Raw genomic sequence first — 57671 nt, 5'->3', positions numbered from 1 at the left:
AGAGGACCAGCGTGCCGCGCGTGCGCAGCGAGTCGAGGCTCGCGTCGAAGGTGGCCGCGCCCACGCCGTCGTAGACCGCGTGGACGCCTTCCCCGCCGGTGAGCGCCCGGACCTCGGCGGCCAGGTCGCCGGTCGCGGTGTAGCGGACGACCTCGTCGCAGCCGTTGGCGCGGGCGGTGCGCTCCTTCTCCTCGGTGGAGACCGTGCCGATGACACGGGCGCCGCGCCGCTTGAGCATCTGGGTGAGCAGGAGGCCCACACCACCGGCGGCGGCGTGCACGAGCACGGTCTCGCCCGCGCGGGCCGGGTAGGAGTCGTGGGCGAGGAAGTGAGCGGTCATGCCGTGGACGAGCACCCCGCCGGCCGTCCGCAGGTCGATGCCGTCGGGCACGGCGATGGCCTTGTCCTCGGGCACGAGCACCCGCTCGGCGTAGCTGCCGAGCACGGTCGTCCAGGCGACCCGGTCACCGGGCGCGAACCGGGTGACGCCGGGGCCGGTCGCGAGGACCACGCCGGAGCCCTCCTCGCCGGGGACGCAGGGCACGGGCAGCGGATAGCGCCCCTCGCGCCGGTAGAGGTCAATGAAGTTCACTCCGGCCGCGGCGAGTTCCACGAGGATCTGCCCCTCGCCGGGCTGCCCGGGGGCGGGCTTCTCGACGTAGAGCTGGACCTCGGGCCCGCCGGTCTCCCGGATCTCGATCGCGTGCATCAGTGAGCTCCCTTCACATCGGTCAGTGCGGCGTGGGCCGGTGCGGCATGGGTCAGTACGGCACGGGTCGGTGCCAGGTCGATGTCGTACGTGCGCAGCCAGTCGTCCAGGCGGACCGTGGACTCCACGAGGATCCGCTCGAACTCGGAGAGGCTGCCGCCGGCCGTCCTGGTGGTCATCCGCCGCACCGCGTCGCCGTCGAGGAACGGGCTGAGCGGGGCGCCGCCGCCGGTCGCCGCCGTGGCGAGGCCGGTGATGAGGGCCCGGTCGTAGGCGGGGTCCTGGAGGGACGGGTAGGCGGCCTTCTTGCGGCGCAGCACCGGCTCCGGCAGGAGGCCGGAGGCGGCCTCGCGCAGCAGCGCCTTCTCCTGGCCGCCGAAGCTCTTCATCTCCCAGGGGACGTTGAAGACGTATTCGACGAGGCGGTGGTCGCAGAACGGCACCCGGCCCTCCAGGCCGTTCGCCATGCCCATGCGGTCCTTCTTGTCGAGGAGGATGGGCAGCCAGCGGGTGAGGGTGAGGTGGCTGAGCTCGCGGGTCCGCCGGTCCTCGGCGCTCTCCCCGTCGAGGACCGGGACCTCCGCGAGCGCCGTCCGGTAGAGGTCGGCCTCGTACTCCGCCAGGTCGATGCCGTCCACGAACCACGGGTGGAACAGCGACCGCGGGTCGAGGCCGCGGTGGGCGCCCAGCTTGAGCCAGGGGAAGGTCTCGGCGCGGCGGGCCCCGGGGTCGGAGAACCACAGGTAGCCGCCGAAGACCTCGTCGGCGCCCTCGCCGGACAGCACGACCGTGGCGTGCTGCCGTACGGCGGCGAAGAGCAGGTAGAGGGAGACGTCGAGGTCGGCGAAGTTGTACGGCAGGTCCCAGGCGCCGAGGACGGTCCGGCGCACGGCCGGGTCGAGGAGCCGGCCGCGGTCGAGGACGATCGCGTGGTGCTCGGTGCCGGCGTGCCGGGCGGCTTCGAGGGCGTACGGGCCGTCCGGGGTGGGCCGGATGGCGTCGGGGCGGAAGTTCTCGGTGTGGCCGGTGAAGTCGACGGAGAAGGTGGCGAGGCGGTCGCCGGCCGCGGCGCGGGTGCGCGCCGCGAGGGCGGTGACCGTGCTGGAGTCGAGGCCGCCGGACAGCAGCGAGACGAGCGGGACGTCCGCGGTCATCTGCCGGGGGACGATGTCGTCGAGGAGTTCGCGGACGCGGGCCGCGGTGGTGGGCAGGTCGTCGGTGTGCGGGCGGGCTTCGAGCGCCCAGTAGCGCTCCTCCTTGATCCCGTCGCGCCCGGCCCGTACGAGGTGTCCGGGCTTGACCTCGCGCATGCCGCGGAAGGGCACGCGGCCGGGGGTGCGCAGGAAGAGCAGGGCGTCGCACAGCTCCTCCGCGCCGGCTTCGGCGCGGGCCAGGGGGTTCGCGAGGACGGCCTTGGGTTCGGAGCCGAAGAGCAGGCCGCCGGGCGTGGGGTGGTAGTAGAGCGGCTTGACGCCGAGCCGGTCGCGGACGAGCAGCAGCTCTTCGCGGGCGGTGTCCCAGATGGCGATGGAGTACATGCCGTTGAGGCGGTGGACGAAGTCCGTGCCCCATTGCAGGTAGGCGCGGAGCGCGACCTCGGTGTCGCTGCGGGTCGCGAACCGGTGGCCGAGCAGGACGAGTTCCTCGCGCAGCTCGCGGAAGTTGTAGATCTCGCCGCCGTACGAGACGACGGCGCGCGGCCGGCCGCCGGGGCCCTGTTCGGGGGTGCGCATCGGCTGGGTGCCGTGCTCCAGGTCGATGACGGCCAGCCGCCGGTGCCCCAGGGCGGCGTGGGTGTCGAGCCATAGGCCGGCGGCGTCGGGCCCGCGGGCGGCGAGCGTGCCGGTCATGGCCCGGACCACGTGCTGTTCGGTGGTCAGGTCGCGGGTGAAGTCGACCCATCCGGTGATGCCGCACATGTCACTCGTCCTCGCTTCCGGTCCAGGGCCCCCGGCGCCAGCCGTCGAGGTCGTAGTCGTCGAGGCACTGCTGCACGAGCGCCTCGTAGCGGCCGAGGCTGCCGCGGTTGGCGGCCCAGCGGAGCGCGTCGAGCCGGACCTGTTCGCCGTTGCCGGAGTAGTTGCGCTCGTAGAGCTCGTGCCGGCCGCCGAACTCGGTGCCGATCGTGTCCCAGACCAGCTTCAGCAGCTTGATCCGGTCGTGGGCGGAGCCGTCCGCGCCGCGGTAGAAACGGTCGATCAGCGGCCGCAGCTCGGGGTCGGCGAGGTCGCGGGCGCTGGAGGGCACGGCGAGCGGCGCCCCGCCGAGGGTGGTCTCGAACAGCTCGTGGACGCGGTCCCAGACCTGGGCGTTGTACATGCGCATGGCGGAGGCGTGCTCCAGGCGCGGGACGACCGTCCCGCCGCTGCCGGGCTCCGGGTCGTAGGCCATGGCCGAGGTCAGCGCCCACACCATGTCGCGCATGGTGACGACCTCGCCGACGGCGGCCTGGACGCCGCGGAAGGCGTCGGTGCCGTTGGCCTTGGTGGCGCGGGAGAGGAGCCCGGCCATGAGCTCCAGCTTGACGCTCAGCCGGACGCCGGACTGGAAGTTGTAGAGGTTGGGGAAGCCGGAGGCGGCGTAGAAGCCGGTGGCGCGCTCGATGTCGCGGTGGACGAGGACGTCCTCCCAGGGGATCAGCGCCTCGTCGAGCAGGAGCACGCTGTCGTTCTCGTCGAAGCGGCTGCTGAGCGGGGCGTCGAAGGGGCTGCCGGCGTGCTGCGCGTACGGGGTGCGGCAGATGAGCTTCACGCCCGGGTTGTCCATGCGGACGAAGAAGACGAGGGCGAAGGCCTCGGCCTTGCCGGGGGCGAGGGCCGCCGAGCCGACGGGGGCGACGAAGCCCGCGTTGGTGATCGCCGATCCGGTCGCCAGCATCTTCGCCCCGCTGACCACGACCCCGGCGTCGGTCTCGCGCACGGCGTGCACGAAGACGTCCTCCATGTCGTGGATCGCGCGCTTGCGGTCCACGGGCGGGTTGATGATGACGTGGTTGAGGTAGAGCGCCCTGCTCGCGAACTCGCTGTACCAGGCGGTGGCGTTGGCGGCGTACGGGCCGTAGTAGTCCGCGTTGACGCCGAGGCCCGCCATGAAGGACGCCTTGTACTCGGGGGTGCGGCCGAGGAATCCGTAGCTCATCCGCGCCCAGGTCGCGATGGCCTCGCGGGCCTCGACGAGGTCGGCCGCCGACCGGCTCGGCTTGAAGAACTTGTGCGTACGGATGCCCGTCGGCTCGTCGGTGCCGGTCAGCACATCTGCGGTCGCCGGGTCGTGCAAGGCGTCGTAGAGGCGGGCCACGGAGAGCGCGGAGTTGCGGAAGGCGGGGTGGCGGGTGACGTCCTTGACGCGCTCGCCGCCGAGGTAGACCTGCCGGCCGTCGCGCAGGCTCTCCAGGTAGTCGTCGCCGGTCATGAGGCGGTTGTCGTGAGTCATGCCGTCACGTGTCATCGGACCAGCCCCGGGTTGTCGAGCGGCGGCGTGCCGAGCACCTGGACGCGGCGCAGGTGGCGCGGGGCGCCGCTGGTGAAGGCGTTGCGGCCGTGCAGCAGCGTGTAGTTGTCGGTGACGACCAGGTCGCCGGTCTGCCAGGCGTGGGCGTAGAGGTGCGCGGGGTCGTACAGCGCGGCGCGCAGGCTGCGGTGCACCTCGGCGATCTCGTCGTCGGGCAGGCCGGTGAAGCGCAGGTCGGGGTGGTTGACGAAGCCGGCGTCGCCGGCGGCGGTGGGCTCGTTGTAGCGGATGACGGGCGCGCCGTGGACGGGGTGGGCGGTCACGACCGGCGAGACGGTGACGCTGTCGTAGAACTCCATCGCGCGCTGGTACGTGCCGGTGACCTGCGACCACCGGGCGACGGTCGCGGGGTCGGTGCGTTCCAGGACGGCGGTCGTATGGGAGAACGTGGTCTCGCCGCCGTTGCCCTCGCCGGGGGCGTGCACGCACTGGAAGACCTGGAACTCGGGGATCTGCTCGCGGTACATGCCGTCCCAGTGCATGGGCATGTAGCTGGAGTCGAAGATGTGGTCCTCGGGCTGTTCCTTCTCGACGAGTTCGAGCACGGTCCCGAAGGGCCAGACGCTCGGCTCGCCCCAGCGCTCGCAGTAGGCGGAGAGCGCGTCCGGGCCGTCGAAGACGCCGAAGCCGCGGAGCAGCACGACGTGGTGCGCGCGGACGAGGGAGCGCAGCGGTGCGACGGGGATGTGTTCGACGCGCAGGCCGGGCTCCGTGGCCCGTATCGCCAGTCCGAAGGGGGTGATCGGGGCGACGTCGTAGCGGAGGTCGGTGAGGATGCCGGTGGCTGCGTCTGCCGGGGTGCGGTCTGCTGGTGCGGGATCCGCTTGTACGGGGTTTGCGGTCATGGGTGCCTCTCTCGGGGTGGGGGGACGGCGGTTCGCCGGGCGTTCAGGCGCAGGCCCGGTCCCAGGGGCCGCCGCCGTGGGACGCGGCGGCCTGGTGCAGGACGTAGTGGCTGGGGCGCCCGCCTGCGAAGACGAGTTCGGCGCCGGCCTCTTCGGCTTCGGCGCGCTTCATGAGCGTGAAGCGGCCTCCGGCCTCGACCGCGACGCTGTGCCAGGGCGTCAGCCAGGTGTCCGGGGTGTCGGCGAGGAGGATGCCGATCTTGTCCGTGCCGCAGGGCTGCGGGTGGATCGACAGGCGGATCGCCGTGGGGAAGAGCCGGTCCAGGAGGTTGCCCCAGGCCCGGCTGCGCTGGATGACGCGGTAGGCGAGGTCGCGGCACCTGCGCTGGAGGGCGGAGCGGGTGCCGGTCCAGGCGGGGCCGGACAGGTCCTCCAGCATGAAGCGGGTGATGCCGCGGTACATGGCGAGCGGTGCGCCTCCGGCGCGCACTTCCTCGCGCAGCTCCTCCAGCGCGGGGGCGTGGCCGGCGGAGAGCATGGTGCGCATGTCCTCGTGGCCGGCGCCGGTGTAGACGTCGTCCAGGCTGAACTGTTCGAGCCGGTCGGCGCCGATCCTGGTGATCATGGCGTCGAGGGCCTGTGCGTAGGCCGTGACGTTGTCGTCGCTCACGCCCAGCAGGTCGTTGAAGACCCGGCCGTCGGAGCAGATGAGGATGGCCGCTCCGGGCGCGTAGACCTCGCTGATGCGCTCGCACAGCTCGTTGAGGAACCGCAGGGCGAGCTCCTCGGCCAGGTCGGGCAGGGGGCCGAGGACCTTGGCCGGGTTCGGGGACTTCGTGGGGAAGGCCGGCAGGACGAATTCGATCCGCCGGCCGTCCCTCATGGCGCTGTGCACCGCGTCGAGGTGGTGCCGGACGCAGCGCAGGCAGACGCGTCCGGCGCATCCGCCGTCGCGCATTCTGCGCTGGTGGGACAGGACCTCTCGGATGACTTCTACTGCGGCCAGGTCGATATCGGGTGCGGCCTGTTCGGTCACCGCGCCTCCCTTCGTGGACTGGGCACCACGGTGCGTGGGGGACGCATGAGAAGCGCATGAGAAGCGCACAAGGGAGGACGCGCGCGCCGTGCTGAGCCCTCTTGTACGGGGCTCAGCCTTATACGGGGCTCAGCTCCCGGGCAGTTGCCGGCGGGGCTCCGCTCAAGGGGTCGCGCAGGTCACCGGTCAGTGAGACCGGCGGACCGCGCCGCGGCGTCGAGCTCCTGCCGGGCCCGCTCCGCCCACGACGGCATCCGCAGGCTGCGGAAGCCGTTCAGTGCCGTCGTGAGGTGGCTCACGGCGGTGTCGCGGTCGCCCAGCGCGGCGTGCGCGCTGCCGAGCCAGAGGGCGGTGAGCGCCTCGCCCCGCCGTTCGCCGAGCTCGGTGAAGATCGCCGCGGCCTGGCCGAGCGGGGCGAGGGCCCACGCGGCCCGGCCGGGCCCGCCGGGTTCGGCGTGCATGCGGCCGAGGGCCAGCAGGGCGTACGCCTCGCCGGGCCGGTGCCGCAGGGACCGGTACTCGGCCAGGGCCCGGTGCAGGTGGCGGGCGGCGCGTTCGGTGCGGCCGCGGCCGATCTCGGCCCAGGCCAGGAGCTGGAGAACGTCGGCGAGAGCGAGCGGGTGGCCGAGGCGCTCGGCCGTGGCCACGGCCGGTTCGAGCGCGGCGACGGCCTCGGCCTCGCGCCCCTGGGACGAGAGGGTGAAGCCGAGGCTGCGCAGGGCCATGACGTGGCCGTGCTTGTCGCCCAGCCGGTTCATGGCGGCGGCCGCGGACACGGCGTCCTCGTGGGCGAGCTGGGCCATGCCCCGGTCGGCGATCGCGAAGCTGCGGTGGATGCGCAGGCGCGCGGCGTGGTGTTCCTCGCCGAGCGCGTCGAGTTGCGCGATGGCGCCGGCGTAGCGGGTCAGGGCGTCGTCCACCCGCCCGCGGACGGCGCAGGCCCGGGCGAGGGAGCCCTGGGCGACCGCGACGGCGACGGGGTCGCCGTCGGCCGTGGCGCGGTCGAGTGCGGCGCGGGCGACGTGCTCCCACTCGTCCCACCAGTTGCGCAGGTGGCAGACGTCTTCAAGGGCGGCGGCGAGTCCGGCCGTCTGCGGGCCGTAGCCTGCGCTCGCGGCGAAGCCGACCGCGGTGACCAGGCCGGTGCGCTCGCTCTCCAGCCATCCGACGAGGTCGCCCGCCGCGCCGGGCGCGTGCCCGCCGGTGCCTCTTCGGATGAGCTGGTCGCCCGCCGCGCGGGCGCGGGTGAGCCAGCCGTCCAGGACGCGGGCGACCGCGGCCCGGCGCCATGACTCCGGCTCGTCGGCGAGGGCGCGCTCGGCGGCGTAGGCGTGCAGCAGGTCGTGCATGCGGTAGCGCGGCTGCCGCTGCCCGTTCAGTGACTCGATCTGCTCGATCTGTACGAGGTTGGCGTCGATGAGCGCGTCGGTGGCGCGGTCCGCGGCGCGTTCGTGGCCCGCCGCACCGTCGTCGCCCGTGCCGGCGTCCGCCGGGTCGAGCAGGGCGGCGGAGAGGGCCCAGCAGGGGAACTCCGGCGCGGGGAGCAGCCCGATGGCCCGGAAGGCGCGGGCGGCGTCGGGGGCCAGGCCGTGGTAGCTGGCGGCGACGCACGTGCGGACGGCGAGGTCGCCGACGGTGAGCTCCGCGAGCACCCCGCGCTCGTCGGCCAGCCGGTCGGCCAGGCGGCGGACCTGCCAGTCGGGGCGTCCGGCGAGCCGTGCCGCGGCGACCCGCAGCGCCAGGGGCAGCCCGGCGCAGGCGGCCAGGATCCGCCCGGTCGCCTCGGGCTCCGCCGCGAGCCGCTGCGGGCCGACGATGCGCCGCAGCAGGTCCTGCGACTCCTCGTCGTCGAAGGGGGCGACGTCGATGAGGTGCGCGTCCGTGAGGCCGGCGAGCCGCGTCCTGCTGGTGACGAGGGCGGCGCTGCCCGGGGTGCCGGGGAGCAGCATCCGGATCTGGGCCTCGTCGCGCGCGTCGTCGAGGAGGACGAGCACTTTGCGGTCGGCGATCAGCGAGCGGTAGAGCGCGGCCCGCTCCTCGGTCGCCTCGGGGATGGAGGAGCCGGGGACGCCGAGGCTGAGCAGCAGGTTGGCGAGGATCGCGCCGGGCGTGCGCTGGGGGCCGCGCGTGCCGTCCAGGTGGACGAACAGCCGGCCGTCGGGGAAGTCGTTGCGGAGGTGGTGGGCGAGCCGGGTGGCCAGGGCGGTCTTGCCGACGCCGGGGAGCCCGGTGAGGATCGCGACGGGCACGGCGCAGGGCGTGGTGCTGCCGGGCCGGCCGGCGGCGGGCCCGATCAGGGCGGCGACGCGCTCCAGCAGGGGGCCGCGGCCGACGAAGTCGGAGTCGTCGGAGGGCACTTGGACCGTGGGCTGCCAGGCGTCGGCGGGCCGTGCGGGCTGTGCGGCGGCGGGCGGCGCGCCCAGCTCCGGGTCCCTGGTGAGGATCGCGTGGTGCAGGCGGCGCAGTGCGTCGCCGGGGTCGATGCCGAGTTCGTCGCGGAGGGCCGTGCGGGCGAGGGCGTAGGACTGGAGGGCGTCGCCGGGCTGGTGGCTGCGGTACTGCGCGGTCATCAGCTTGGCCCACAGCGATTCGCGCAGCGGGTAGCGGGCGGTCTCCGCGCGGAGCGGGCCGACCAGTTCGCGGGGCTCGCCGAGGGCGAGGCGGGCCTCGGCGTGGTCCTCGAAGGCCGTCAGCCGCGCCTCTTCCAGGCGGGCGACCTCGCCGAGCAGGGCGTCGTGGTGCGCCACGCCTTCGAACGGGCTGCCGCGCCACAGCGCGAGCGCCTCCTCCAGGGCGTCGGCCGCGGCCCGGTGCTCGCCGGCGGCCAGGGCGGTGCGGCCGCGCGCGGCGAGGAGCTCGAAGCGGTGCAGGTCGGCCTCGCCGGGAAACACCCGCAAGCGGTAACCACCGTTTCCTTGGCTGAGCCGGTCGTCACCGGATCCCGGTCCGGCGGCGGGGCTGAGGACCTTGCGCAGGACGGCGGCGTAGCTGCGGATGTTGGCCTGCGCGGAGGCCGGCGGCGCCTCGCCCCAGACGGCGTCGCACAGCCGCTCGCCGGAGACGGCGGTGTTGGCGTTGACGAGCAGCATGGCGAGCAGGGTCCGCTGCTTGGGCCCTCCGAGCGGGAGGACCCGGCCGTCCGCGACGGCCGCGAGCGGCCCCAGCACCTTGAACTCGACACGCGTGTGCACCACCCGCATGACCGCCCTTCCGCTGTACAAGATTCGAACATCGGCGAATCCGACAACCATAGGCGTCATGCGGGGTTGGCTCTTCCGCTTACCGTTCCGGTCCGGCACGGAGCTCGCGCGCCCGGCGCCGGGCGGGGTTCATCGCCCTTGCAGTGCCTTCGCGTTGTCGCCGAAGCTCCACCCCTTCGAGCCGTCCCAGTTGACCGACCAGGTCATGAGGCCCTTCAGCGCGCCGCGGTACGCGTTCCACGCCTGCGCGACCAGAGCCGGCGTCATGTGGCCGCCCCCGGCGCCGGGCTGGGCCGGCAGTCCCGGAACCTGCTTGTCGTAGGGGACCTTGATGGTCGTGCCCTGGACGACGAGGCCCTTGTCGAGGCAGTCCGTCTGGGCGGTGAAGCCCTGCACCGTCCCCGCGGAGTACGAGTCGCCGGAGCAGCCGTACATGTTCCCGTTGTAGTACTGCATGTTCAGCCACCAGAGCCGGCCGTTGTCGGCGTACTTCTTCACGACCGGCAGGTACGCGCCCCAGATCGAGCCGTACGTCACGCTGCCGCCGGTGACGTACGCCGTCTCCGGTGCCATCGTCAGGCCGAAGCCCGCGGGCATCCGCGCGAGCACGCCGTCGATGATGCGGATGAGGTTGGCCTGCGAGGCCGAGAGCGTGGTGATGCTGCCGCTGCCGGTGAGGCCGGTCTCGATGTCGATGTCGATGCCGTCGAAGTTGTACGCCTTGAGGATCGGCACGACGGTCTCCACGAACCGGTCGGCGACCGCGCCGGAGCCGAGGTCGATGCCGGCCGCCGCGCCGCCGATCGACATCAGGATCGTGGCCCCCGCGGCCTTGGCGCGGCACATCTCGGCCGGGGTCGCGACCTTCACCGTCGCGTCCATGCCGTCCTCCCACAGCACCGTGCCGTCCGGGTGGATGACCGGGAACGCCATATTGATCACGTTGTAGCCGTGCTGGCCTATCCGGGAGTCGGTGACCGGCACCCAGCCGAAGGGCGGGTGCACGCCGTTCGCCGCGCCGTCCCAGTTCTCCCAGTAGCCCTGGAGCACCTTGCCCGCGGGTCTCGGCCGGACGGGACAGGTGTCGTCGGCGGGCGCGCCCGCCGCTTGCGCCCGGACGCCCTGCGGCGCCTGCCCGAGGAAGGCGAGCGCCACGAGCAGGCCGGCTCCCAGCCATCGCGCCATCCGACCGGTCATGCCCGACCACCCCCTCGACGAGGACGACGTGACGACGTCCGGAAGACGACGCTCGCCACACGACGCTCGAAAGGTGTCGAACGCTAGAACCGCTCCCCCCGGACGTCAATAGGTCTGGACCAAGCCGGGGGCAACCGGAGTCACCGTCCGCCGGGTGTGCTTCCGTGCACCCCCGGAGGCGCTGATCCGTCCGCCGGGCGGAGCGGACAGCATGGTGGGGTGACGACGCCGACACCGCCGTACCCCCGGGGCTGGTTCTGCATCGGATTCTCGCGGGAGTGGAAGGCCGGCAGCGTCGGCACCCGCCGGTTCATGGGCGGCGACGCCGTCGTCTACCGCACCCGGCGCGGGGTGCTCCGGGTCATCCGGCCCTACTGCCCCCACCTGGGGGCCCACCTCGGCGCCGGCGGCACCGTCGACGGCGAGTACCTGGTGTGCCCCTTCCACAGGTTCGCCTTCGCCCCGGACGGCACGTGCGCGAGGACCCCGTACGGGACGCCCCCCAAGGCGTCGCTCACCCTGCTGCCTTCCCGGGAGGCGTACGGCATCGTCTGGGCGTGGCACTCCCCCGACGGCGCCCCGCCGTCCCGGGAGCTGCCCGCCCTGCCCGGCCCCCTCGTCAGCCCCCGCGCGTTCCGCGTCACCGAAGAGGCGGGCCGCCCCCAGGACGTGACGGAGCGCGCCGTCGCCCGGATCCTGGCCCGCTCCGCCTCCCGGCATGTCGGCCTCCGGGTCCTCGGCCCCGGCGCCGCGCTCGTGGTGATCGAGCCGGTGCGGCGTCACCTGTGCGCGGCGCCGTGGGGCCTCGTCCTGTGGGTCCTCGCCACCCCCGTCTCCCCGGGCCGGGTCCGGCGGTGGACGGCCGGCAGCGCGGCGGTCGGGCCGGTGGCCCGGCTCCCCGCGGCGGCGCCCCCTCACCCCGCCGGGCAGAAGGACCCGGCCCGCAGCGGCCGCAGCGGCACCGGCTCGCCCACCCCCTCGGACCCGGGATCGTAGGCGATGACGGAGGTGATGTCGGGATCCAGCCGCACCCAGGCTCCCCGCAGCAGGTTCCCGCGGAAGCCGGCCCCGTTGTAGCGCGTCCCGCAGGCGTGCACGGCGAGGTTCCCCTGGAACAGCATCCTGAGCGCTTCCGCGTAGGCCGCCAGCCCCGGCTCCCTGGAGACCAGTTCACGTTCCATCGCCAGGTATTCCGCCTCGATGGCGCGGACCAGTGCGCACGCCTTGTAAACGGCCCCCTGGAGCGAAATGCCGTCCCGCCGCATCCAGAGGTTCAGAATTCCGGCGTCGGCGCAGCCCTTGGCCAGCTCCCTCCGGTACGAGTACACATCGTTGATGATCAGCACGTGTTCGACGGCCTTCACCTTGAGGGGCCGGAGCGTTTCCTCGTGGCCGGACACGTCGCAGCCGACCGCGTATTCGGCGATGGCGATGTTGGCCTCGTACCCCACGTCGCTCACCCGCCAGTCCAGGAATTCCCGGTCGGTCATGCGGTGCGTCTGGTGCGGGGTGCCGCCGCGGACCGCGCCGGAGTCGATCCAGTCCGCGAGCGCCGCGTTGATCCTGCTGCGGAACGTCCTCCCCAGGCCGTCCAGGAAGGGGTTGATGATGGCGGCCAGGGTCCTCTCGACGTCGGTCTGCGGCTTCTTCTGCTGGGCGATGACCCGTTTCAGGCCGGCCACCATCTCCCTCGCCCCGATTCCCGTCCAGCCCTCGTCGAGCATATCGTCGATCAGATACGTGATCATCACGTATTTCGCCGCCGCCAGGATCCGCTCCATGTCGGCCGATTGCGGGGCCCACAGGCAGACGAGGCGGGCGGACTGATCCTGCCGGATCTTCGCCGCATAGGGTTTCAGGACGGGGTGCCCGGCGACGTACCCGGCCAGTTGCGTCTCCGCTTCCGCCGCCCCCGGATGGACGTGGATGGGCAGGCGGGTCCTGATCTGCGGGAAGTGGATGATCTCACGCAGTTCCATCTTCCCTCCGGTCAATCGGGCACCACCGCGTAGAACTGGCGGGCCCAGTGCCGGTAGGCACCGATCGGGCCGTCCTCACCGTTCAGCCGCGGATGGGGCAGATATGCCTTGTGGTGGAAAACCGGCCAGTCGGCGCGGGAGTCCTGAAAGGACCACCGGTTCATTCCGAAGGCCACCGCGCGTTCGAGAGCACGGCGGGATCCGGGGGGAATGCGGAGCAGCGGATCGAGCACCGCGCTGGCCGCGAGACAGTACCGGATGCGGCCCGGCCCCACGGGTGTGGCCAGCACCCACTGCGCGGCCCGCAGCCGGCAGCGCGGCACGTCGATCGTCATGAGCGCCGCGCCCAGCCCGAAGTAGCGGATGCCGATGTCCTGGACGGTGGAGAAGAACGGAAGGCTGCGCCCGACGCGGACCGTCAGGGAGTAGAACGGCCCGTCCCCCGCGGGCGCCGTCACGATGTCGAGGAAATCGACGCCGTGGAGTTCGACGACGTGCCTGTGGTCGATGAAGTTCTCCATCACGTCCTGCGGGTGGCCCGCCAGTTCGACCGCACAGAAGGTGCGGGGGCCCGCGAAGTCGCCGGAGAGCAGCGGGAGTTCCCACGAGGGCGGCGTACGGTCGTGGGAATGCCCTACCCAGACGATGCCGTGCGCTTCTCGCGTGGGCAGAGCTGACCGCAGCGCCCCGCCGTGGGTGCGCCGGATGAGCAGGTCGGTCCCCATGAAGCGGCACGTGCGGACGGTTCCCGGTTTCCACTGCCACGAGAATCCCGCACAAAACCATCCGCTCGGGTAAGGCAATGACTCCGGGAAGGCCTCGTCCGCCGCTTGCGCCCGGTAGGGAGAGGTATAGGTACGCGCCCGCATGTCACCCTCGCATGGTAGGAGTTGGTGCAGCAGAGGCCTTTGGCGAACGATAAGTGACAATCCACGCTGTCCTCCCGGTACGCGCACAGTGCCTGTACGCATGCTGGCGAACAGCGCGAAGTCCGCCAAGGCGCACAAGGCCGGCGCTAGAAGCACGCGCACCCCGTGGTGGTGCGCAGTAGCACGGGAGAATGGCCGATGCACCGGCTTTTGAGGCCACGGGTGGCCATTGGGAAAGCCGGCTGCGGAACGCAACCCTCACCCCGTTACCCGAAGGGTTTGACGCGACCACAGAATCGGTTTTGCGCCAGATTACCGGGGATGAGTACGACGTGTCCCCGGAACGATTGACGGTACGTCCTGTTTATCTGTGCGCCTCACGGTTCACCGGCCCGCGCAGGGGTGGTTCAGGGGGTGACTCAGGGGCCGGTTCAGGGGCTGACCGCCAGCACCACGTAGGCCGCCAGGAGCGAGAGGTGCAGCCCGCCCTGGAGCGGGGTGGCGCGCCCCGGGATCACCGTCAGGGTGCCGACGGCGACCGTGAGGGCGAGGAGCACCATGTGCGTGGCGCCGAGGCCGAGGACGAGCGGGCCCTCCAGCCAGACGGAGGCGACCGCGACCGCGGGAATGGTCAGGCCGATGCTGGCCATGGCCGAGCCGAGGCCGAGGTTGAGGCTGGTCTGGACGCGGTCGCGGCGGGCGGCGCGCAGCGCGGCGATGGTCTCGGGGAGGAGGACCAGCAGCGCGATGACGACGCCGACGACCGAGGCCGGCAGGCCGGCGGCGGCCACCGCGGACTCGATGGCCGGGGACACCCCCTTGGCGAGGCCGACCACCGAGATCAGGGCGACGCCGAGCAGGCCGAGGCTGGTCAGGGCGGTCCGGGCCGACGGCGGAGCGGCGTGGTCGCTGTCGATGACCTCGCCCTCGGCGGTCACCGGCAGGAAGTAGTCGCGGTGCCGCACGGTCTGCGTCGCGACGAAGAGGCCGTAGAGGATGAGCGAGGCGGCCGCGGCGAAGACGAGCTGGGCCGGGGTGAACCGCGGGCCGGGCGTGCTGGTGGTGAAGGTCGGCAGGGCCAGGCTCAGCCCGGCCAGGGTCGCGACGGTCCCGAAGGCGGCGCCGGTGCCCTCCGCGTTGAACACCGCGACCCGGCGCCTGAGCGCGCACACCAGCAGGGACAGGCCGACGATCCCGTTGCAGGTGATCATGACGGCGGCGAAGACCGTGTCGCGCGCCAGGGAGCTGCTCTTGTCGCCGCCGTCGGCCATGAGCGTCACGATGAGGGCCACCTCGATGATCGTCACCGCGACGGCGAGGACGAGGGAGCCGAACGGTTCGCCGACCCGGTGGGCGATCACCTCCGCGTGGTGCACGGCGGAGAGCACGGCCCCTGCCAGGCAGCAGCTCACCACGGCCACCGCCGCCGGGGACAGCGACCGCCCCCAGGTGAGGGCCAGCACGAGAGCGGCGAGCACCGGGACCAGGGCGGGCCAGCGCGCGGCAAGCAAGCGGAACCGACGGTTCATGGGGACAAGCTTCGCAGATCACCCGTCAGATGCCCGCTCACCGGGGGCGCGGCCTGTCCTCGCCGCCCCCGCCCAGACCGCGGCTGGTAGGGCTGGACGGGGGCGGCGTTCGGGTCTCACCCGAGATCTGCACCATCGGATGATCGGAGAAACACGCGTCACCCGGATGAGGCACGACAGAACAGGAACAAAGGGGCAGGTACGACGAAGGAGGGGCCGTCCGTAGCGGACGACCCCTCCCTCTCACGTGTGGAGCTAAGGAGAATTGAACTCCTGACCTCCTGCATGCCATGCAGGCGCTCTACCAACTGAGCTATAGCCCCGTGTTCAGATGTTTTGCTTGCCGCCCGGCTTCCCTGGCGACGCAGACAATATTACACGACGGCAGCAGCGCCATTGACGCCGTTTTCGCACCGTGCCGGTCCCCGCTCTCCCTTCTCGTGTACCCGGTGGTGCCGGCCGGCAGGCTCATCGTCAACTGCCTCGACGCGTACGGCGGCTTCATGTCCGTCCTGACCACGGTGACCGCCTTCGACGGCCGCTCGCGGACCACCCCGGCGGCCCGCGCGGAAGAACGGCTGCTCCGTAAGCGTGACAGCAGCGGGCAGCGGGGCCCGGGTCACCGATGTGGCAGGTGTGCGGGGAGGGCAGGGAGAAGGTAAGCAGGACCCATGCCCCTTCAGCGCAGGCGGTCCGGCTCCGGACGACGCCGGCGGCGCGCCGGCCGCCCGCTCGTCGCCGTGCCCCTGGGGCTGATCGCCCTGGTCGTGGTGGTCGACCTGCTGACACCCCCCGACATCCACCTGGGCCCGCTCCTGGTCGCCGCCCCGGCCATCACCGCGGCCATCGGCGGGCCCGCGCTCACCGGCGTCATCGGAGCCCTCGCGGTGATCGCCCAGATCGTGATCGGGATCTTCCACGGGGGCCTGACGACGCCGAACCACCAGGCCCAGATCGTCGCGCTGCTCCTCATCTCCGTCTTCCTCGTGGTCTTCCGCCACGCCCGGGCCCGGCACGAGCAGCAGCTGAGCCAGGCGCGCTGGGTGGCCGAGGTGGCCCAGCGGGTGCTGCTGCGGCCGATCCCGCCGCGGCTGGGCCCGCTGCGGATCGCCGCGCTCTACATCGCCGCCGAGGCCGAGGCCCGCATGGGCGGCGACCTGTACGCCGCGGCGCGGACCGAGCACGGCACCCGGGTCATGATCGGCGACGTGCGCGGCAAGGGCCTCCCGACGATCGGGGACGCCGCCTCCCTCCTCGGCGCCTTCCGCGCGGCGGCCCACCGCAATCCCCCCTTGGCCCGGCTGGTGGCCCACTTGCAGAACGCCACGTACTGGGACATGGCCGAGCTCCCGGAGGGCCCGGCGACGGGAGAGGGCTTCATCACCGCCGCGGTCCTCGACATCCCCGACCACCAGCCGGTGCTCCGGCTGATCAACTGCGGGCACCCGCCCCCGCTCGTCCTGAGCCGCGGCGAAGTCACCACCCTGACGGTCGCCGACCCCGCCCTGCCGCTCGGCCTCACCGGAGGCCTGACGGAGGAGGACTACGCGTCGGAGTCCTTCCCCTACCGCCCGGGCGACATCCTCCTCCTCTACACGGACGGCGTCATCGAGACCCGGGACTCCGGCGGGCGCTTCTACCCGCTGGCCGACCGGGTCGCCGACTGGCAGGAGACCGACCCGGACGGGCTCGTCCAGCACCTCCACCGCGACCTGCTCGCGTACGCGGGGGGATCGCTGGACGACGACGTGGCCGTCATGGCGATCGAGCGGCTGCCGCTGGAGCCGGCGTGAGAGCCGATGCGAGCCGGGCCCCGGCACTCACTGTTCCGGCTGCGGGCCGCGCGCCGCGCAGGGATCAAGCGGGCGTACGGTCCGCCTCCGCCCCGCGGTCGAGCGCGGCGAGCGCGCCGCAGGTCAGTGCCGCCAGTACCGCTCCCGCGGCGAGCAGTACGGGCATGCTCCACCAGCGGGACAGCAGGGCGAGGGCGTACGGCGTGAGCATGCCGAGGTAGGCCGCCGTCCAGAACAGGGACGTCACCATGGCCAGCCGCTCCGGCGGCGCGGCCGCGGCGGCCTCGGTCAGGCCGAAGGACAGGGCGAGGCCGTAGCCGGCGCCCAGGAGGGCCGCCGCGACCAGCGCGAGCCCCGGCCGGGCCGCCGCCGCGGCGGGCACGGCCAGCGCCAGCCCGGCCGCGATCACGCCGAGGCCGGCCACCCCGGTGGCCGTACGGTGCCGAGCGGCCAGCCGCCGGGCCAGGGGCTGCACGAGCAGACCGCTGCCGGGGACGACGGCGGTCGCGATGCCCGCATAGACGGTGCGCCAGCCGGCCAGACCGCCGTCCACGAGGCCGGGTAGGGTCGCGAAGCCGACGGCCGGGGCGGCGAAGACCCACGGCGCCAGGGGCAGCACGGCACGGCGGAAGCGGCGCCAGTCGGGGACGGCGGCACGGTCGGGGGCGTTGGAACCGGCCTCGGAGCGCGTCCGGTCCGCCCGGCGGCCCGTCTCCGGCGCGCCGTGCGCGACCGCCCAGGCGACCGCGGCCAGGACCACGTGCGGAACGTACGCCGTCGCCATCGGGTGCGGCAGCCACTGGGCGATCAGCGCGGCCACCAGCCCGCCCGAGGCGAATCCCGCCGAGACGAACAGCCCGGATCGCCGGGCCGCCGTCCCCGCTGCCGCGTCCGGTGCGTACGGCGGGCAGGACAGCTCCTTGACCCAGGCGCTGCCCGCCGCGAGGAGCGCGCCCGCGCTGAGGCCGGTCAGGAACCGGCCCGGCAGGAGCCATCCCGTGGCGGCCGAGCCCGCCATCAGCATGCAGGACGAGAGCAGGTTGACCGCCAGGGCGGCCAGCGCCACCGGGCGGCGCCCGCGCCGGTCGGCCAGCGGCCCGCCGAGCAGCAGGCCCGGGACCAGGCCCACGACGTACACCGCGAACAGGCCGGTGACCGTGGACTCGGACAGGCCGAGCTCGGACCGGTAGGCACTGAGCAGCGCGGAGAACTGGTTCGCGCTCCAGCCCGAGGCGGTCATCATCCAGCCGGTGCGCAGCCAGGGGCGGCCCGCGGCCGCAGCGACGTCGCGCGGCTCGACTGCCGGCGTGTTTATCAGCGTGTCTGTCGTCGTGTCTGTCGTCTTGCTTGTTGCAGAGGTACTCACGCCGTCCAGTCCTACGGGCCCCGGCCCGTGCCCCGCCGCCCGCATTCACGACTTGTGAACGGGCGTACGAACGGGGCGGCGGTCATGTCTATCGTGGCCGTCATGGATCTCCGCCTGCTGTCGTCCTTCCTGGCGGTGGTCGAGGAAGGACACTTCGGACGGGCCGCCGCCCGGCTCTTCCTCTCCCCGCCCGCCGTCACCCAGCACGTCCGGCGGCTGGAGACCGACCTCGGCACCCGTCTGCTCCACCGCACCCCCGTGTCGCCCACACCGGCCGGCGAACGGCTCGCCCGCCACGCCCGCACCCTCCTCGCCGCCGCCGACGCCGCGCTGGACGACGTGGCGGAAGCGGACCCGGCCCCGGCCTCCGCCGCGGGCAGGCCGCTGCGCGTCGGCATCATGGGCCACGGCTCGGCGGAGCTGACCCCGGCCTCGGTCAACGCCTTCCGCCGCGCCCGCCCGCACGTCGCCGTCGAGCTGCGGCAGCTCGACTTCACCGAACACGTCTCGGCACTCGTCGAGGACCGCGTCGACGTCGCGTTCGTCCGCCCCTCCCCGGATGACGACCGCATCACCTCCGACGTCCTCACCACCGAGCAGCGCATCGTGGTGGTCCCGGAGTCGTCCGCCCTCGCGGACGCCCGCGGCACCGGCGCCCGGCTCGCCGACATCGCCGACCTGCCGTTCTTCCGCGTCCCCGGCCGTACGCCGCGCTCCTTCACCGAGTACCTGTACTTCGGCTCCACGGCCCGGCGCCGCAGCACGGACTTCGCGCTGACGCCGCAGGAAGTGCTCACCGGGGTGGTCACCGGCCGTGCGGCCGGCTCCGGCCTGAAGTCCTTCGCCCGCTACTACGCGTGGCCCGGCGCGGTCTTCGTCCCCGTCCTGGACGCTCCCCGCGACAGCAGCTACTTGGCGGTCCGCACCGCGGACCGCAACCCCGAGGTCCAGATCTTCCGCGCCCTGACCCTGGCCCTGGCAAAGGAACTGGGCCCGAGAATCAGCGAGTAAGCGACCGCTGCCGGGGTCCCGGCTCGACTCGATAGCGGTTTGAGCGATCCGTACCCGTAGAGATAGCTTTTGCCTCGTTAGTTCGAATAGCGAGGAAAGACTTCATGCACGAGCTCACGTCGGGCGCGGTGGCCGCCGTCGTCTCGGTCGGCCTGCTCGCCGGCTGCTCCTCCGGCGCCAAGAAGGGCGGCGACGCCGCCGGGGAGAGCCCGGCCCCCGCCTCGGCCAAGGCTGCGAACGAGAGCGAGAAGTCTAAGGACAAGGCCGGCCCGTCGGAGAAGAAGGCCGAGTGGAAGGACGGCGGCCGGATCGGGGACGCCGGGGCGGTCTGCGAGTTCCCGGTGTCGTTCGAGGTGGCGAAGGCGTGGAAGCCCAAGGGGCTCGACGCCGAGGGCGCGAAGTTCCTCAGCAAGTGGCTGGGCCACCCGTCGTTCAAGGGCGCCTGCGAAATCGACGCGAAGCCGGCAGGCATGATCGGCTATATCCGCGTGTGGACGTCGGAGCGGACGGACATGTCGCCGCGTCAGGCGCTGGAGTCGTTCGTGGCCGAGGAGAAGAACGTCACCGGCAAGGAATTCAGCGACACCAAGGCCGGTGACCTTCCCGCCGCGGAGGTCGTCTACGAGCAGAAGAGCCCTCTCCTGGACGAGCCGAAGCAGGAACAGGCCTTCGCCGTGACGACGCCGAAGGGCGTGACCGTCGTCCACCTCGGCGGGCTCGACAGCAGCGAGCACAAGGAGATGCTGCCGGCCTACGAACTCGCCAAGAAGACCACAAAGCTCCCCTGACCGTGCTCCCCTGACCGGCCGGTCCTCGCGGCCGGTCCTCCCGGCCGGTCCTCAGCGCGGGCCGCCGCCCATCGCCCCCAGCATCGCCTTCCCTCCCGTGCGGAGGAAGCGCACGAGCAGCGCGGCGGCCAGGCCGAGGAAGGCGATGTTGAGCCAGGTCGTGTAGTTCCAGCTCACCCCCGCCTCGGGAATCGCCGCGTGCCCGCGCCCGGGCACCAGTCCCAGGCCGCCGAAGACGAATTCGACGGCGTACCCGGCGACGACCATGGCCACGTAGAAGGTCACCAGCAGAAAGAGCGCCGTCCTCGCGCCGTAGTACTTCCGGTAGATGTTCAGGATCGGCAGGATCAGCAGGTCGGCGAAGATGAACGCGACCACGCCGCCGAAGCTGATGCCGCCCTTCCACAGGACGACGGCCAGCGGCACGTTCCCGATGGAGCACACGAACGAGGCGATCGCCACCAGCGGGCCGACGAGCGGGCCCCACCATTTCACGAGCCCGGGGTCGTCGGTGAGGAAGAACGCCGACCAGAACGAGTCCGGGACCCAGGCGGCAATGGCACCGGCGATCAGCAGACCGGCCACGAGGTCGCGAAGGATCGCCGCCCACTCCATGACGAAGATGTGCGCCGTGGCCGTGAACCCCTCGCCGGAGAACAGCCGCCGCGCGAACGTCCCCTCACGCCGCACGGACATGTCCATGGCCGCGTGCCCCTCCATGGAACCGGCCACCCCGCGCCCGGCCTGCGCCCGGGCCTCACCCAGCAGGCGGGGCCGGAGAAAGAGCCTGAAAAGCACCGCCAAGGCGATGATCATGACGGGCCCGCCCACAAACTCCGCGAGCGTGAACTGCCACCCCATGAGCAGCGCCAGGATCACCCCCAGCTCCACCACCAGATTGGTGGAGGCAATCTCGAAGGCCATGGCCGCAGTGAAGTCCGCCCCCTTCCGGAACAGAGCCCGGGCCAACGCGACGGCCGCATAAGAACACGACGAAGAGGCCGCCCCCAGCCCCGCGGCACGCACCAGCGTACGGGGCCGGGCATCGCCGAGCAGGGCGACGACGGTCGCCTTGCGCACCACCGCCTGCACCACCGCGGACAGAACAAACCCCAGAACCAGAGCCCAGGCAATCTCCCAAGCCATAGCCCCGGCAATGGACAGCGCCCGCATCACCGCTTGCATCCGCCCGCCCCTTCCTCCAGCACACGACGCAGGGGCGATCTCACCTCCGCACGTCCCGTATACCTCCCGTAAACCGCATACGGGACGAGGAACGCCCGGATTCAGCACGCGCCTAGCTCCGGCAGCCGCCGAAGCCCTTGATCAGGACAGGTCCGTGCGGCCCAGCCACTTCGGCTTTACCGGCTCGCCCCGCCCACGGTCGATTCGACGATCAGTCCCCACGTGGCCATGCGTCCCCCTCTGACGTCATTGTTCTGATCTTACAGATTCCCGCTTCCGATTCGGTGGGCCGGATCAAGCGAAGCCACCGGCAATGTCCTGGCAGTGTCGTCTTTGTGCCGTACGGATCAGCTGCGCGGAACACCGCAGCGTCTTGTTGATTTCCTACTTGTGCATGGAGGGGCGAGGATGAGCAGCAACATTGAGGTGCTCGTGACGGGCGTCGGCGGGATCACCCCGCTCGGCGCCGACATCACGCAGTCGTGGAAGGGCATGGTCGCCGGTGAGTCCGGCGTGACGCGGCTCGGGGAGGAGTGGGCGGCGGCGGACCTGCCGGTGCGCGTGGCCGGTGCGCTTCCCGTGGATCCGCTGTCGCTGCTGGAGCGCGTGGAGGCCCGTAAGTGGGACCGGTGCGAGCAGCTCGCGATGATCGGCTCGCGTGAGGCGTGGCGGGACGCCGGGCGGCCGCAGGTGGAGCCCGAGCGGCTCGCCGTCGTCATCGGCACGGGTACCGGCGGCATCCTCACCACCCTCGGCCAGGACGACGTCTACGAGCGGTCGGGGCCGCGCCGGCTCTCCCCGTACGCCGTGCCCATGCTGATGCCGAACGGCCCGGCCGCCTGGGTGAGCATGGAGCTGGGCGCGCGGGGCGGCGCGAGGACGCCGGTGAGCGCGTGCGCCTCCGGGGCGGAGGCGATCGCGATGGGCCTCGACCTGATCCGGGCCGGGCGCGCCGACGTCGTGGTCGCGGGCGGCGCCGAGGCGTCGCTGCACCCGTTCTGCGTCGCCGCGTTCGCGCAGATGAAGGCCCTTTCCACGGACGACGGCGATCCGCGCGCGGTCTCCCGTCCCTTCGACGCGGCCCGCAGCGGCTTCGTCATGGCCGAGGGCGCGGGCGTGGTGGTCCTGGAGCGCGCGGAGTTCGCCCGGGCCCGGTCGGCCCGTACGTACGGGAAGCTGGCCGGCGCCGCCGTGTCCTCCAGCGCGCACCACATCACCGCCTCGGACGCGGAAGGCCAGGTGCACGCCATCCGGACGGCCCTGCGCGACGCGGGCCTGGGGCCTCAGGACGTCGACAACGTCCACGCGCACGCCACGTCCACGGAGTCCGGGGACCTGGCCGAGGCGCGGGCGATCGCGAGCGCGCTCGGCGGGCACGTGGCGGTCACGGCCACGAAGTCGATGACCGGGCACATGCTGGGCGCGTCGGGCGCGGTGGCCGCGGTCGCCGCCCTGCTCACACTCCGGGACGGCGTACTGCCCGCGACCCGCAACTTCGAGGAGCCGGGCCCGGGCATCGGCCTGGACGTGGTCCACGGCGAGAGCCGCGCCGGCGCCTGGTCGGCGGGGCTCGTGAACTCCTTCGGCTTCGGCGGGCACAACGTCAGCCTCGTGGTGACCCGCGAGGGTTAGCCGGCCCGGGGGCGGCGCCGCCCGGAAGCGCGGCCGTACGGCAGCGGGGCCCCTAACGCTTCGCCAGCCGTCTCCGTACCGCCTTCAGCAGTTCCACCCGGCCGACGCGCAGGGTCAGTACGTCGCGGCCCGGCAGGGGCTTTGCGTACCACGGGAGGCCCAGGCGCTGCCAGCGGGTGGGCTTCAGGGACGGCTGAGACGGTACGGGGACGGACCACTCCTTGCCCGCTACGGCGAGGCGGAGCGTCAGCTCCCGTTCGCCGGCCGTCGTGCAGGGGACCCGCACCGTGAACGTGCCGTCGGAGGAGGCCGGTTCGACCGGGGTGCGTTCTTCCGCGCCGTCCGGTCCTCCGGCTCGTATCGTCAGCGCGCCGCCGGGCCGGCTCGCCAGGGTGCAGCGGCCCTTCACGACGAGGGTGGCGGGGGCGTCGGCCGACCACGCCGCGCCGGTGACGCGCAGGTGCGGCGGTATGCGGTGGCGGGTCTCGCCCACGTCCAGGGTGAGGTTGCCGTAGGGCTTGGTGGTGTAGAGGGCGACGGCCGTGCCCGCGTCCGTGACGAGCGTGGTCGTCGCCGTGGTCACGGAGTCCGCGCGGCTGCTGCCGAGGCGGGCTTCCTTCACGATGCCCTGGGCGCCGACGGCGAGGGAGATGTCCCAGAGGCCGGGCGTCAGCGAGGCGAGGTCGACGGTCACGTCGTACCCGGCCATCTCGTACGCGTAGAGGCCGCCGTCCTCGTCGGCGCCGAGGCCCGGGGTCGGGGTGTGGTGGACCGGGAGGCGGCGCTCCGTGTCCGTGCCGCGCTTGCGGAGGATGAGCTCGGTGCTGACGTCGGTGACGTCGCGCGTGGATATGCGGTGGATGCGGGCGTGGCCCGCGAGGCGCAGGCCGGTGGCGTTGATGTCGGCGGAGTCGACGCGGTGCCGGGCGCGCAGCTCGGCGGTGATGTCGTAGCAGTCGTCGGGGATGTTGAGCGTGGAGTCGCGGAAGTAGGGGTAGAGGGCGTAGGCGCGGCCGCCGTCGACCTGGAGCTCCGGGCCCGTGGCGGCCGTGGCGGCGAGGGTGGTGATGCCGTAGCTGGCGGCGCCCCGGTCGAGCTCCCAGTGGACGAGAGTGAGGAGTTCGTCGAGGAGCCGGTGGCGGATGAGGTGGCACCGCAGGCGGACCACGGCGGGCAGGCGCTCGGCCAGTCCCTCGGTCCAGTGCAGGGCGACCAGGTCGGCCAGTTCGTACAGCAGCTTGTCCTGGACCTCGCGCTGCGGTTCGCGGCTCAGCTGGAGTACGGCGTCGCGCAGTTCGACCGCGTAGTGCCGGTGCATCAGAGTGTCGCGGCCGGGGCCGGCCGGGGTGTGCGCGGCGACGAGCTCGGTCATCTTCCTGAAGAGGCCGATGCGCATCCGCGCGCCGTGCTCCTGCGCGGTGATGTTGTTGCCGTCCTCGCGGGCGACCCAGTAGAGGCAGTCGTAGTCGGCGACGACGGAGATCGCGGCGGCTTCGAGGTAGGCGGTGGCGACGAACGGCTGGTCCTCGCCGATGGACAGGCCGGTGTCGAAGCGGAGCCGGAGCCGGTCGATCAGCTCGCGGCGGAACAGCTTCATCGGGTTGAGCGTCCAGTAGACCCTGGAGGCGAACACGTCCGTGCTGGGCTGGTTCCGCCGGAACATCGACCCGGGCGCGCGGCGGCCGCCCTCGCCCACGATCCGCCCGAGGACGACGTCGGAGCCGTTCTCGTCCGCCGCCGCGACCATGCGCTCCAGGGCCTCGGAGCCCAGGTGGTCGTCCGCGTCGAGGAAGAAGACGTAGCGCCCCGTCGCGCGGTCCAGGCCGAGGTTGCGCGGGCCCGCGGGCCCGCCGGAGTTCGGCTGGTGGATCACGTGCATCAGCGGCGCCCGCTCCGCCAGGCGGTCCAGCTCGTCCGCCGTGCCGTCCGTGGAGCCGTCGTCGACCGCGATCACCTCGATCCGGTCCGCCCCCAGGGACTGGCCGAGGACGGAGCCGACGCTGCGGGTCACGTACGGCATGGCGTCGAACGCGGCGATGATGACCGTGACTTCGGGCACAGGCACAGCACCAGGCTCCGCCCGCAGGCCCTGCGGACTCCACAGTTCCGCAGATTCCGCAGTCCGGAATGGATTTATCAGGGTAAAGCCGCCGCCGGAGTCACCTCACGCGTAACTTAGGTTAACCTAAGTTCCCCTTCGTCGAGGTTGAGGTCGAGGACGGTAACGATGCAGCGATCGCAGCACAGCCAGGGCACGCCCGGTACCGCACGGACCCGGGACGGCCGGGAGTTGTACTTCATGGAGCTCGCCGGTCCTGACGGCGGCGGCGCCCCCGTGACGGTGGTGTTCGAAGGCGGGCTGGCGTCGGTGCGGTCGTACTGGGCGCTCGTGCAGCGGGGCGTGGCGGGGGCGGCGCGGACGGTGGCCTACGACCGCAGCGGGCTCGGGCGGAGCGCTCCCGACCCGTCGGGGCAGCGCCGGCTCGCCCGGCTCGCCGGCGACTTGGGCGACCTGCTCGACCACCTCGGCCCGGGCCCGTACGTACTGGTCGGGCACAGCTGGGGCGGCCCGGTCGTACGGCTCGCCGCGGCGGCCCGGCCCGGGCGGATCGCCGGCCTGGTGCTGGTCGACCCCACGGACGAGGCCTGCGACCTGCTCTTCGACCGCTCCATCCGCCGTCTGGAGAAGGTCCGGTACGGGGCGGCCCTGCTGCTGGCGCGCCTGGGGCTGCTCGGCCTGCTCTTCCGTAAGGTGACCGCCGCCCTGCCGCCCGACGCCGCCGCCGACATGCGCGCGGAGGCGTTCACCGTCGCGACCATGCGCACGATGGGCGCCGAACAGGCCGACATCGCGGCCGACCTGCGCACCTTGCGCGACGACCCGCCGGTCCTCGGTGACATCCCCGTCACGGTCATCTCCGCGACCCTGCCCACCCCGGGCATGAGCGCGCAGGCCCGCGCGTCCATAAACGCGGCGCACGCCCACCGGGCCCGGCAGTCCCCTCGCGGGCGGCACGTCCTCGCGCGGCACGCGGACCACATGGTGCCGACGGCGGAACCCGGCATCGTCGTCGCCGAGGTCGAGCGGCTGCTGGATGCGGCTACGGCTGCGGAAACGGATACGACGGCCCTTTCGGCGGATACGGCGGCTCCTTCGAAGGAACCAGGCCCGCACGATCAGAACGGGCAGACCACCTCATAACGGGATAGATTTAGCGGAAGTCCACGAGAGGAGACACCCCCATGTCCTCCAAGCGACGCCGCAAGAAGAGGGCCCGCCGCGGCAAGGCCGCCAACCACGGCAAGCGCCCTCAGTGCTGAGGCCGGCGCGTCAGCCGCTGTAGCGGACCCGGAAGCGGATGCCCGCCGCCTCCAGCCGCCCGGTCAGCGCGTCCCCCATCGCCACGGCCGTCGTGACCTGCCCCGACGTCTCCGGCAGGTCGTCCAGGGCGAGGCACAGCGACGCCTCCGCCAGGATCTTCGCCGTCTCGCCGTAACCGGGGTCGCCGCCCGTGACCTCGGTGAACACGCGCCGCCCGCCCCCTTCGCCGACGGCCCGCACCTGGAACCAGGCGCGGGCCCGCTGCTCCGCGCCCGGCCCCCTGCCCGGCTCGTAGAGACGGGAGAGCCAGGACCTGACGGGGGCCACCTGCGCGGCCGCCGCCAGCGCGCCCAGGCCGGCCGTCCCGGCCAGGGCCACGGGCAGCCTCTTCACGGACGCGTAGTGCCGGTAGCGGAAGTCGGGGCCGTACCGCTCCAGCGCGGCGGCCGAGCGGCGTACGACCTGGGGGTCGAGCGTGGGCAGCGGCAGCGCCCACGTGCCCGTCTCCTTGCTGAACCGCGGCGCCCCCAGCGGAGCGCGCACCTGCCGCCCGGCGGGCGACGGCTCGTACCGGCTCCGCTCCCGCGCCGCCGCCTTCGCCTGGCGCTGCCGCGCGGCGATCAGCAGCGACGTGGCCAGCGTCCCGCCGGAGATAATGCCCGACGCCCGGACGAAGCCGTCGACCGTCAGCGGCACCCCTTCCGGCAACTGCCGTACGGTGAAGTACGCGAGGAGGTCGTGCGGGGCCGAGTCGAAGCCGCAGGCGTGCACGATCCGGGCGCCGCTCCTGCGGGCCTGCGCGTCGTGGCGCAGGTACGTGAGGTCGACGAACTCCGGCTCGCCGGTGAGGTCGGTGTAGTCGGTGCCGGCTTCCGCGCAGGCCGCCACCAGCTCCCGGCCGTAGCGGATGTACGGGCCGACGGTCGAGGCGACGACGTGCGCGGACTCGGCCAGTTCACGCATGGCGGCGGGGTCGGCCGCGTCCGCGGTGATGAGAGCCGGCTCGGCGGCCCGTACGGGGTCGAGCGCGGCCAGCCCCTCGCGGAGCTGCTCCAGCTTCGTCCGGCTGCGCCCGGCGAGCGCCCACCGGAACCCCTCCGGAGCGTGGGCCAGCAGGTATTCGGCCGTGAGCCGGCCGACGAACCCCGTGGCGCCGAAGAGCACGACGTCGTACGGGCGTTGCGGTCCGTTCCGCCGGTTCATGGAGCCTCCGGCTGCTGCGATCGAAGTCACCGGGCATGCGTCCCTTCTCGTGTCCGTCTCGCGTCCGTCCACCGTGGGGGCCCATTCTGCCGCCCGGTCAGCGCGCCGCACGCCCGGCGCCCCCGAACGCGCGGCGCCGCGTCCGCGCACGCGGCGGAGCCGTATGCCCATGCACGAACCGGTGGTGGGCAACGGTTCCGGTAGGTACGGAACGGCCGCCCGGCCCATGCTCATTGCCGACAGTGCGGTTCTGAGGCGAACCGTTCGCCTCCCCGAAATCACGCGCAGAAACGGCAGGACGACCATGCCAGTGCACCCGCTCCCGCTCGCCCGGCGGTCCGCGATCCTCGCGGCCGCAGCCGCCGCAACACTGGTGGCCCTGGCCCCCGGCACGGGCCGGGCCGACTCCCCCTCGCCGGCGGACTCCTCACCGGCCTCCTCCTCGCCGGCCTCATCCGCCTCAGCAGCACCGATCAAGAACGAGGGGAACGGCTGGTACCTCGACAGCGGCAGTGACACCTCCTCCGCGAAGCCGCCCGCGTACACCTCCAAGTACACGGGCGACCCGGCGTCGGCGCCCGGCAACCTCAAGTGGACCTACGACGCCTCCACCAAGCTCATCAAGAACGAGGCGCACGGCTGGTACCTCGGCAGCGGCGGCGACTCCGCCAAGGCCCCCGCGTACACGACGAAGTACACGGGCGACCCGGCCTCCGCTCCCCCGCAGCTCAAGTGGTCCTACGACGCCTCCACCAAGCTCGTCAAGAACGAGGGGAACGGCTGGTACCTGGGCAGCGGGGGCGACGACTACGGCAAGGCGCCCGCGTACACCACGAAGTACACCGGAAGCCCGGCGTCGGCACCGGCGCAGCTGAAGTGGTCGATATCGTCCTAGGGCTCCACGGGCGGGGTCCCCGGGCACTCCGGGACCCCGCCGCGACGGACGCGGACACGGCGGACGCGGATGCTGCCGCGGTTCAGCCCTCCCAGGGCCAGCGGGCGTCCCGGCCGCGTTCCAGCAGCGGCACAACGCTGAAGGCCGCGTCCGTGAGCCCACCGAAGGTGTGCCGGCCGGCCGACCCCGAGGGACCGTGGCCGGGCCGGTAGCCGGCGAGGTTCCAGGTGTAGACCGGGACGCGGTCCGGCACCTGCCCGGCCGGGTCTCCCGCGTGGTGGTACGAGGCCTGCTCGTCGGTGACGATCAGGACCCGGTCGTGGCCGCGGTAGTGCCGGCGCACGGCCTCGGTGGTGTCGGTGCCGCCGAGGCTCCCGAAGCGCTCCAGCACTTTGAGGACAGACTCGCCCCGGCCGTACGTCACGGGCGCGCTGGTGGTGCCGAACTCGACCAGGTCGGCGCCGGCCGCGCGCAGCGCCACGGCCGTGCCGAAGATCGCGGCGGCGTCGGCGCGGTTGAGCTGGGAACGGTCGGACAGCGGCGACCACATGGAGCCGGAGCGGTCGACCAGGATCAGGGTCCGGCCGGGCAGCGCGGGCACGTTCGCCAGGGAGTGGCCGAGGGCCTGCTCCAGGGGGTGGGCCCAGCGCAGCGACGGTGCGTGCTGGTACGCGGCCAGGTACCGGAAGGGGAACTGCCCGGACCGGGCGACCTCTTCCGGGTCGGCGATCCGCGCGGCCGCCTGCCGGGCGACCTCGTCGCTGACGCCGGCCTGGTCGAAGTTGCGCAGGTTGCGGACCAGGGCCATGGTCCCCATGGACGGAATGATCGCCTCCCAGGCCGCCGCGTCCATCGGGCCCTGGAGCCAGCCCGCCAGCGCCTCCCAGGTCATGCCCGCCTCGGCGAGCCGCTCGGCGCCGCCCGGTGCGCTGAGCAGGGCGCGGCGTTCGGCGACGGGCAGGGCCATCAGCGCGTGGTGCGCGGTGAGGGTGCGGTCGGAGGCGGGCGGGGCGGCGGTGTCGGGGTTGTGCCGGCGGTCCAGGGCGTACTGGAAGAGGCCGCCCTGCCAAGGCTTGTCCGGATCGGGCGTGGGGTGGACGAGGTTGAGGACGTCGCCGAAGCGGTAGCCCTTGGAGGCGGTGTCGTACTTCAGGAGGTTGCGGCCGGTGTAGAGGCGCCGCACGGCGTCGGCGATGCCGCGCTTGACCGGCTTGGGCACGTTCCGGCCGTGGGCGGAGGTCCAGTAGGCGAGCAGTTCGCCGGGCTCGTCCGCGCGGCGCAGCACGGAGTCGACGACCTGACGGTTCGTGGGGCCGTCGGTGGCGCCGGCGTCGAGCCGGGCCTTGACGTACTCGGCGGCGCCGACGAGGGAGGCGGTACGCATCCGGCCGTCGCCGCGCAGCCAGCGCAGGAGGCCGGCGGTCCATGCGGCGTCCTCGACGGCGAGCTTGCGCACGAGCGCGGCGAACCGGTCATCACGGCCGGCGGCGCTCTCGTGATACGTCTGCTGGGAGACGAAGTTGGCGACGGCGAGCAGGAACAGCTCGGACCGCTCGTCCCGCGCGTAGCCCTTGCCGCCGAGGTGCGTACGGGTGCGCCCGGTCGTGGTCACGGGCGAGGCGGGCCGGGCCGCCCCGGGCTTGAGCTCAGGCTTGAGTTCAGGCTTGGGCGTACGGGTGTTGAAGCGTGCCATGTGAATTCCCCCGAATTCATCCGGGGAAGCACGGCGGGGGCGTCCGAGGTCGGAGGTCGGCGACGGTACGTATTACAGCTGCTCTGCCGAACTGAGCTACACCAGCCCGAAGCTGGGACGGGATTCGAACCCGCGACCGGCTGTCCCGGAAGTAACCGTCACCTGCGCACCGGACGCCCCGGTGCCGCGCCTCCCGAGTTCTGTACGGCCACGGCATGGATTCGAACACAACGAAGGAGCCGTGGCCCGCGCACCGGGAGGTGCGTGAATACTGCTGTCCAGAGATCGAGGCGGCGGAACCGACAAGGCGCTCTGTCCCCTGAGCTACGCCGGCGCGTTGTGCCGGCGGCGGGATTCGAACCCGCGGCCTCCCGATGAGAAGTCGAAGTAGGTCCCGCTTGCGCACCTGGACACCGGCCACTCTAGGAGCAGACGGATCCGGGCCGCCAAGGGTTTTTCGCGCCGGCCGGCCAGGCGGCGTCACGTCGGACGGCGTCACGTCAGACGGACGCCGTCTCCGGTTCTCACCGGGCCCGGTGTCACCACGGTGGCCAGGGCGTCCAGGCGGGTGTCGTGTGCTCGTGCGACGGCTCGCAGGATCAGGGGCGAGTGCGGGAGGTCCTGCTGGGCTTCGTTGACCGTGACGCAGCGTTCGCTGGAGCGGACGAACTCCACGCGCAGGGCATCGCCGATCCGTGCCGTGCGCCCGAACCACTCGTCCTCGGCGAACGGGCGGGTGCCCGGCGGGGTGCGGACCACGAGGTTCGGGCGGAAGCGCCGTTCGTCGACCGGGACGCCGGGGACGGCCGCGCGCACCCAGTCGAGGGTGGCGGTGGTGAGCACGCTGAGGGGGAGCTGGTCGAAGTGGGAGACGGCCTCCTCGCGGGCGAGGCCGACGTCGTCCCGGCCCAGGTGGCGGCGGAGGTACGCGGTCGGATCGGGGACGGCCGTGCCGTACGGGTCCAGGAGTTCGGGGCGGCCCGCCGGCCCGTCCGGGTAGCGGGAGCGCAGGTCCAGCAGGCCCGGCATGCGGCGGAAGCGGCGGGTGTTCTTCCCCGAGCCGAACCTGCCCTCGGCGTCCCGCACCGCGTACAGGCGGTCGCCTTCGAGACCGCGCGGGCCGACGTCCGCGCGCTCCAGCCGTTCCCCACCCGTCGATTTGATCGGATAGCGCCAAATGCACTCGATCGTTCCTATCAGCTCTGTCATTCGATCGACGATATCTTGGATTCCTGCCCGATTCCGGGCAGAAAATAGGGAGTTCACGGTTCCGGCAGTACAGTGACCGCCCATGATCACACTCTCCGCCCTGGGGTCCTTCGCCCTGATCGTGGGGCTCCTCACCCTCACGCCCGGCCTCGACACCGCCCTCATCCTGCGCACCGCCGCCTTCGGTCACCGCAGGCGCGCCTGGGGCGTGGTGCTCGGGATCCAGACCGGCACCCTCGTCTGGGGCGTGCTCAGCTCGCTGGGCATCACCGCCCTGCTGACCGCCTCCCACCTCGCCTACACGATCCTCCGCTGGGTGGGGGCCGCGTACCTGGTGTGGATGGGCGGCCGGATCCTGATACCGGCCCTGCGCCGGCGGGCCGGTGCGGAATCCGGCACCGCCGGTCCCACTCGCAACGCCGACGAAGCCGGTGACGCCGGTGACACGGATGCGCCCGACGCCACCGGCGGCTTCCGGGCCGGCTGGCGCCGGGGCACCGTGACCAACCTGCTCAACCCCAAGATGGGCGCCTTCTACGTGGCCGTCCTGCCGCAGTTCATCCCGGCCGGCGCCCCGCACGTGGCGACCGGCACCCTGCTGGCCGGCGTGCACATCGTGCTCGCCTCGCTCTGGGCGGCCGTCCTGATCGCCTTCGCGCGGGCGCTCCGCACCACCCTCCGGAAGCCCTCGGCGCGCCGCGTCCTCGACCGGATCACCGGCACCGTCATCGCCGCCTTCGGCGTGCGGCTCGCCCTCGGCGACTGAACGCGGTCCTGCCCGGCCGGGACGGCCCGCCCGGGCAGGTCCTGCCTACGGGCCTACGGGGCCGGGCAGGTGAGCCGCGCCGGCATCTCCGTGCTGATCAGGTACGCGGTCTCGCGCTCCCGCGCGCAGGCGGAGTTGAAGTAGGAGACGTGGCCGTTCACGTCCGTGACCAGCAGCCGGCTGCCGGCGATCTGCTGCTGGAGGCGGCGGCCGCCGGCCAGGGGCGTGGACGGGTCATGGGTGTTGGCGGCGATCAGGATCGGCGGCGCGCCGCGCACTGTCGTCGGCTGCCACGGGCTGGTCGGCTCGACGGGCCAGTCCGCGCAGCTGGCGGAGATGACCCAGCCCTCCACGGCCGCGCCCGTGCGCGGAGCGGTCTTGCGGGCCTGTGCGAGGCGGGCCGCCGCGTCGGCGTAGCCGGTGAACTGCGGCGGGAAGTCCAAGCAGGAGACGGCGGTGTAGGCGCTTTCCTGATCGCCGACGTAGCTTCCGCCCTCGACGAGGCCCGTGGCGTCGTTGCGCCGGTCCGCGGCGGCCAGCCGCTCGGCCAGCTTCGCCCACGCGTCGAAGCCCATGGCCTCCTCCAGCAGGCGGATGCGCACGAGCTGGTTGGGCAGTGCCATCCGGATCCAGTCGCCGTTGACGGCGGGCTTCCCCTTCGCGCCGGACGCGGGGATCGGGGTGCGGTCGGCGCGGGCCACGACGCGGTCGTAGACCTTCCCCGCGTCCTCGCCGTGCAGGGCGCACGCGGTGTCCCGGGCGCACCACACCGCGAAGCGGTCGAACTCGCCCTCCATGACGGAGGCTTCCTCCAGCATGAGGCGGGTGGCGCCCGAGGCGTGGTCGAGCGGGCCGTCGAGCACCATGGCCCGGATCCGGTGCGGGAACAGCTGGGCGTAGGTCGCGCCGAGGTAGGTGCCGTAGGACACGCCGAGGTAGGTGAGGCGCTGTTCGCCGAGCGCGGCGCGGAAGGCGTCCATGTCGCGGGCGACCGAGGCGGTGTCGACGTGGCGGACGAGGTCGCCGTGGCGGGCCAGGCACCGCTCGCCGCGGGACCGGCTGTTCCGCTTCATCTCCTCGTACTCGCCAGGGTTCTTGGGCAGGACGACCTGGCCGGGGTCGAGCACCGGCCCGCAGTCCAGCGCCCGGCTGCCGCCGGTGCCGCGCGGGTCGAGGCTGACGATGTCGAACCGGTCCCGCAACGGCCCCTTGAACAGCGTGTCGGCATACCCGTAGGCGAGCATGGAGGCGCCCTGCCCGCCGGGGCCGCCGGGGTTGAAGAACAGCGCGCCGATGCGGTGCGCCTGGTCGCGGGCCGGTACGCGGGCGACCTTGACGTCGGTCCGCTCTCCGGCCGGCTTCTTCCAGTCGAGCGGTACGCGCATCGTGCCGCACTGGACGGGGTATCCGTCGGGTGCTTCGGCGCACGGCTGCCACGTGACGGGGGACGCGGGCGCAGCGGAGGGAGCGGGCGCGACGGAGGGGGCGGGGGCCGCGTGGGCGGCGGGAGCAATTGCGGTCGCCGCCAGTAAGGTCAGGGCGCTCAGGGCCACGCGGTGGCGTACGGGGCGCGGGATGCGCCGGTGCCGGGTCTTGTTCATGAACATGGACCTACCCCAGCCCGGTTGCGATCAGCCCGCAAGTGGGATTCGCGGCACCCTGTATAACAGCTGCATGGCACACATATCACGACGGCGTTCCCTCGCACTCGCACCGGCCGTGACCGCGGCGCTCGCCCTGACGGCCCTTCTGGGCCCGGCCACAGGTGGCGCGTCGGCGGTCACGCCGGCGGCCGGGAACCGGCCCGCCCCGGCCGCCGACAACGACCGCGCTGTCGTGGCCGGTCTGGAGCGGTACGCCCATCCCCTGCGCAGCGCCGAGCCGGGCGGGTCCACCGCGGACCTGCGGGCGTTCGGGCAGCTGACCCGGGGCGCGGACATCGTCGGCCTCGGCGAGGCCTCGCACGGTTCGCGGGAAGTGTTCACCGTCAAGGAGCGGTTGTTCCGGCAGCTTGCCGAGCACGAGGGCTTCTCCGCGTACGCCATGGAGATCAGCTGGTCGGCGGCCACCCGCCTGAACACGTACCTGAGCACCGGCGAGGGCGACGTCCGGCAGATCATGCGGGACGAGTTCCAGGACGGGTACTCCCTCCTGAACACCGAGGAACTCGCCCACCTGTTCAGCTGGATGCGCGAGCACAACCGCGGCGGCGGGCACCAGGTCCGGGTCGTGGGCCTGGACTACTCCGACGCCGACCCCGAGCAGTACGAGCGCATCCTCACCTGGGCCGAGCACAACGAACCCGCCCTCGCCCCCGGTCTGCGCCGCCACTACGCCGCGCTGCGCGCCCTGCCCACCGGGGTCGCCGCGCGCATGGCGGCGTACAACGCCCTGCCGATCGCCGAGCGCAAGACGATGGCGAAGGACGCGGACGCCGCCTACCAGTTGCTCGCCGGGGCCGGGAAGCAGGACGCCTGGGTGCTCCAGGAGGCCCGGGTGATCGCGCACATGGCCGCGGAGTACACCGTCGACTGGAGCGACCCGGCGCAGGCGAAGGCGGCGAGCCGCCTGCGCGACCGGACCATGGCCGAGACGGCCGTGTGGTGGCAGCGGCAGACCGGCGAGCGGATCGCGGTCTCGGCCCACGACGGGCACGTCTGCTACGAGACCGTGATGCCCGAGGCCTACCCCGTCACGATGGGCGCGGACCTGCGCGAGCTCGCCGGCCGCAAGTACCTCGCCGTCGGCACCTCCCTCTACGGCGGCGACTACCGCGCCCGGACGGCGACGGGCGGGGAAGGGACGTACAGCGTCGGCCCGGCGGCGCCCGGCAGCAACGAGTACACCCTCGACAAGGTGCGCCACCGCGACTTCTACGTGGACCTGCGGGCCGCCGGCCGCGACCCGGTCGTCAACGGCTGGCTGACCACGGCGCGCCCCACGTTCGTCATCCCCGGCCGCTACCCCAACGACCCGGCTCCGTCGCTCGCGCTGGGCCGCGCCTTCGACGTCGTGGTGCACCTGCACCACGTGCGGGCGTCCGTGCCGGTGGCTCCGCCGAAGTAGCCGCCCGCACCCCGCACCCCCGGCCCTTCACCCGGACGGGTGAAGGGCCGGAAACGGCGGCCGTCGCGCTCACTACCCTCGGGGTCCGTTCCGAGGTCACGGTGAGGAGCACGGCCGATGCACACGCAGTCCGACGTCCCGTCAGGTCCGCCCGGGGGACGTCCGGGGAGACTCCCCGTGCCCGATCCGTGGCGCGGCCGTTTCGCCGCCCGCACGAGCGGGATGATCGCCTCCGAGGTGCGGGCCCTGTTCGCGGTCGCCGCCCGGCCCGAAGTGGTGTCGCTGGCGGGCGGGATGCCCAACGTCTCGGCGCTGCCGCTGGAGACCGTCAGCGCCGTGACAGCCGATCTCGTGCTGCGCGAGGGGGCGGTCGCGCTCCAGTACGGGTCCGCGCAGGGCGTCGCGTCGTTACGGGAGAGCATCTGCGACGTCATGGCCCTGGAGGGCATCGCCGCCCGCCCCGACGACGTCGTGGTCACCAGCGGCTCGCAGCAGGCCCTGGACCTGGTCGCCAGGATCTTCCTCGACCCGGGCGACACGGTGGTCACCGAAGCGCCCACCTACGTGACGGCCATCAACACCTTCGCCGCGTACCAGGCCCGGATCGCGCACGTGCCCATGGACGGCGAGGGCGTCATCCCCGAGGCGCTGTCCGCCGTCCTCGCCCGGCTGCGCGCCGAAGGCCGCGCCCCCAAGCTCTTCTACACGGTGCCCACGTTCCAGAACCCGGCCGGCGTGACGCTGTCGGCCGCGCGGCGGCCCCGTGTCCTCGACGTCTGCCGGCGCGCCGGAGTGCTGGTCCTGGAGGACAACCCGTACGGGCTGCTGCGCTACGACGGCGAGCCGGTGCGCGCGCTGCGCGCGGATGCGGCCCGCGGGCACGACGTGGTCTACCTGGGCTCGTTCTCCAAGACGTTCGCGCCGGGGCTGCGCGTCGGCTGGGCCCTCGCGCCCGCGGCCGTACGGGACAAGCTGGTGCTCGCGGCCGAGTCGGCGATCCTGTCCCAGTCGCCGTTCACCCAGCTCGCCGTCGACCGCTACCTGCGCACCCAGCCGTGGCAGGACCAGATCAAGGCCTTCCGGGAGATGTACCGCGAGCGGCGCGACGCGATGCTGGACGCCCTCGCCGCGTACATGCCCCTGGGCGTGACCTGGACGGCCCCGGCCGGCGGCTTCTTCGTGTGGGCCACCCTGCCGGAAGGCCTGGACGCCAAGGCCATGCTGCCGCGGGCCGTCGCCGCACGCGTCGCCTACGTACCCGGCACGGGCTTCTTCGCCGACGGCGGCGGGCGCGCCCACATGCGCCTGTCGTTCTGCTACCCGCCGCCGGAGCGCATCCGCGAGGGCGTCCGGCGCCTCGGCGACGTCATCGCGGAGGAGACCCGGCTGCGCGACGTCTGCGGCGCCGCGGCCGGCGCCGGCCGGTCAGCGGGACCGTGACCGGCCCCGCACAGGACCTGCGGCGTCAGCCCGGCGGGCGGCATCGTCTCCCCCGAGGCGGCGCCGCGCCGTCAGGCCACGGACGCGGCCCGGCGCCGTACCAGGAAGTCCTGCACGGCGAGCGTCACCGCCAGGTACAGGTAGACCGTCGAGGCCCCGAGCAGGCCGGTCCGCGTGGTGTGGTCGATCCACTTGTCGAGGCCGATGTGCACCGCGATGGACACGAGCCACAGGGCAGTGGTGGCCGGCACCCCCTTGCGCAGCAGCTGTCCCTCGGGCGCCCGCCACACCTTGACCGTGCGGGCCCGCACCACGCCGAACCCGGCCGCGACGAGGAAGCAGGTGGCCACGAGCGCGATGGTGGCGGCGCCCAGCGCGTGCTCCTTCACCACGGAGGCCACCCCGAAGGCGAACGCGAGCACCCCCATCGCACCGAGGAACCCGAGCAGCACCACACCGCCCTTGCCGTGCACGGGCCGGGTGCGCAGTTGCCTGCGTATCACCAGAGCGACGATCACGATCCCGATGACGGTGCTGGCGTTGTTCACGGCCGGATCCCCCCTTGTCGCACCGTCTCGTGACGGCTGACGCGCTGTGCGTGCGTAGGCGTATCAGACCATCACGGCGTACGTGCGTCCGAATCGGTGCCTCCCGAACTGCCCCGCCCGCGCGGGAGCATGGCGGCGATCGCCACGGACAGGGCCGCGCAGACCGCCGCGCTCGCCCACAGGACCGCCTGCCAGGCACCGGTGAGTCCGTGGGAGACGAGGCCGGCGAACTCCTCCCGGGCCCCGGCCGGCAGTGCGGAGAGCGGGCCGGCGAGGTCTCCCGCGGTCACGCTGCCGGCCAGGTCGCCGGCCGTCCCGCCGTAGCCGGGGAACCGCTCCGGGACGCCGCTCAGCCGGTCGCGCGTCATGCCGGCCAGTGCCGCGCCGGCCGCGGCGATGACGACGGCCTCGCTGCCCAGCCGCAGCGTGTTGAGGAAGCCCGCCGCCGTTCCGGTGGCCCCGGGCGCGACGACGGTCAGGACCGCGCCGTCCACCAGGCCGAAGTTGAGCCCGAGCCCGGCCCCGAGCACGAGCAGCGGGCCGGCGAGCTCCGCCGGGCCCGCGTCCGGCCGCAGGACGGCGGCGAGCCACGCGACGCCCGCGGTCAGGCACACCAGGCTGAGCCCGAGCACGGTCCGCATGGGCATCCCCCACCGGATCAGCCGGCCGGCCAGCAGCGGGGTGACCAGGATCGGCAGCGTCATCAGCAGCATCGTGGCGCCCGCCGCCCGGCTGGAGGAGCGGTGCGCGACCACGAGGTACTCCGGCAGCAGCGGGAGCAGGACCACGAACGAGAACGAAACCACCACGGGTATCAGGCACAGCGCCATGAACCCCTTGTTGCGCAGCAGCCCCAGGTCCAGCATCGGGTGCCGGACGCGCCGCTCCACCAGGACGAACAGCCCCATCAGCAGCCCCGATCCGGCGAGCAGCCCCAGTACCCCGGCACTGCCCCAGCCCCACCGCGGCCCCTCGACCGTGCCGAGCATGAGCAGGAAGAGGGCGGCGATGAACAGCACGGTCCCCATCCGGTCCACCCGCGCCGCCGACGCGCCGCGCGACTCGGGCAGGAACGGCACGGCGCACAGGACCAGCAACATCAGCGCCGCGTGCAGCCCGAAGAACGACCGCCACCCCAGGGCGTCCGCCAGCGCACCCGCCGCCATGGCCCCCAGGGCGAGCCCGCCGCCCGTCACGATGCCCACGGCGGCGAACACCCGCGTACGCGCGGCGCCGTCGAAGGCCGCGGCCAGCAGGGAACTGCCGCCGGTCAGCAGAGCGGCCGCACCGGCGCCGGCCGCGCCGCGCGCCACGTCCAGCAGCACGATGCCGTCCGCCAGGGCGCTCGCCAGCGACGCCGCCGCGAACAGCACCCCGCCCGCGGCGAACACGCGGCGCCGGCCGAAGCGGTCGGCCAGCGAGCCGCAGGCGAGGAGGAGGCTCGCGAAGGCCAGGTTGTAGCCGTGCATCACCCACTGCAACGCGTCCGGCGGCGCGCCCGTGTCCCGTCCGATGTGCGGGAGCGCCACGCCCGACCCGGTCACCGAGGTCGGGAGGACCAGCATCGCCAGGAGAACGGCGAACAGGGCGACGGCGGGCCGGGATTGCCGTCCGGGCCCGCTCGCGCGGGGGTGCGCCACCGAGGGACGCACCGTTGCACGTTCCGTCGTCTGTTCCGTCGTCTGTTCCGTCGTATGTCGCGTTGTACGCCCTGTCATACGCACCGTCGCACGCCCTGTCGTACGCGCCCTCGTACGCCCCGTCATGCCGCGGGGACGCAGCCGACGAGACCGCCGTCGACGACGAGGTCCTGGCCGGTGATGTACGAGGCGTCGTCGGACGCCAGGAAGGCCACGGCCGCCGCGACGTCGTCGGGATGGCCGAGACTGCCGAGGGGCACCTCGGCGGCGTTGCGGGCCTCGGCGTCCGGACCGGGGTTGGCATCCCGGTACATCTCCGTGTCGATGTAGCCGGGGCTCACGGAGTTGACCCTGATCCCGCGGGGGGCGAGGCCCGCGCCCAGGGTGCGGGCGAGGTTGTGCACGGCGGCCTTGGTGGCGGAGTAGACGGAGGCGACGGCCAGTCCCCGGTACAGGGTCCAGGACGCGTTGATGACGACCGCGCCGCCGTCCCGCAGCAGCGGCAGCGCCGTGTGGATCGTGTGGAAGACGCCCTTGAAGTTGACGTCGATCGTGCGGTCGACGTCCTCCTCGGTCAGTTCGGCACTCGGCTTGAAGATCCCGGTGCCCGCGTTGGCGAAGACCACGTCGAGTCCGCCGCGCCAGGTCTCGGTCTCCCGCATCAGGTACTGGAGGTCCGCCCGGGAGGCCACGTCCGCCCGCACCGCGAGGACACGCCCGGGGGCGGCGCCGAGCCGGGCCACGGCGGCGTCCAGGCGTGCCCGGTCGCGCCCGGTGATGACGACGTAGGCGCCCTCGTCGAGGAGCCTGCGCGCGGTGGCGAACCCCATGCCGCTGGTGCCGCCGGTGATCAGGACCGTCTTGTTCGTGAATCGCTTCATGCCGACGATCCTCGGCGCGGGCGTCCGGGCCTGGCAGTGCCGGTCGAACCTGGGTCTGCCACCACCACCCTCGGACGGCGCGGCCCTCGGACGGTGCAGCCCTCAGCCGGCGCGACCCTCAGCCGGCGACCGGCTCCGGTACGCCGAGCAGCGCGGCCAGCCGCTCCTCGGTGGCGGCACCCGGTGCCGGGGTGTACAGCAGCAGCCGGTGACCGGGCAGGTCGGCGAGCGGCAGCGTGGTGTACTCGAAGACCAGCTCGCCCGCCTCCGGGTGGTCGAGGGTCTTGAGGCCGTGGGACGTGCCGCTGCCGACGGGGTGTTCGGCCCAGATCCCGGCGAAGGCGGGGCTCGCCGCGCACAGGTCGGAGGCGATCCGGCTGAACTCCGGGTCGTCCGGGTAACGGGCCGCGTCGGCGCGGAACCGGCCGGCGATCTCCCGCGCCGCGTCCTCCCAGTGGCACAGCGACGCGCGGTGGCGGGCGTTGGTGAAGAAGCTCACCAGACAGCTGTGGTCCGTCTCGCCGTACCCGAACACCAGCCGGGCGGCCCGGTTGACGGCGGCGAACGTCCAGTGCCGGTCGATGACGTAGGCGGGGCGCGGCAGCCAGCCGTCGATCACGCGCTGAAGCCCGGACGGGACCTCCCGGTCCACGGAGGGCGCCTGCGGCGGGTTGAGCCCGGCCAGCACATACAGGTGCTCGCGCTCGGCGGCGCCGAGCCGCAGCACTCGCGCGACGGCGTCCAGGACGTCCCCCGACACGTTGATCTCACGGCCTTGTTCGAGCCACGTGTACCAGGAGACGCCGACCCCGGCGAGCACCGCCACCTCCTCCCGGCGCAGCCCCGGCGTACGCCGCCCGCCGCTGCCCGCGGCCATGCCCACGTCCTCCGGCGACAGCCGGGCCCGTCGCGAGCGCAGGAACGCGCGGATCTCCGCGCTGCGTCGCTGCCGTGCGTCTGCGGGAAGGCGGGAGATGTCCATCGCGCCATGCTAGGCAACGGCTCTGCCTACGGCGCTGCCGGCATCAGGGCACCGTCGGACGCTGCCGGGACACTGCCGGACGCTGCCACTGCAAACGTCGCACCGCCGGTTCACAAAATCCCGCCATATGACGGCCAGTCAGCCCACTGCGCTCACATCACGGCGGCCGAAACCCCCGCCACCGGGATGCCCTTGACGAAATCGGATGGCGGCGGACAGACAGCACATCGAGGGCTGACCGGCAGCGCCTCATCGGATCGCAAAGCGCGTAAAGAGCGTTTCAAAAAATCCGACGGTAGTTGCGGGGTACACAGGTATGTTGCTTGAGTGATCACCGAGGCCGCTTCCGCATGGGGGCGAGCCCATACGGTCAGTGCACTTGGACAGCCGTGACAGTCAGGGGGAAGACTGCCGTGAGCATGCCTGAAGATCCATGTCTGCGAACGTCGAAGCGGCCCATGCGCCCACCTTCTCACCCGACTTCGCCATCGGCATAAACATCACCGCGCAACGTTTTCGCGTTGCCGCCCGTTGATTCGCCCTTTTGAGAACCGTCCTGTATCAGCACGGTCATATCGGGCTGCCCTTCTGCCGAGCATCTTCATAGCCGCCGAGGCCGATTTCAGTGATCCGCCATAACGGCCTCTCCCATGTTCCGTGCCCATGCGGCGCGCGCTATCGCGCTGCCCATGGGTAACCAACAAGCAGAGAGTCATGCCAATGAACCAGAGGCGCACACCGCTCCCGCAGCCGAACCAGCACACCATCATGGACTGCACCGTACGTGACGGTGCTTACTCCGTAAATTTCCAGTTCGATATGAAGACGATCGAAACCCTGCTCACCGAGATCAGTTCGGCGGGTGTGGAATGGATTGAAGTCGGTCATGGCCTGGGCATCCGGGGCAACACGATCGCCGAATCAAACATCACCGATCTGGAGTGGTGCGGGATCGCGTCGCGACTCCTGCCCGAAGACCGCAACTGGGGCATGTTCGCGGTGGCGGACTACACCTACCCCGCGGATCTGGAGCCGCTGGCCGACGCCGGCATGAAGTACACCCGCATCGGCTCCGACATGACGTCGTACGAGAATGTGTACGACCACGTCGCCCGCGCCAAGGAGCTCGGCCTGACGGTCTTCGTCAACTTGATGAAGTCCCATGTCTACGACACCGAAAAGGCCGTGGAGATCGCCACCCGGATCGAGAACTCCTGCGACCTCGACGGCCTGTATTTCGTCGACTCGGTGGGGCAGTTCCTGCCCGAGCGCACGGCACAGCTCTTCGGCGAGGCATCGCGTCAGCTGAAGACGCCGCTGGGCTTCCACGGGCACAACAACCTGGGGCTGGCCAACGCCAACTCCCTGGCCGCCATGAACAACGGCGCCTCGATCGTGGACTGCACGCTGGCGGGGCTCGGCCGGGATGCCGGCAACGCCGTGCTGGAGCACATGGCCGGGGTGCTGGAGGTACAGGAAGGCAAGCGCATCTACAACACGGACGCGCTCGCCCGCACCAGCGAGCACTGCGTCTCCCGGCTGGAGACGATCAAGTCCGACCGCGAGCTCCAGGTTCTCGGCGCGCTGTACGGGCTGCACTCCAAGAACTTCCCCGCCATCACCGCCGCGGCCGAAAAGTACTCGCTCAGCCCCACGCAGCTGATGGAAGCGGTGAAGCCGACGGCCTATCAGCGGGACCTGTCGGGCACCGACATCGAAGCCATCGCGAAGTCCCTTTTCGAGACGGAGTAGCACAGTGAACGTGAAGGTTTACCCGCACGTAGTCGATCAGCAGCAGGACGTCGTCCTCGAGGATCACGACGGCTACAAGGCTTCCGTCCGCCGGCTGGCGAGCACGCTGAACGAGCCGTTGCCGATCGATCTCGCTCAGCTCATCTCGCTGGAGAAGATGCCCCTCCTGGTCGACGCGTTCCGCGAGCACCGCGCCGCGGGTCACGACGGCATCGACATCGGACGCGTCTCTCTCGGGGACTCCCTGATGCTCTCCTCCATCCCTCAGATCTGGGGCGCGGGGCTCAACTTCCTGGCTCACGCGAAGGACCTGGAAGCCACCCAGGACGATTTCCCGGGCTCGTACAACCGCCCTTACACCTGTGTGATCGCCAACGGCGACGCCATCAGGATTCCGCGGCAGTCCTCCCGTGTCACCGCCGAGGCGGAGCTGGGCGTCGTGCTGGGGAAGACGTGCAAGAACGTCTCCGCCGAGGACGCGTTCGACTACGTGCTCGGGTTCACCACCAGCCTCGACATGACGGATGAGGGCGCCCTCCGGCAGAACCTCCGGTACATCGCGTGGAGCAAGGGCTTCGACACCTTCGCGAGCATCGGCCCGTCCTTGATCCTGCGGGACCAGGAGCAGTTCGAGGACCTCAAGGACATCCGCATCACCACATACCGGAACGACGAGATCGTCGCGAGCAACACCGTCAGCAACATGAAGTACAGCATCGGCCGGCTGATCGAGTACTTCTCGGCCGGCCGCACGCTCCCGGCCGGAACCGTGATTTCGACCGGAACTCCCGGAGCCGCGGTGGTCTCCCCGGGCGACACCATTCGCGCGGAGGTCTCCGGCCTGGACGTACTGGAACACCCCGTCGAAGCAGCGTAATCGCAGAGTATCGATTAAGGATTGAGAATGGTATTCGAGGCCAAGCACTTCGACACTCTTGCCGAACAGGGTTACTGCGTGATCGAGAACTACCTCGATCCGGAGACCGTTCAGCGCCTGCGCACCGTGTCGGAGGACATTCTTTCGCGCGGTGACGGCACCATGCCGCCGAGCCTCTTCCTGGAGAGCCCCGAGCTGAAGAACGCCCTCTTCTCCGAGAAGTTCGACGACATGGTGGAAGGTCTCAGCAACAAGGTCGGCCCGCTGCTGCTGTACCCGAACTTCACCGTCCGGAAGGCCCTGCTCATCGGCTGGCACATCGATGACCGCATGTTGTCGAAGCCCGTCAACAAGTCCGGCGACTTCCCCGCGATCCTGATGTTCAACATCTTCCTTCAGGACAATGACACCGTCCACGGCGGGGGCATGGACATCGTCCAGTCGAGCCCCCTGCGCTCCCGGGAGGAGCGCGAAGAGATCGTCAGCAACCACGCATACACGCCGGAAAACACGATCACGAGCAAGGCCGGCGACCTGGTGATCTTCGACTACCGCGCCGTGCACCGCGGAACCCACCCGCAGATCGATTCCGACGTGTCGCGCCTCGCTCTTCAGTGGACGCTCTCCGTCGGTGACGCAGTCACCCAGGACTACCTGAAGTACCTGCGCGCCCGGCTGACGAAGAAGCTGCACATCTCGGACTACACCAGCCACAAGGCGAGCAACTTCTTCGCCGACCTCCCCAACATCACCCGCGAACTGATCGAGGAGTCCTGCGGCAAGCCCGTCTTCTCCGACGGTCTCGGGTACCGCGGTCTGTCCGACATCGTGGAAGAGGATTCTCACTGATGCCGAACGTAGCGCGCGTGATCCTGGATTCCCTTCGGGACGAGGGTGTTTCGACATTCTTTATGGTCCCGGGGAAGATGATCAATGCGTTCATGTCGAACTACCGCGATGCCGACCGCGAGGGCAATCCCCGGATCGCACCGGTGATCGCCGCCAACGAAGGCGGTGCGACGGCGATGGCCGACGGCTACGCCAGAGCCGCGGAGCGGCCCGGCGTGGTGATGGCCCTGGACGGCCCGGGTGTGGCCAACAGCGTCGGAATACTGATCAACGCGGCTGCGGACCGGTCGCCCGTCATCCTGCTGTCGGGACACATCCCCAGGGGCTTCGACGCCCATGACGCGCTCCAGGACGTGACGCCGACGGGCATCGACATGGCGGCCGTGCTGGAACCGGTGACGAGTTCGTCGCTACAGGTGCGGAGCGATGAGCACCCGATCCGGTACTGGAACCGCACGCTGAAGAAGCTCGTCGAATGCCCGACGCGCCCCGTGTACCTGTCCTACGCCGCGGACGTGCTGGCCGCGGACAGCACGGAATCGGCTGTCAGTACCCGCTCGTTGTCGGCCTCGCGCACAATGTGCGACGAGCAGGACCTCGATCGCGTGCTCGCTACGATCAACGCCTCGGCGAGTGTCTCCGTGCTGGTGGGGTCGCACGCCAACAAGCGGGATGTGCGGAACCTGCTGACCCGGCTGTCCGAATCCCACGACATTCTCGTGGGCTCCACCGTGGACGCCAAGGGAGCCTTCACCGAGAGCCACCCGAACAATGTCGGCGTGTTCGGGTACTCGGCCAACCTGAGGGCGACCGAACTCTTTACCCAGCAGACTCCCGAAACGGTGCTGTTCCTGGGCTGCCGTCCCACGCAGTTCAACACCAGCGCTTACGACGCCGGGCTCTCCAGTGCGCGGAACGTCATCGAAGTGACGTCTTCGGTCGAGGACATCGGCAACTTCGCTCCGGGCTCCCGGACCCTGCTGTGCGATGAGCGGCTGTTCCTGGAGCGGTGGGAGGCCTCCCTGGACGGCAAAGCATTCGCCGGGAACGCGGCCCTGCGGGAACGTGCTGAGCGCACGCCGCTGTGGGAGGACATTCCCGAAGACACCGAAACGATGCACCCCGCGCGTGCGGTGGTGGCGCTGAACAAGTGGCTGAACGACCGTTGGTGCGTTGCGGACATGGGCAACCACCGGTCCTTCGCCACGCACTACTGGACGACGCACATCGACGCCGGCTTCTACTCCAGCACCAACATGGGAGTGATGGGCTGGGCCTTCGGCGCCGGCATCGGCGTGTCGTTCGCCCGGGAAGAGCCTGGTCTCGTCATCTCGGGTGACGGCTGCGCCCTGATGAACGGCATAGAGATCCAGACCGCCGTCCGGTACCGCCGGAACATCATCTTCGCAATCTTCGACAACGCGAGCTACGGCGCGACGCGCATGAACAACAGGCAGAACCTGCCGGAGTTGAGCGTCCTGCCGGATCACGACTGGGTGAAGTTCGCCGAGTCCGTCGGGGCGGAGGGCTTCCGGGTGACGTCAGTCGACGAGCTGGACGCCGTGGCGGAGAAGATCAAGGACAGTGACGGTGTCCACGTCCTGCACGTCATCGTCGACCGCGATGCCGGCACCCCGGCGCAGTCATACCGGGAGAACCTGAAGGCCTTCGCCCGGTCGAGAAGCGGGAGCAATGGATAGTACGGCCCGCCCGGCACGGACCTGAGATACGTACGGCAAAACCAACGAGGTAGGCGGCGGAGATGTCTGGTGCGAAGTCGAAGTTTACGAGCAACGAAGTGCGCGTACTCTTCTTCGCTTTTTTCAGTGTTGTCATCGGCTTGATGGCAGTAGATTTTTTCAACCCGTCTCTGCCGACCATCCAGAAGGACTTGGCGGTCGGCCAGGGCACCATGAAGAACCTCATCGTGTTCTACATGATCGTCCTCGGTCTGGCACAGTTCTTCTACGGTAGTTTCTCCGATGTCAAGGGCCGCAAGATCGCCCTGGCGACGGGGCTCGGTGTCGCGGCGGTGGGTCTGTTCGTGGGATACACCGCCCACAGCATCGTCGCTCTGGACATCTCCCGCGTGCTGACCGCGCTGGGTACCGCCTCGTGCACCGTGATATCCCGGGCGTTGATCGTCGACACACTGCAAGAGCCCGGAAAGCTACGCAAGGCGTTTTCCTACTTTTCGATGGCAAGTCAGCTGTCGCCGGCCGTGGCTCCCCTGATCGGCAGCTTCATCGGCATCCACTTCGGCTGGCACTTGCAGTTCTTGTTCTTCGCCGCGGCGGTCGTCGCCGGGCTGATCATGATTGCTTCGCTGATGCCGGAGACCCATCCGGCATCAGCACGCAATCAGGGGCCGACGGGCAAGGTGCAGGCCTATACGACCGTCCTCAAGAACGTCAACTTCACGTCGTACAGCATTGCCTCCGCGCTGATCTTCTCCTTCACCATCGCGTTCTACGCGACGGCACCCTTCGCGTTCGACGCCCTGGGGGTCAGCCCGGTGGGCAACAGCCTGTTCTACATCCTGTACGCGGTGTCCATCATCTGCGGGTCGTTCTGCAACAGCTGGATCAGCTGGTCGCCGAAGGACACCTACATCCGGGGCCTCGTGGCCTACCTGGTGGTATTCGGCGTCTCGGCGTTCTCGGACCTGGACAGCAGCCTGGTGAAGATCGGCCTGTTCTCGGTTGCGCTGGGCTTCATCTCCGGCATGATCGCTCCGCTGACCCTGACCCTGAGCATGACCACGGTGGAGACGGCCCGCGGCGCGGCCAGTGCGGTACAGGGTGCCATCAAAATGTTCTTCACCGGCGTGCTGCTGCTAGTTTTCGACAGCGTGGTCATCACCGGGTTCAGCGCCATCGTGCTGATATTCATCGGGTTCGCGGTGGCGCTCCTGGCGCTTCACCTGTTCACCACCGCCGCCAATCGAAAGGAAAAGGTCGGTGCGTAAGACGACGGCCCTGGTGCTGGGCGGAACATCGGGCATCGGCCTGGGGATCGCGCGGAGTCTCGCGGCGCACGGGGCGGCCGTGACGCTTGCGAGCCGCGATCCGGAAAAGGCCGACCGGACAGCGGAGACCATCACGGTTCCGGCCGGCGCGGCGAGCGTCTCCGGGATCGGTCTCGACCTCTCCCGCCCGGAAGGAATTGCGGACACGCTGCGGCAGCACGGGAAGGAATTCGACATCGTCGTGCTCAACGGTCCGGGGTACCGGCCCGGGAAGGTCGACACGGCGACGGCGGATGACTTTTCGCAGGCGTACAGCTCGATGTTCCTGTCGCTACAGCAGGTTGTCGAATCGGTCGTCGGCAGCATGCGGAAGAAGCAGTGGGGCAGGCTGCTGTACGTCTCTTCGAGCTCGGTGATCGTGCCCATCCACGAGCTCGCCGTCTCCTCCGTGGTGCGCTCCGCAGTGAATTCGTACATGAAGCTGCTGGCGAACGCGCTCGCCCCGGACGGGATCACGGTGAATTCGATCATTCCCGGCCGTATCGACACCCCGCGCGTGCAGGCGGTCGATGCGGTGCGGGCGCGTGACCGGGGTGTCACCGCCGATCAGGTCCGCGAGGGCGCGGAGAGCCTCATCCCGGTCGGCAGGTACGGCACACCGGAGGAGATGGGGGAACTGGCGGCCTTCTTGTGCTCGGACCGGGCGGGTTACCTCACCGGTTCCGCCTTCCGCTGCGACGGCGGAATGACAGCCGCTTTGTGACGTCCCGGCGCCACTTCTCGGCATAACGTCCCGGCGTAACACGTCTCGGCATAACGCCCCGGCCCGGTGACGCGTCACTGCGACGCGTCACCGGGCCGTGCCGGCTGCCCGTTCCTGAAGGAGGGCCGCGATCCGGTTGAGGTCTTCGCCGATGGCCAGGACGCCCTCGATGCCGGGCGCGGACGCCCCGTTGACGCCGATGAAGAAGGTGTGGCGGCCGCCGTGCCCGGCGTCCAGGTAACCGGCCAGGGTCTGGGCGCCGACGGCCAGCCGGTCGTTGACGGCGTCGTAGCCCGCGACCGTGCCGGGCTTGGCGAAGACCTTGCCGTGGGCCGGGCAGGACGCCGCGCGGGTGCAGGAGCCGGCGAGGGAGCCGTCCACGCCCAGGACCGGCAGGGCCCGCCGGAAGCGCGCCGCCTCGGGGGTGCGCTCCCAGTACCTCAGCAGCCGGGAGAACGCGGCCGGGGTGATCCGGTCCACCGGGTTGCCGCCGCGGCCGTCCAGGAGCTGCACCTGCCGCGGGTCCACCCCCGCCTTGCGGACGAAGGCGGTCAGCGGCCCGAACCCGTCGTCGCAGCGGTGGCCGCCGGCGTGCACGGCCATCAGGCAGATGCCCAGGTTGGCCCCGAGGTTGTGGCTCACCTTGAGGATGACCTTGGCGTACTCCGCGTACGGCGGGGACACGTACGCCGCGACGCGCTGCCCCCGTACGGGCTGCTCCCGCAGCAGGCCGGACGGGTTGGGCCCGGTCGCGGGCGCGTGGACGGTGACGCCCGCGCGGCCGAGCGCCTCGATGAGGGCCGTCCGCCCGAAGGCGTCGGGGTCGCGCACCTGGGACACGCGCAGCACGGGCTTCGCGCCGGCGGCGATCGTCCCGGTGAGAGTGATGCTGGTGCCGTCGGGCGAGGCGGTGACGTCGATGTCCGTGGTGCCGCCCCGCCGGACGGTCCGCACGTGCGACTCGACGCGGTACGGGGCGACGTGCGGGCGCCAGGTGAGCCGCGCGGGGCGGCCGGCCGACGTCGCGGTGGTCAGCAGGTCGATGACGTTGTCGTTGACGATCAGCGGGGTGGGGGCGGGGTCCAGGCCGGGGGACGAGGTGAAGAGCCGGGAGTCGACGACGACGTCCCCGCGGACGCCGGTGATGCCGGACCGCCGCACCTGGCGGGCCAGTTCGTCGATTCCCGCCAGCGGGTTCTGCGGCGTCAGGGTCGCGCCGGGCACGTCGTTGGCGTAGGTGTGGTCGATGTCGGTGTATTCGAGCGTCCCGCGCGGCCCCGTGCGGCCGCCGAGGCTGAGGTCGCCCTGCGCGACGAGCACCAGGCGGCCGTCCAGCTCCGCGCCGTGCCGGTGGCCGGCCGCCAGCACCGGCGTGGTGAAGCGGTGGCCGCCGCCGATGGTCCGCCACGTGCCGGAGACGCTGAACAGCTTGGCCGCGGAACCGGGGATGAAGAACTCGCCCGCGTTCCCCGAACGCAGCGTGCGGCCCTTCTCGTCGACCTCCAGCAGGCCCCACCGGGCGTGCGCGTACCGGTGCTTCTTCATGATCGCCGCAATGCCCGCGCCCACGCCCGGCCCGTCGCCCTTGCCGGCCGCCGCGGGGCCCGCGGACGCCGCCACCGTGACGGCCGCGACGGCGACGCCGGCCCATGCCCGCCACCTGAAGCTGAAGCCTCTCATCGCACACCCGCTCCAAGTCCGCCGGCGACCCGGTTCAGCGCCGGCAGCGCCACCCGTACCGCGCGCGGCTCCCCGCACAACGCCCCGTCAGCACCCTTCACCTCCACGAGCCCCCGGAAGGGGCCTTCCGGCCGATCCGTGACCGCCGGCCCCGCTCCCGGCGTGGCTACCCTGGCGGGATGAGCATTCCGTCCACGGAAGACATCCGCGCCCTGCACGAGCGGCACGCACCGTCCCCCGAGGCACTGGAACTGGTCCTCACCCACTGCGAGATCGTCTGGAAGATTGCCGAACAGGTCCTGGACGCCTCCCCCGACGGCATCGACCGCGACCTGGTGCGCGCCGGCTGTCTCCTGCACGACATCGGCGTCTACCGCCTCTACGACGCCACGGGAAAGCCCGACCTCGCCCACTACGTCCGGCACGGCGTGCTGGGGCACGAGCTCCTGAGGGCCGAGGGGCTGCCCGAGGAGATCTGCCGGTTCTGCTCCTGCCACGTGGGCATGGGCCTGACCCGGCACGACGTGCTGCACCGGCGGCTCCCCCTGCCGCCCGCCGACTACCTGCCGGTCACGCGGGAGGAGAAGCTCGTGATGTACGCGGACAAGTTCCACAGCAAGACCTCGCCCCCGCGCTTCGTCGCCGCCGGCACGTACGCCGCCCAGGCCCGGCGCTGGGGCGACGACAAGGCCGAGACGTTCACCGGTCTGCGCAAGACCTTCGGCGATCCGGAGCTGACCGGACTGGCAGCCGCGTACGGTCACGCCCTGACCTAGCCGGGCCTCAGCCGCCCGGCCACGCCCCGGCCCGGTCCTGCCCCGCTCCCGGCCCGGAGGCGCCCTATGCGTAAATGGGAGGCAAAAGGACGCCTAAGGGGAGATTGCGCGTGGAGGCGAGGACCGGGCCGGAGTCGTACCTGGACGGGTACGAGAAGATCCTGACCGATGCGGCCGGCACGGGTCGGCGCCCGGACCGGTCGCAGATCGGCGCGCGGCGCGCGAGCGGCGAGCAGGCGGCGGAGGCCGGGCTGTCGCTGCGTTCCTGCGTGGCCGCCCACCTCGCGGCCACGCGCCGGCACTGGCCCGCGGGGCGCACCTCCCCCGCTGACGCCGACCGTGTGCTCGGCGCCGCGGAGCAGGCGATCGACGCGTTCGCGGAGGGGTACGAGCGGGCCCAGCGGCTGGCCGCGCGGCAGGAGGAGGCGGACCGGCGGGAGTTCGTCGACGACCTGCTGCACGGCCGCAGCCACCTCGGGCGGCTGGCGGAGCGCGCCGAGCGGTTCGGGCTACTGCTCTCCCACGCGTACGCGGTGGCCGTGGCCGAGGGCGCGGAGCCGTACGACGACTTCCACGCGGTGACGCGGCAGGTGGCCGCGGCGCTGGTCGGCCGGTTCGGCAGCCGGAACATCCTCATCGCGACGAAGGACGGCCGGATCATCTGCATAGCCCCCGGCGACCAGACCGACGTGCTGACGTACTTCGCCAAGCAGGCGTACGCGACGGTGCCCGCGGGCGGCCGGATAGCCATCGGGAGGGCCAAGGGCGGCGGCGGGGGCGTCGCGCACTCGTACGAGGAGGCCCTCTCGACCCTGGAGCTGGCCGCGCGGATGGGCTTCGACGAGCCCGTGCTGAAGGCTTCCGACCTGCTGGTCTTCCCGGTGCTGGCCCGGGACCGCCAGGCGCTGGCGGATCTGGTGCACACGACGCTGGGGCCGTTGCGCAGGGCGCGCGGCGGGGCCGTGCCGCTGCTGGAGACGCTGACCGCCTACTTCGACGCGGGGTGCGTGTCCGCGGAGGCGGCCCGCACGCTGTCGCTCAGCGTGCGGGCCCTGACCTACCGGCTCCGGCGCATCCACGTGCTGACCGGCTGCGACCCGGCCGACCCCGCGCAGCGCTACACGCTCCAGACCGCCGTGATCGGGGCCCGGCTCCTGGACTGGCCGGCCAGGTCCTGACGTCAGTCGGTGACCGGGATCCTGCCGTTCGACGGGGCCGCTCCGGCGTCCCGTACGGGCTCGCCCGTCCCGCCCGTCTTGTCCGCGGTGAGGCCCTTCAGGAGCCGGGTCAGGTCGACGCCCGTCGTGGAGCCGATGAGCTCCATGCCCTGGGCGACGTTGTCGGCGACGGTACGGGGCAGCTTGCCGGCGCCGTCGGTGGAGATGACGGTCAGCTTGTCGATGGCGCTGAGCGGTTCGGCGGCCTTGCCGACGACCTGGGGCAGCACCTCGACGAGCATCTGGAGGACGGCGGCGTCGCCGTAGCGCTCGAAGGCGTCGGCCTTCTTGTTCATCGCCTCGGCCTCGGCGGTGCCCTTGGCGGCGATGGCCGCGGCCTCCGCCTCGCCCTCCTGGCGGACGGCGTCCGCGATGGCGACGCGCCGGGCGCGCTCGGCCTCGCCCCGCTTGGCGCCCTCGACGGCCACGGCCTCGGCCGCGGCGATCGCCGCCAGCCGCTCGGCCTCCGCCTGCTTGACGCGGGCGACGCGCTTGGCCTCGGCCTCCTGCTCCGCCTCGTACCGCTTGGCGTCGGCGGGCTTGCGGACCTGCGTGTCGAGCTGGCGGTCGGTCAGGGCGGCCTGGCGCTCGGCGACCTTCTCCTGCTCGACCAGGATCTGCTGCTGGCGGTCGGCCTCGGCCAGCGGGCCGGCGGCGTTGGCCTGGGCGGCGGCCGCATCGGTCTCGGCCTTGATCTCCGCCTGCCGCAGGTACAGGGTCCGCTGCGCGACGGCGATCTCTTCTTCGGCCTTCAGCCGGGCCTGTTCGGCCGCCTGGCGGGCGTTGGCCTCGGCGATGTCGGCCTCCTGCATGGCCCGGGCGGCCTCGGGCCGGCCCAGGTCCTCCAGATAGCTGCCCTCGGTGGTGATGTCCTGGATCTGGAAGGCGTCGAGGACGAGCCCCTGCCCGGACAGGCTGGCCTCGGCCTCCTCCGCGACCTGCCCGGCGAACGCGGCGCGGTCACGGATGATGTCCTCGACGGACATGCGGCCGACGATGGACCGCAGGGCGCCCGAGAGCACTTCCTGGGTGAAGCCGACGATGCCGCCCTGCTGCTGGAGGAAGCGCTGCGCCGCGGCGCGGATGGCATCCTCGGTGCCCCCGACCTTGACGATCGCGACGCCCTCCAGGTGGGCCTTGATGCCGCGCAGGGTGACCGCGCCGCGGACGGCGACGGGGATGTGCCGGCTGGAGAGGTCGAGCACGTACCGCTGCTGGACGAACGGGACGACGAACACCCCGCCGCCGACCACGACCTTCTGGCCGCTGTTGTCGGTGAACACCTGCCCGGTCTGCGGGTCCGTGGACTTCTTCCCGCGCCGGCCGGTGATGATGAACGCCTCGCTGGGGCCGGCGACCTTGTAGCGGGTGACGACGACCAGTGCGAGGAGGACGAGGAGCACCACCACTCCTACGACCGCGGTGACGACTGGGCTCATGGAGAATCTCCTCTCCTGCCTCCCGGGGGACGGCAGGTCGTACTGGTAGGGAAGGCCGTACGGGCGGGGAAGCCCGTACAGGCACGGAAGTGGTGGGGACGGTCAGCGCTCGACCGCGCGCACGTTCACCGCCGTGGACGAGGGGGCGGCGGTGACCCACACCTCGGCGCCCCGGGCCAGCGGCCCGTCCGCCGTGGCGGCGCACTTGACCGGCTGACCGGCCAGGCGGAGCAGCACCTCGCCGTAGCCGCCGGCCGGGATCGCGGTCACCACGGTGCCGGCGACCCCGACGAGGTCGTCCTTCGTGGGGGCGGCGGGGCTGCCGCCGCGCAGGAGGGCCCGGCTGAAGCGGTACGTCAGCCAGCCGGCGCCCGTGCCCGCGACGGCCCCCGCGGCGGCCGCCGCTCCCGCGCCGAGTCCGGTGGACCCGAGCACGATCGCCCCTGTGAAACCGAGCATCGAGACGAAGCCCGCGACCACCGGGAGCGACAGCCACCCGTCGAACAGCCCGCCCAGGGCACCGCCGAGAGCGCCCTCCAGCACCCCGTCGAGCACCAGGGAGAGGATCAGCAGCGCGATCCCCCCGATGCCGAGACCGAGAAACAATCCCATGAGCACCTCGCCCGCCTGACCGACAACCTCGCTGGACGGCGGCATCGTGTCAGCAGATAGAGGCGGCGCACATTGCCTGGTTCCGGCAATCTTTACGACTCTTTAACGCCTCGCCGCCCGCAGATCCGACGGCTATTGAAAGTTACTGCCCGGTTTCTCTAGGGTTCCGGGCAAGTGCGGCACAGATGCCGTGAGTTGACGAATGGGACGACGGTGGAGGAGACAGGCATGGCGATGACACGTGTCCGCAGAGCCCTCTTCGCGGCAGGCCTGGCGGCCGCGCTCGCGGTGGGCGGCACCGCTTTACCCGCGGCGGCGGCCGGCGCACGGACCGCCGAGTCGCTCGGCGCCTGCGCGGAACGGACGAGCGTGTCGGTCTTCCACAAGGGCGGCATACCGCTGCTCGACTGGCGGGAGAACCTGGAGTTCGACGGCCGGGGCACGCTCTGGGTCTCGCACGTCACGCAGCACCGGGTCGAGGGGTACGCCCCCGACGGCACGCTCAAGGCGAGCTTTCCCCTGAGCGGACCCGGCGGCATCCGGCGCGGCCCGGACGGGATGATGTACGTCAACTACGGCGTCAACCCGCTGAAGCCGGCCGGCGGCATCGTGCGCTTCGACCCCACCGCCGCCGCGCCGGAGCCGGAGAAGGTCGTGAGCGGGCTGTCCGGCATCAACGGCCTGGCCGTCGACACGGAGGGCAACCTCTACGTCAGCCGCGAGCTGGCCACGGGCATCCTCAAGTTCCGTCCCGACGGGACGAAGGACGAGGAGTGGACGCGGAGCGCGAACGTCTTCGGCACCAACGGCCTGGAGATCGTCGGCGACCAGCTGTACGCGAGCGTCCTCCTGGACGCCTCGTCCCGTGTCGTCCGCGTCCCCCTGAAGGACCCGGCGCGGCACACGACGGTCACCCGGCTCAGCTCGAACCTGCTCGACGGCAAGTTCCTCGACGACCTCACCGAGTTCAACGGCAGCCTGGTCGTCGCGTCCTTCCGCGACGGCGAGCTCATCCGGGTCGACCCCGTCACCGGCCGCTCCTGCACTCTGGTGACCGGCCTGCGCATGCCCACCAGCGTCCGCGTCCCGCGCGGCTTCGGCAGCTACGACGCAGGGCACACGCTGTTCGTCGTGGAGGCGTCGGGCCGGATCGTGAAGGTGACGGTCGGCTCGTAGGTGACGGTCGGCTGAGCAGGAGGCTCACGCCCCGACCGGCAGCCCCTTGGGCTCCTTCACGCGCTTCATGATGATCTGCGAGTTCACCTCGGTGATGCCCGACAGCGTGGTGAGCCTCTCGATCCACAGCCGCTCGTACGCGGCGAGGTCGGCGACCGCGATGCGGAGCAGGCAGCCGGGGCTGCCGAAGAGGCGGTAGGCCTCGATGACGTCGGGGATGTCCTGGAGGGCCGCCTCGAAGGCCTCCACCGCTTCGCGGTCGCGCTTGACCTCGATGGAGACGAGGACCTCGAAGCTCCGGCCGACGGCCTCGGGGTCGATGACCGCCCGGTAGCCCTGGATCACTCCGTCCTGCTCCAGCTGGCGGACGCGGCGCATGCACGGGGAGGGGGTCAGGCCGACGCGGTGGGCGAGCTCCTGGATGGTCAGGCGGCCGTCGTCCTGGAGCTCGCGCAAGATATTTCTGTCGATGCTGTCCACGGCGCAATTATCCACCACACAAACGGGCCGCACCCGCTCATATCAGCGAACCAATTGCGCGCGATTCGTCTTATTCTTCCCCTGCCCGGCCGACACGCCCCCGTGGACGGCCGTATTGATCTTGAGAAGGGCGGGCACACGTGGGACAGGTCGTCGTCATCAGCACCGGCGGAACGATCGCCAGCCGCTGGCAGGGCTCCGGCTTCGCCGCGGACGCGCGGGGCGGCGACGTCCTGGCCACGGCCGCGGTGCCCGAGGGCGTCTCGGTGCGGGTCGTCGACCTGATGAGCGTGAACAGCGCCCGCCTGACCACCCGCGACCAGCTCGCCCTGCTGCGGACCGTGCACGAGGTGCTGGCCGACCCGGCCGTCGACGGCATCGTCGTCACGCACGGCACGGACACCCTGGAGGAGTCGGCCTTCCTGCTCGACCTCCACCACGACGACCCCCGCCCGGTCGTCTTCACCGGCGCCCAGCTCCCGCTGGAGGCCGCCGACGGCGACGGCCCGCGCAACCTCCACGACGCACTGCTGGCGGCGGGCTCGGCCGCGCTGCGCGGCCACGGCGTCCTGGTCGCCTTCGACGGCCGGATACACGCCGCCCGCGGCACGATCAAGGTGCAGACCCTGGCGGCCGACGCGTTCGCCGACCCCTCCGGCAACCCCGTCGCGGACGTCAAGGACGGCCGCCTCGTCGTCCACGGGCGTCCCGAGCGTCCGGCGCCGCTCCCCCTCCCGGCCGCCGGCGAGGACCTCCCCCGCATCGACATGGTCATGCACCACTGCGACGGGGACCCGCTGCTGTTCAACGCCGCCGTCGAGGCGGGCGCCCAGGGCGTCGTCCTGGTCGCGACCGGCGCGGGCAACGCGACCCCCGAGGTCGTCGCGGCCGTCGAGGCGGCGGTCGCCCGCGGCGTGCTCGTCGCCCTCACCACCCGCGTCCCGTCCGGCCCGGTCGCCGAGATCTACACCCATGGCGGCGCCGTGGACCTCGCCGCCGCCGGCGCCGTCCTGACCGGCACGCTCCGCGCCGGCCAGGCCCGTATCGCCGTCCTCAGCGCCGCGCTCACCGCCGCCGGCACGGACGAGCGGACGAGCGCGCTGCGCGGCCTCATCGCCGCCCCGGCCGCCGCCTGAGCATCCCCCTCCCCCACGCCTTTCCCCCCACCGCACCCGATCGGACCACCCATGTCGGCCTCCGTCCCCGGCCCCTCCCGCACCGAGCACGACCTCCTCGGCGACCGCGACGTCCCCGCCGCCGCGTACTACGGCGTCCACACCCTGCGCGCCGTGGAGAACTTCCCCATCACCGGGACGCCCATCGCCGCCTACCCCGACCTCGTCACCGCCCTCGCCTCCGTCAAGCAGGCCGCCGCCCTCGCCAACCGCGACCTGGGCCTGCTCGACGACCGCAAGGCCGGCGCGATCGTGGACGCCTGCGAGGAGATCCGGGCCGGGCAGTGGCACGATCACTTCGTCGTCGACGTCATCCAGGGCGGCGCCGGCACCTCCAGCAACATGAACGCCAACGAGGTCATCGCGAACCGGGCGCTGGAGCTCCTCGGCCACGCCAAGGGCGAGTACCGGCACCTGCACCCGCTGGAGGACGTCAACGCCGGGCAGAGCACCAACGACGTCTACCCGACCGCGGTCCGCCTCTCGCTCCAGCTCGCCGCCGCCCGCCTGCTGGAGGCCATGGACGTGCTGCGCGGGGCCTTCGCCGCCAAGGCGGAGGAGTTCGCGGACGTCCTGAAGATGGGCCGCACCCAGCTCCAGGACGCCGTGCCGATGACGCTGGGCCAGGAGTTCGCGGCCTACGCCGTCATGCTGGAGGAGGACCGGGCCCGCCTGGCCGAGGCGTGCGCGCTGCTGCGCGAGATCAACCTCGGCGGCACCGCCATCGGCACCGGCCTCAACGCCCACCCCGCGTACCCGGAGCTCGCCTGCCGCCACCTCGCCTCGCTCACCGGCGTGCCGGTCACCGTCGCCGGCGACCTGGTGGAAGCCACGCAGGACATGGGCGCGTTCGTCCAGCTCTCCGGCGTGCTCAAGCGGATCGCCGTCAAGCTCTCCAAGACCTGCAACGACCTGCGCCTGCTCTCCTGCGGCCCGCGCGCCGGCCTCGCCGAGATCAACCTGCCGGCCGTCCAGGCGGGTTCGAGCATCATGCCCGGCAAGGTGAACCCGGTCATCCCCGAGGTCGTCAACCAGATCGCCTTCGAGGTCATCGGCAACGACGTGACCGTCACGTTCGCCGCCGAGGGCGGCCAGCTCCAGCTCAACGCCTTCGAACCGGTCATCGCCCACAGCCTCCTGAAGAGCCTCACCCACCTCCGGGCCGGCTGCCTGACGCTGGCCGAGCGGTGCGTCGACGGCATCACCGCCAACCGCGAGCACCTGGCCCGCCTCGTCGGCCAGTCGATCGGCCTGGCCACCGCGCTCAACCCGTACATCGGCTACGAGCAGGCCACCGCCGTCGCGCAGGAGGCGCTCACCACGGGCGCCGCGGTGCACGAGCTCGTCCTGGCCAAGGGCCTCCTCACCCAGGAGCAGCTCCGGGAGATCCTCCACCCGGACAACCTCGCCCGCCCCCACACGCGCACGGCCGCCGCCGTCCGCGCCTGAGACAGTCCCCGCACAACCCGAGAAAGAAGAAGTAACCCCATGGCAACGGCGCCAAGCGTCTCGTACTCGATGACGGTCCGGCTGGAGGTCCCCGCGAGCGGGACCTCGGTCAGCCAGCTCACCACGGCCGTGGAGTCCTCCGGCGGATCCGTGACCGGCCTCGA

General features: G+C 71.9%; 47 protein-coding genes and 2 tRNA genes (1 of these 49 running past the window's edge). 22 read left to right on the top strand and 27 right to left on the bottom strand.

All coding sequences use genetic code 11. The annotated features are described in order from the left end of the window. The 7 genes from D7231_RS30900 to D7231_RS30870 form a co-directional block, all read right to left on the bottom strand. Window positions 1–709 carry the 5' portion of a quinone oxidoreductase family protein gene (locus D7231_RS30900; RefSeq protein ID WP_120758943.1) on the bottom strand. Its footprint begins 266 nt before the window's first position, so 709 of the gene's 975 nt are visible here — the first part of the coding sequence; the start codon lies at window positions 707–709; its stop codon lies off the left edge, out of view. Continuing rightward, complete coding sequence (gene asnB / locus D7231_RS30895; RefSeq protein WP_120758941.1) at window positions 709–2628, bottom strand: asparagine synthase (glutamine-hydrolyzing); 1920 nt, start codon at window positions 2626–2628, stop codon at window positions 709–711. The genes D7231_RS30900 and asnB overlap by 1 nt, the downstream gene beginning before the upstream one ends. A gap of 1 nt (window position 2629) precedes the next feature. Continuing rightward, entirely contained in the window at window positions 2630–4141 is a 1512-nt protein-coding gene (locus tag D7231_RS30890) for a 4-hydroxyphenylacetate 3-hydroxylase family protein (RefSeq protein ID WP_120758938.1), read from the bottom strand. 11 nt (window positions 4142–4152) lie between these two features. Beyond that, window positions 4153–5064 (bottom strand): TauD/TfdA dioxygenase family protein, encoded by a 912-nt coding sequence (locus D7231_RS30885; RefSeq protein WP_120758936.1) that lies wholly within the window; start codon window positions 5062–5064, stop codon window positions 4153–4155. Window positions 5065–5107: 43 nt separating this feature from the next. Beyond that, window positions 5108–6100 carry an L-tyrosine/L-tryptophan isonitrile synthase family protein gene (locus D7231_RS30880; RefSeq protein WP_242000008.1) on the bottom strand — a complete coding sequence of 331 codons (993 nt, stop codon included), beginning with the start codon at window positions 6098–6100 and terminating at the stop codon, window positions 5108–5110. Between the two features lie 179 nt (window positions 6101–6279). Further along, window positions 6280–9321 carry an AfsR/SARP family transcriptional regulator gene (locus D7231_RS30875; protein ID WP_158673844.1) on the bottom strand — a complete coding sequence of 1014 codons (3042 nt, stop codon included), beginning with the start codon at window positions 9319–9321 and terminating at the stop codon, window positions 6280–6282. Window positions 9322–9429: 108 nt separating this feature from the next. Continuing rightward, complete coding sequence (locus D7231_RS30870) at window positions 9430–10497, bottom strand: chitinase (protein ID WP_120758931.1); 1068 nt, start codon at window positions 10495–10497, stop codon at window positions 9430–9432. 219 nt (window positions 10498–10716) lie between these two features. On the opposite strand from D7231_RS30870, the gene D7231_RS30865 reads away from it, so the two are divergent. Continuing rightward, window positions 10717–11493 (top strand): Rieske 2Fe-2S domain-containing protein, encoded by a 777-nt coding sequence (locus D7231_RS30865; RefSeq protein WP_147449820.1) that lies wholly within the window; start codon window positions 10717–10719, stop codon window positions 11491–11493. Here the strand turns inward: D7231_RS30865 and D7231_RS30860 are convergent. From D7231_RS30860 to D7231_RS30845, 4 genes are all read right to left on the bottom strand, one after another. Then, entirely contained in the window at window positions 11412–12476 is a 1065-nt protein-coding gene (locus D7231_RS30860) for a terpene synthase family protein (protein ID WP_120758926.1), read from the bottom strand. The two genes, D7231_RS30865 and D7231_RS30860, sit on opposite strands and share 82 nt — an antisense overlap. An 11-nt stretch (window positions 12477–12487) precedes the next feature. Then, on the bottom strand, window positions 12488–13201 hold the full coding sequence (locus D7231_RS30855; RefSeq protein ID WP_120758924.1) for a (2Fe-2S)-binding protein: 714 nt from the start codon (window positions 13199–13201) through the stop codon (window positions 12488–12490). Between the two features lie 575 nt (window positions 13202–13776). Next, window positions 13777–14874, bottom strand: coding sequence for a calcium:cation antiporter (locus D7231_RS30850; RefSeq protein WP_120758922.1), 1098 nt, complete (start codon window positions 14872–14874; stop codon window positions 13777–13779). Between the two features lie 250 nt (window positions 14875–15124). Beyond that, window positions 15125–15197, bottom strand: a tRNA-Ala gene (locus D7231_RS30845). 348 nt (window positions 15198–15545) lie between these two features. Here D7231_RS30845 and D7231_RS30835 point away from each other — a divergent pair. After that, window positions 15546–16667, top strand: a complete 1122-nt coding sequence (locus tag D7231_RS30835; RefSeq protein ID WP_120758917.1) for a PP2C family protein-serine/threonine phosphatase — start codon at window positions 15546–15548, stop codon at window positions 16665–16667. 64 nt (window positions 16668–16731) lie between these two features. Here the strand turns inward: D7231_RS30835 and D7231_RS30830 are convergent, their stop codons facing one another. Further along, window positions 16732–18033 (bottom strand): MFS transporter, encoded by a 1302-nt coding sequence (locus tag D7231_RS30830; protein ID WP_242000007.1) that lies wholly within the window; start codon window positions 18031–18033, stop codon window positions 16732–16734. A gap of 102 nt (window positions 18034–18135) precedes the next feature. Between D7231_RS30830 and D7231_RS30825 the strand changes: the two genes are divergently transcribed. Together D7231_RS30825 and D7231_RS30820 are read left to right on the top strand one after the other, a co-directional pair. Beyond that, window positions 18136–19044 carry a LysR family transcriptional regulator gene (locus tag D7231_RS30825; protein WP_120758977.1) on the top strand — a complete coding sequence of 303 codons (909 nt, stop codon included), beginning with the start codon at window positions 18136–18138 and terminating at the stop codon, window positions 19042–19044. Window positions 19045–19148: 104 nt separating this feature from the next. Continuing rightward, window positions 19149–19832, top strand: a complete 684-nt coding sequence (locus D7231_RS30820) for a lipoprotein (protein WP_120758912.1) — start codon at window positions 19149–19151, stop codon at window positions 19830–19832. 51 nt (window positions 19833–19883) lie between these two features. Here the strand turns inward: D7231_RS30820 and D7231_RS30815 are convergent, their stop codons facing one another. After that, a complete protein-coding gene (locus D7231_RS30815; protein ID WP_120758910.1) occupies window positions 19884–21017 on the bottom strand; it encodes a permease in 1134 nt (377 codons plus the stop codon). 408 nt (window positions 21018–21425) lie between these two features. Between D7231_RS30815 and D7231_RS30810 the strand changes: the two genes are divergently transcribed. Further along, window positions 21426–22649 carry a beta-ketoacyl-[acyl-carrier-protein] synthase family protein gene (locus tag D7231_RS30810; RefSeq protein ID WP_120758908.1) on the top strand — a complete coding sequence of 408 codons (1224 nt, stop codon included), beginning with the start codon at window positions 21426–21428 and terminating at the stop codon, window positions 22647–22649. A 52-nt stretch (window positions 22650–22701) separates the two neighbouring features. Here the strand turns inward: D7231_RS30810 and D7231_RS30805 are convergent, their stop codons facing one another. Next, entirely contained in the window at window positions 22702–24714 is a 2013-nt protein-coding gene (locus D7231_RS30805) for a glycosyltransferase family 2 protein (protein ID WP_147449819.1), read from the bottom strand. Between the two features lie 162 nt (window positions 24715–24876). Between D7231_RS30805 and D7231_RS30800 the strand changes: the two genes are divergently transcribed. Next, window positions 24877–25851, top strand: a complete 975-nt coding sequence (locus D7231_RS30800; protein WP_120758906.1) for an alpha/beta fold hydrolase — start codon at window positions 24877–24879, stop codon at window positions 25849–25851. A gap of 41 nt (window positions 25852–25892) precedes the next feature. After that, window positions 25893–25970, top strand: a complete 78-nt coding sequence (locus D7231_RS38585; RefSeq protein ID WP_391475994.1) for a 50S ribosomal protein bL37 — start codon at window positions 25893–25895, stop codon at window positions 25968–25970. 10 nt (window positions 25971–25980) lie between these two features. On the opposite strand, the gene D7231_RS30795 is transcribed toward D7231_RS38585, so the two are convergent. Then, entirely contained in the window at window positions 25981–27174 is a 1194-nt protein-coding gene (locus tag D7231_RS30795; protein WP_120758905.1) for a saccharopine dehydrogenase family protein, read from the bottom strand. Between the two features lie 304 nt (window positions 27175–27478). On the opposite strand from D7231_RS30795, the gene D7231_RS30790 reads away from it, so the two are divergent. Beyond that, entirely contained in the window at window positions 27479–28069 is a 591-nt protein-coding gene (locus D7231_RS30790; protein WP_147449818.1) for a hypothetical protein, read from the top strand. 82 nt (window positions 28070–28151) lie between these two features. Here D7231_RS30790 and D7231_RS30785 read toward each other — a convergent pair whose 3' ends face one another. The 3 genes from D7231_RS30785 to D7231_RS30775 form a co-directional block, all read right to left on the bottom strand. Then, the gene (locus tag D7231_RS30785; RefSeq protein WP_120758903.1) at window positions 28152–29762 is read right to left on the bottom strand and encodes a TROVE domain-containing protein; all 1611 of its coding nucleotides are present in this window, start codon (window positions 29760–29762) and stop codon (window positions 28152–28154) included. 340 nt (window positions 29763–30102) lie between these two features. Continuing rightward, window positions 30103–30180, bottom strand: a tRNA-OTHER gene (locus D7231_RS30780). A gap of 77 nt (window positions 30181–30257) precedes the next feature. Beyond that, window positions 30258–30971: an MOSC domain-containing protein gene (locus D7231_RS30775; protein ID WP_120758902.1), complete on the bottom strand. Its 714-nt coding sequence runs from the start codon at window positions 30969–30971 to the stop codon at window positions 30258–30260. 82 nt (window positions 30972–31053) lie between these two features. Between D7231_RS30775 and D7231_RS30770 the strand changes: the two genes are divergently transcribed. Then, window positions 31054–31737, top strand: a complete 684-nt coding sequence (locus D7231_RS30770; protein ID WP_120758901.1) for a LysE family translocator — start codon at window positions 31054–31056, stop codon at window positions 31735–31737. A 53-nt stretch (window positions 31738–31790) separates the two neighbouring features. Here D7231_RS30770 and D7231_RS30765 read toward each other — a convergent pair whose 3' ends face one another. Further along, entirely contained in the window at window positions 31791–33338 is a 1548-nt protein-coding gene (locus tag D7231_RS30765) for an alpha/beta hydrolase (RefSeq protein WP_158673843.1), read from the bottom strand. 73 nt (window positions 33339–33411) lie between these two features. Between D7231_RS30765 and D7231_RS30760 the strand changes: the two genes are divergently transcribed. Beyond that, window positions 33412–34803 (top strand): erythromycin esterase family protein, encoded by a 1392-nt coding sequence (locus D7231_RS30760; protein WP_158673842.1) that lies wholly within the window; start codon window positions 33412–33414, stop codon window positions 34801–34803. Between the two features lie 177 nt (window positions 34804–34980). Beyond that, on the top strand, window positions 34981–36243 hold the full coding sequence (locus D7231_RS30755; RefSeq protein WP_242000006.1) for an aminotransferase-like domain-containing protein: 1263 nt from the start codon (window positions 34981–34983) through the stop codon (window positions 36241–36243). Between the two features lie 71 nt (window positions 36244–36314). Here the strand turns inward: D7231_RS30755 and D7231_RS30750 are convergent, their stop codons facing one another. The 4 genes from D7231_RS30750 to D7231_RS30735 all read right to left on the bottom strand — a co-directional run bounded on the left by D7231_RS30750 (window position 36315) and on the right by D7231_RS30735 (window position 40294). Beyond that, window positions 36315–36791, bottom strand: coding sequence for a hypothetical protein (locus D7231_RS30750; protein ID WP_120758899.1), 477 nt, complete (start codon window positions 36789–36791; stop codon window positions 36315–36317). A gap of 71 nt (window positions 36792–36862) precedes the next feature. Next, the gene (locus D7231_RS30745) at window positions 36863–38431 is read right to left on the bottom strand and encodes an MFS transporter (RefSeq protein ID WP_158673841.1); all 1569 of its coding nucleotides are present in this window, start codon (window positions 38429–38431) and stop codon (window positions 36863–36865) included. A 122-nt stretch (window positions 38432–38553) separates the two neighbouring features. Further along, window positions 38554–39312 carry an SDR family NAD(P)-dependent oxidoreductase gene (locus D7231_RS30740; RefSeq protein ID WP_120758897.1) on the bottom strand — a complete coding sequence of 253 codons (759 nt, stop codon included), beginning with the start codon at window positions 39310–39312 and terminating at the stop codon, window positions 38554–38556. Window positions 39313–39430: 118 nt separating this feature from the next. Continuing rightward, complete coding sequence (locus D7231_RS30735) at window positions 39431–40294, bottom strand: helix-turn-helix transcriptional regulator (protein ID WP_120758896.1); 864 nt, start codon at window positions 40292–40294, stop codon at window positions 39431–39433. A gap of 714 nt (window positions 40295–41008) precedes the next feature. Here D7231_RS30735 and D7231_RS30730 point away from each other — a divergent pair. The 6 genes from D7231_RS30730 to D7231_RS30705 all read left to right on the top strand — a co-directional run bounded on the left by D7231_RS30730 (window position 41009) and on the right by D7231_RS30705 (window position 47503). Further along, a complete protein-coding gene (locus D7231_RS30730) occupies window positions 41009–42046 on the top strand; it encodes a beta/alpha barrel domain-containing protein (protein ID WP_158673840.1) in 1038 nt (345 codons plus the stop codon). A gap of 4 nt (window positions 42047–42050) precedes the next feature. Further along, window positions 42051–42923 (top strand): fumarylacetoacetate hydrolase family protein, encoded by an 873-nt coding sequence (locus D7231_RS30725; protein WP_120758894.1) that lies wholly within the window; start codon window positions 42051–42053, stop codon window positions 42921–42923. Between the two features lie 27 nt (window positions 42924–42950). Next, complete coding sequence (locus D7231_RS30720; protein WP_120758893.1) at window positions 42951–43772, top strand: phytanoyl-CoA dioxygenase family protein; 822 nt, start codon at window positions 42951–42953, stop codon at window positions 43770–43772. Beyond that, window positions 43772–45472, top strand: coding sequence for a thiamine pyrophosphate-binding protein (locus D7231_RS30715; protein ID WP_120758892.1), 1701 nt, complete (start codon window positions 43772–43774; stop codon window positions 45470–45472). Before D7231_RS30720 ends, D7231_RS30715 begins: the two co-directional genes overlap by 1 nt. A 98-nt stretch (window positions 45473–45570) precedes the next feature. Then, window positions 45571–46740, top strand: a complete 1170-nt coding sequence (locus D7231_RS30710) for an MFS transporter (RefSeq protein WP_158673839.1) — start codon at window positions 45571–45573, stop codon at window positions 46738–46740. Between the two features lie 13 nt (window positions 46741–46753). Continuing rightward, window positions 46754–47503, top strand: coding sequence for an SDR family oxidoreductase (locus tag D7231_RS30705; protein ID WP_158673838.1), 750 nt, complete (start codon window positions 46754–46756; stop codon window positions 47501–47503). Window positions 47504–47590: 87 nt separating this feature from the next. On the opposite strand, the gene dacB is transcribed toward D7231_RS30705, so the two are convergent. Beyond that, the gene (gene dacB, locus D7231_RS30700; RefSeq protein ID WP_120758889.1) at window positions 47591–49183 is read right to left on the bottom strand and encodes a D-alanyl-D-alanine carboxypeptidase/D-alanyl-D-alanine endopeptidase; all 1593 of its coding nucleotides are present in this window, start codon (window positions 49181–49183) and stop codon (window positions 47591–47593) included. Between the two features lie 179 nt (window positions 49184–49362). Between dacB and D7231_RS30695 the strand changes: the two genes are divergently transcribed. Continuing rightward, window positions 49363–49959 carry an HD domain-containing protein gene (locus D7231_RS30695; RefSeq protein WP_120758888.1) on the top strand — a complete coding sequence of 199 codons (597 nt, stop codon included), beginning with the start codon at window positions 49363–49365 and terminating at the stop codon, window positions 49957–49959. A 110-nt stretch (window positions 49960–50069) separates the two neighbouring features. Further along, window positions 50070–51137 carry a PucR family transcriptional regulator gene (locus tag D7231_RS30690; RefSeq protein ID WP_242000005.1) on the top strand — a complete coding sequence of 356 codons (1068 nt, stop codon included), beginning with the start codon at window positions 50070–50072 and terminating at the stop codon, window positions 51135–51137. Between the two features lie 2 nt (window positions 51138–51139). On the opposite strand, the gene D7231_RS30685 is transcribed toward D7231_RS30690, so the two are convergent. Together D7231_RS30685 and D7231_RS30680 are read right to left on the bottom strand one after the other, a co-directional pair. Next, the gene (locus D7231_RS30685; RefSeq protein ID WP_120758886.1) at window positions 51140–52615 is read right to left on the bottom strand and encodes a flotillin family protein; all 1476 of its coding nucleotides are present in this window, start codon (window positions 52613–52615) and stop codon (window positions 51140–51142) included. Between the two features lie 102 nt (window positions 52616–52717). Continuing rightward, window positions 52718–53227 carry a TOBE domain-containing protein gene (locus tag D7231_RS30680; protein WP_120758971.1) on the bottom strand — a complete coding sequence of 170 codons (510 nt, stop codon included), beginning with the start codon at window positions 53225–53227 and terminating at the stop codon, window positions 52718–52720. A 228-nt stretch (window positions 53228–53455) separates the two neighbouring features. Between D7231_RS30680 and D7231_RS30675 the strand changes: the two genes are divergently transcribed. Next, window positions 53456–54403, top strand: a complete 948-nt coding sequence (locus D7231_RS30675; protein ID WP_120758885.1) for an NHL repeat-containing protein — start codon at window positions 53456–53458, stop codon at window positions 54401–54403. Between the two features lie 24 nt (window positions 54404–54427). Here D7231_RS30675 and D7231_RS30670 read toward each other — a convergent pair whose 3' ends face one another. Next, the gene (locus D7231_RS30670) at window positions 54428–54883 is read right to left on the bottom strand and encodes an Lrp/AsnC family transcriptional regulator (protein WP_120758884.1); all 456 of its coding nucleotides are present in this window, start codon (window positions 54881–54883) and stop codon (window positions 54428–54430) included. Between the two features lie 140 nt (window positions 54884–55023). On the opposite strand from D7231_RS30670, the gene D7231_RS30665 reads away from it, so the two are divergent. Together D7231_RS30665 and aspA are read left to right on the top strand one after the other, a co-directional pair. Continuing rightward, window positions 55024–56019 carry an asparaginase gene (locus D7231_RS30665; RefSeq protein ID WP_120758883.1) on the top strand — a complete coding sequence of 332 codons (996 nt, stop codon included), beginning with the start codon at window positions 55024–55026 and terminating at the stop codon, window positions 56017–56019. Window positions 56020–56070: 51 nt separating this feature from the next. Next, window positions 56071–57507 carry an aspartate ammonia-lyase gene (gene aspA / locus D7231_RS30660; RefSeq protein ID WP_120758882.1) on the top strand — a complete coding sequence of 479 codons (1437 nt, stop codon included), beginning with the start codon at window positions 56071–56073 and terminating at the stop codon, window positions 57505–57507. The last annotated feature ends 164 nt before the right edge of the window (window positions 57508–57671 follow it).

Source organism: Streptomyces klenkii, from assembly GCF_003626645.1.
In the GTDB taxonomy this organism is placed as follows: domain Bacteria; phylum Actinomycetota; class Actinomycetes; order Streptomycetales; family Streptomycetaceae; genus Streptomyces; species Streptomyces klenkii.
The sequence above is the reverse complement of the archived record's forward strand: the minus strand, read 5'-3'. Positions and strand labels throughout refer to the sequence as shown.

Excerpts from the sequence above, each read along its gene's own strand:
- asnB (WP_120758941.1), bottom strand. The coding sequence starts at position 2,628 with ATGTGCGGCATCACCGGATGGGTCGACTTCACCCGCGACCTGACCACC.
- D7231_RS30890 (WP_120758938.1), bottom strand. The coding sequence starts at position 4,141 with ATGACTCACGACAACCGCCTCATGACCGGCGACGACTACCTGGAGAGC.
- D7231_RS30885 (WP_120758936.1), bottom strand. The coding sequence starts at position 5,064 with ATGACCGCAAACCCCGTACAAGCGGATCCCGCACCAGCAGACCGCACC.
- D7231_RS30870 (WP_120758931.1), bottom strand. The coding sequence starts at position 10,497 with ATGACCGGTCGGATGGCGCGATGGCTGGGAGCCGGCCTGCTCGTGGCG.
- D7231_RS30860 (WP_120758926.1), bottom strand. The coding sequence starts at position 12,476 with ATGGAACTGCGTGAGATCATCCACTTCCCGCAGATCAGGACCCGCCTG.
- D7231_RS30855 (WP_120758924.1), bottom strand. The coding sequence starts at position 13,201 with ATGGGGACCGACCTGCTCATCCGGCGCACCCACGGCGGGGCGCTGCGG.
- D7231_RS30850 (WP_120758922.1), bottom strand. The coding sequence starts at position 14,874 with ATGAACCGTCGGTTCCGCTTGCTTGCCGCGCGCTGGCCCGCCCTGGTC.
- D7231_RS30835 (WP_120758917.1), top strand. The coding sequence starts at position 15,546 with ATGCCCCTTCAGCGCAGGCGGTCCGGCTCCGGACGACGCCGGCGGCGC.
- D7231_RS30825 (WP_120758977.1), top strand. The coding sequence starts at position 18,136 with ATGGATCTCCGCCTGCTGTCGTCCTTCCTGGCGGTGGTCGAGGAAGGA.
- D7231_RS30820 (WP_120758912.1), top strand. The coding sequence starts at position 19,149 with ATGCACGAGCTCACGTCGGGCGCGGTGGCCGCCGTCGTCTCGGTCGGC.
- D7231_RS30815 (WP_120758910.1), bottom strand. The coding sequence starts at position 21,017 with ATGCAAGCGGTGATGCGGGCGCTGTCCATTGCCGGGGCTATGGCTTGG.
- D7231_RS30810 (WP_120758908.1), top strand. The coding sequence starts at position 21,426 with ATGAGCAGCAACATTGAGGTGCTCGTGACGGGCGTCGGCGGGATCACC.
- D7231_RS30800 (WP_120758906.1), top strand. The coding sequence starts at position 24,877 with ATGCAGCGATCGCAGCACAGCCAGGGCACGCCCGGTACCGCACGGACC.
- D7231_RS38585 (WP_391475994.1), top strand. The coding sequence starts at position 25,893 with ATGTCCTCCAAGCGACGCCGCAAGAAGAGGGCCCGCCGCGGCAAGGCC.
- D7231_RS30795 (WP_120758905.1), bottom strand. The coding sequence starts at position 27,174 with ATGAACCGGCGGAACGGACCGCAACGCCCGTACGACGTCGTGCTCTTC.
- D7231_RS30790 (WP_147449818.1), top strand. The coding sequence starts at position 27,479 with ATGCCAGTGCACCCGCTCCCGCTCGCCCGGCGGTCCGCGATCCTCGCG.
- D7231_RS30785 (WP_120758903.1), bottom strand. The coding sequence starts at position 29,762 with ATGGCACGCTTCAACACCCGTACGCCCAAGCCTGAACTCAAGCCTGAG.
- D7231_RS30775 (WP_120758902.1), bottom strand. The coding sequence starts at position 30,971 with ATGACAGAGCTGATAGGAACGATCGAGTGCATTTGGCGCTATCCGATC.
- D7231_RS30770 (WP_120758901.1), top strand. The coding sequence starts at position 31,054 with ATGATCACACTCTCCGCCCTGGGGTCCTTCGCCCTGATCGTGGGGCTC.
- D7231_RS30765 (WP_158673843.1), bottom strand. The coding sequence starts at position 33,338 with ATGAACAAGACCCGGCACCGGCGCATCCCGCGCCCCGTACGCCACCGC.
- D7231_RS30760 (WP_158673842.1), top strand. The coding sequence starts at position 33,412 with ATGGCACACATATCACGACGGCGTTCCCTCGCACTCGCACCGGCCGTG.
- D7231_RS30740 (WP_120758897.1), bottom strand. The coding sequence starts at position 39,312 with ATGAAGCGATTCACGAACAAGACGGTCCTGATCACCGGCGGCACCAGC.
- D7231_RS30735 (WP_120758896.1), bottom strand. The coding sequence starts at position 40,294 with ATGGACATCTCCCGCCTTCCCGCAGACGCACGGCAGCGACGCAGCGCG.
- D7231_RS30730 (WP_158673840.1), top strand. The coding sequence starts at position 41,009 with ATGCCAATGAACCAGAGGCGCACACCGCTCCCGCAGCCGAACCAGCAC.
- D7231_RS30720 (WP_120758893.1), top strand. The coding sequence starts at position 42,951 with ATGGTATTCGAGGCCAAGCACTTCGACACTCTTGCCGAACAGGGTTAC.
- D7231_RS30715 (WP_120758892.1), top strand. The coding sequence starts at position 43,772 with ATGCCGAACGTAGCGCGCGTGATCCTGGATTCCCTTCGGGACGAGGGT.
- dacB (WP_120758889.1), bottom strand. The coding sequence starts at position 49,183 with ATGAGAGGCTTCAGCTTCAGGTGGCGGGCATGGGCCGGCGTCGCCGTC.
- D7231_RS30695 (WP_120758888.1), top strand. The coding sequence starts at position 49,363 with ATGAGCATTCCGTCCACGGAAGACATCCGCGCCCTGCACGAGCGGCAC.
- D7231_RS30685 (WP_120758886.1), bottom strand. The coding sequence starts at position 52,615 with ATGAGCCCAGTCGTCACCGCGGTCGTAGGAGTGGTGGTGCTCCTCGTC.
- D7231_RS30680 (WP_120758971.1), bottom strand. The coding sequence starts at position 53,227 with ATGGGATTGTTTCTCGGTCTCGGCATCGGGGGGATCGCGCTGCTGATC.
- D7231_RS30675 (WP_120758885.1), top strand. The coding sequence starts at position 53,456 with ATGGCGATGACACGTGTCCGCAGAGCCCTCTTCGCGGCAGGCCTGGCG.
- aspA (WP_120758882.1), top strand. The coding sequence starts at position 56,071 with ATGTCGGCCTCCGTCCCCGGCCCCTCCCGCACCGAGCACGACCTCCTC.